General features: G+C 49.9%; 49 protein-coding genes and 2 pseudogenes (2 of these 51 cut by a window edge). 35 read left to right on the plus strand and 16 right to left on the minus strand.

The genetic code is table 11. The features are described from left to right. A protein-coding gene (gene dbpA / locus N7268_RS20990) for an ATP-dependent RNA helicase DbpA (protein WP_260864318.1) crosses the window boundary here: on the plus strand, positions 1-388 show its end. It extends 986 nt beyond the left edge of the window; 388 of the gene's 1,374 nt are visible here — the last part of the coding sequence; the start codon falls outside the window, past its left edge; its stop codon occupies positions 386-388. A gap of 40 nt (positions 389-428) precedes the next feature. Here the strand turns inward: dbpA and ttcA are convergent, their stop codons facing one another. From ttcA to nifJ, 7 genes and pseudogenes are all read right to left on the minus strand, one after another. Next, positions 429-1,364, minus strand: coding sequence for a tRNA 2-thiocytidine(32) synthetase TtcA (gene ttcA / locus N7268_RS20995; RefSeq protein ID WP_260864319.1), 936 nt, complete (start codon positions 1,362-1,364; stop codon positions 429-431). Between the two features lie 49 nt (positions 1,365-1,413). Then, positions 1,414-1,755: pseudogene (locus N7268_RS21000) on the minus strand (tyrosine-type recombinase/integrase); the annotation flags it as partial. A 363-nt stretch (positions 1,756-2,118) separates the two neighbouring features. Next, complete coding sequence (locus N7268_RS21005) at positions 2,119-2,598, minus strand: hypothetical protein (protein ID WP_260864320.1); 480 nt, start codon at positions 2,596-2,598, stop codon at positions 2,119-2,121. Between the two features lie 256 nt (positions 2,599-2,854). Next, positions 2,855-3,289: a universal stress protein UspF gene (gene uspF / locus N7268_RS21010; protein WP_003833207.1), complete on the minus strand. Its 435-nt coding sequence runs from the start codon at positions 3,287-3,289 to the stop codon at positions 2,855-2,857. An 81-nt stretch (positions 3,290-3,370) separates the two neighbouring features. Next, complete coding sequence (locus tag N7268_RS21015; RefSeq protein ID WP_260864321.1) at positions 3,371-3,583, minus strand: KTSC domain-containing protein; 213 nt, start codon at positions 3,581-3,583, stop codon at positions 3,371-3,373. Between the two features lie 144 nt (positions 3,584-3,727). Beyond that, positions 3,728-4,876, minus strand: coding sequence for a porin OmpC (ompC, locus tag N7268_RS21020; protein WP_260864322.1), 1,149 nt, complete (start codon positions 4,874-4,876; stop codon positions 3,728-3,730). Positions 4,877-5,240: 364 nt separating this feature from the next. Beyond that, positions 5,241-8,765: a pyruvate:ferredoxin (flavodoxin) oxidoreductase gene (gene nifJ / locus N7268_RS21025; RefSeq protein ID WP_260864323.1), complete on the minus strand. Its 3,525-nt coding sequence runs from the start codon at positions 8,763-8,765 to the stop codon at positions 5,241-5,243. 276 nt (positions 8,766-9,041) lie between these two features. Here nifJ and N7268_RS21030 point away from each other — a divergent pair, with 276 nt between their 5' ends. Further along, complete coding sequence (locus tag N7268_RS21030; protein WP_045442854.1) at positions 9,042-9,308, plus strand: DUF333 domain-containing protein; 267 nt, start codon at positions 9,042-9,044, stop codon at positions 9,306-9,308. Positions 9,309-9,321: 13 nt separating this feature from the next. On the opposite strand, the gene hslJ is transcribed toward N7268_RS21030, so the two are convergent. From hslJ to bla, 3 genes are all read right to left on the minus strand, one after another. Then, complete coding sequence (gene hslJ / locus N7268_RS21035; protein WP_260864324.1) at positions 9,322-9,741, minus strand: heat shock protein HslJ; 420 nt, start codon at positions 9,739-9,741, stop codon at positions 9,322-9,324. A gap of 111 nt (positions 9,742-9,852) precedes the next feature. Then, positions 9,853-10,842 (minus strand): 2-hydroxyacid dehydrogenase, encoded by a 990-nt coding sequence (locus tag N7268_RS21040; RefSeq protein ID WP_260864325.1) that lies wholly within the window; start codon positions 10,840-10,842, stop codon positions 9,853-9,855. 147 nt (positions 10,843-10,989) lie between these two features. Continuing rightward, positions 10,990-11,856, minus strand: a complete 867-nt coding sequence (gene bla / locus N7268_RS21045; protein WP_260864326.1) for a class A beta-lactamase — start codon at positions 11,854-11,856, stop codon at positions 10,990-10,992. Positions 11,857-12,115: 259 nt separating this feature from the next. Between bla and N7268_RS21050 the strand changes: the two genes are divergently transcribed. The 5 genes from N7268_RS21050 to N7268_RS21070 all read left to right on the plus strand — a co-directional run bounded on the left by N7268_RS21050 (position 12,116) and on the right by N7268_RS21070 (position 16,211). Further along, the gene (locus N7268_RS21050) at positions 12,116-12,376 is read left to right on the plus strand and encodes a hypothetical protein (RefSeq protein ID WP_260864327.1); all 261 of its coding nucleotides are present in this window, start codon (positions 12,116-12,118) and stop codon (positions 12,374-12,376) included. A gap of 353 nt (positions 12,377-12,729) precedes the next feature. Continuing rightward, entirely contained in the window at positions 12,730-15,369 is a 2,640-nt protein-coding gene (locus tag N7268_RS21055; RefSeq protein WP_260864328.1) for a YdbH family protein, read from the plus strand. Further along, on the plus strand, positions 15,366-15,557 hold the full coding sequence (locus N7268_RS21060; protein WP_198904113.1) for a YnbE family lipoprotein: 192 nt from the start codon (positions 15,366-15,368) through the stop codon (positions 15,555-15,557). The genes N7268_RS21055 and N7268_RS21060 overlap by 4 nt, the downstream gene beginning before the upstream one ends. A gap of 7 nt (positions 15,558-15,564) precedes the next feature. Next, on the plus strand, positions 15,565-15,888 hold the full coding sequence (locus N7268_RS21065; RefSeq protein ID WP_198904114.1) for a YdbL family protein: 324 nt from the start codon (positions 15,565-15,567) through the stop codon (positions 15,886-15,888). 143 nt (positions 15,889-16,031) lie between these two features. After that, positions 16,032-16,211, plus strand: coding sequence for a hypothetical protein (locus N7268_RS21070; RefSeq protein ID WP_260864329.1), 180 nt, complete (start codon positions 16,032-16,034; stop codon positions 16,209-16,211). A 45-nt stretch (positions 16,212-16,256) separates the two neighbouring features. On the opposite strand, the gene azoR is transcribed toward N7268_RS21070, so the two are convergent. After that, a complete protein-coding gene (gene azoR, locus N7268_RS21075) occupies positions 16,257-16,862 on the minus strand; it encodes an FMN-dependent NADH-azoreductase (protein WP_005126702.1) in 606 nt (201 codons plus the stop codon). A gap of 201 nt (positions 16,863-17,063) precedes the next feature. Between azoR and hrpA the strand changes: the two genes are divergently transcribed. The 3 genes from hrpA (at position 17,064) to aldA (ending at position 23,456) form a co-directional block, all read left to right on the plus strand. Further along, entirely contained in the window at positions 17,064-20,966 is a 3,903-nt protein-coding gene (hrpA, locus tag N7268_RS21080; protein WP_260864330.1) for an ATP-dependent RNA helicase HrpA, read from the plus strand. A gap of 58 nt (positions 20,967-21,024) precedes the next feature. Then, positions 21,025-21,816, plus strand: coding sequence for a YdcF family protein (locus N7268_RS21085; protein ID WP_260864331.1), 792 nt, complete (start codon positions 21,025-21,027; stop codon positions 21,814-21,816). A gap of 200 nt (positions 21,817-22,016) precedes the next feature. Next, positions 22,017-23,456, plus strand: coding sequence for an aldehyde dehydrogenase (gene aldA, locus N7268_RS21090; RefSeq protein ID WP_260864332.1), 1,440 nt, complete (start codon positions 22,017-22,019; stop codon positions 23,454-23,456). 46 nt (positions 23,457-23,502) lie between these two features. Here aldA and gap read toward each other — a convergent pair whose 3' ends face one another. Next, positions 23,503-24,504 (minus strand): type I glyceraldehyde-3-phosphate dehydrogenase, encoded by a 1,002-nt coding sequence (gap, locus tag N7268_RS21095; RefSeq protein ID WP_198904119.1) that lies wholly within the window; start codon positions 24,502-24,504, stop codon positions 23,503-23,505. 189 nt (positions 24,505-24,693) lie between these two features. Between gap and cybB the strand changes: the two genes are divergently transcribed. The 15 genes and pseudogenes from cybB to N7268_RS21170 all read left to right on the plus strand — a co-directional run bounded on the left by cybB (position 24,694) and on the right by N7268_RS21170 (position 44,117). Then, positions 24,694-25,224, plus strand: coding sequence for a cytochrome b561 (gene cybB / locus N7268_RS21100; protein WP_260864333.1), 531 nt, complete (start codon positions 24,694-24,696; stop codon positions 25,222-25,224). 132 nt (positions 25,225-25,356) lie between these two features. Beyond that, positions 25,357-25,710 (plus strand): transcriptional regulator, encoded by a 354-nt coding sequence (gene arsR / locus N7268_RS21105; protein WP_198904121.1) that lies wholly within the window; start codon positions 25,357-25,359, stop codon positions 25,708-25,710. Positions 25,711-25,757: 47 nt separating this feature from the next. Further along, on the plus strand, positions 25,758-26,120 hold the full coding sequence (gene arsD / locus N7268_RS21110; RefSeq protein WP_260864334.1) for an arsenite efflux transporter metallochaperone ArsD: 363 nt from the start codon (positions 25,758-25,760) through the stop codon (positions 26,118-26,120). Between the two features lie 17 nt (positions 26,121-26,137). Then, complete coding sequence (gene arsA / locus N7268_RS21115) at positions 26,138-27,889, plus strand: arsenical pump-driving ATPase (RefSeq protein ID WP_260864335.1); 1,752 nt, start codon at positions 26,138-26,140, stop codon at positions 27,887-27,889. A 46-nt stretch (positions 27,890-27,935) separates the two neighbouring features. Then, a complete protein-coding gene (locus N7268_RS21120; RefSeq protein WP_260864336.1) occupies positions 27,936-29,225 on the plus strand; it encodes an arsenic transporter in 1,290 nt (429 codons plus the stop codon). A gap of 12 nt (positions 29,226-29,237) precedes the next feature. Then, entirely contained in the window at positions 29,238-29,663 is a 426-nt protein-coding gene (gene arsC, locus N7268_RS21125; protein WP_198904125.1) for a glutaredoxin-dependent arsenate reductase, read from the plus strand. Between the two features lie 117 nt (positions 29,664-29,780). Beyond that, positions 29,781-29,972, plus strand: a pseudogene (locus N7268_RS21130) (IS1 family transposase); the annotation flags it as partial. A gap of 342 nt (positions 29,973-30,314) precedes the next feature. Next, a complete protein-coding gene (locus N7268_RS21135) occupies positions 30,315-31,226 on the plus strand; it encodes a hypothetical protein (RefSeq protein ID WP_260864337.1) in 912 nt (303 codons plus the stop codon). Beyond that, positions 31,223-31,882, plus strand: coding sequence for a hypothetical protein (locus N7268_RS21140; RefSeq protein WP_260864338.1), 660 nt, complete (start codon positions 31,223-31,225; stop codon positions 31,880-31,882). Before N7268_RS21135 ends, N7268_RS21140 begins: the two co-directional genes overlap by 4 nt. 226 nt (positions 31,883-32,108) lie before the next feature. Further along, positions 32,109-33,005 (plus strand): hypothetical protein, encoded by an 897-nt coding sequence (locus tag N7268_RS21145; RefSeq protein ID WP_260864339.1) that lies wholly within the window; start codon positions 32,109-32,111, stop codon positions 33,003-33,005. Between the two features lie 2 nt (positions 33,006-33,007). Beyond that, the gene (locus tag N7268_RS21150) at positions 33,008-33,691 is read left to right on the plus strand and encodes a hypothetical protein (protein WP_260864340.1); all 684 of its coding nucleotides are present in this window, start codon (positions 33,008-33,010) and stop codon (positions 33,689-33,691) included. A gap of 48 nt (positions 33,692-33,739) precedes the next feature. Further along, positions 33,740-40,591 (plus strand): calcium-binding protein, encoded by a 6,852-nt coding sequence (locus N7268_RS21155; RefSeq protein WP_260864341.1) that lies wholly within the window; start codon positions 33,740-33,742, stop codon positions 40,589-40,591. Between the two features lie 241 nt (positions 40,592-40,832). After that, on the plus strand, positions 40,833-41,108 hold the full coding sequence (locus N7268_RS21160) for a metal/formaldehyde-sensitive transcriptional repressor (protein WP_003833178.1): 276 nt from the start codon (positions 40,833-40,835) through the stop codon (positions 41,106-41,108). 32 nt (positions 41,109-41,140) lie between these two features. After that, positions 41,141-42,259 (plus strand): S-(hydroxymethyl)glutathione dehydrogenase/class III alcohol dehydrogenase, encoded by a 1,119-nt coding sequence (locus N7268_RS21165; RefSeq protein WP_260864342.1) that lies wholly within the window; start codon positions 41,141-41,143, stop codon positions 42,257-42,259. A 169-nt stretch (positions 42,260-42,428) separates the two neighbouring features. Beyond that, the gene (locus N7268_RS21170) at positions 42,429-44,117 is read left to right on the plus strand and encodes a methyl-accepting chemotaxis protein (RefSeq protein WP_260864343.1); all 1,689 of its coding nucleotides are present in this window, start codon (positions 42,429-42,431) and stop codon (positions 44,115-44,117) included. Positions 44,118-44,153: 36 nt separating this feature from the next. Here N7268_RS21170 and N7268_RS21175 read toward each other — a convergent pair whose 3' ends face one another. After that, positions 44,154-45,077, minus strand: a complete 924-nt coding sequence (locus N7268_RS21175) for a LysR substrate-binding domain-containing protein (protein ID WP_260864344.1) — start codon at positions 45,075-45,077, stop codon at positions 44,154-44,156. A 229-nt stretch (positions 45,078-45,306) separates the two neighbouring features. On the opposite strand from N7268_RS21175, the gene N7268_RS21180 reads away from it, so the two are divergent. The 5 genes from N7268_RS21180 to rimL all read left to right on the plus strand — a co-directional run bounded on the left by N7268_RS21180 (position 45,307) and on the right by rimL (position 50,639). After that, positions 45,307-46,209 (plus strand): manganese-dependent inorganic pyrophosphatase, encoded by a 903-nt coding sequence (locus N7268_RS21180; protein ID WP_260864345.1) that lies wholly within the window; start codon positions 45,307-45,309, stop codon positions 46,207-46,209. A gap of 122 nt (positions 46,210-46,331) precedes the next feature. Further along, positions 46,332-47,675 carry a VOC family protein gene (locus N7268_RS21185; protein ID WP_260864346.1) on the plus strand — a complete coding sequence of 448 codons (1,344 nt, stop codon included), beginning with the start codon at positions 46,332-46,334 and terminating at the stop codon, positions 47,673-47,675. 193 nt (positions 47,676-47,868) lie between these two features. After that, positions 47,869-49,524: a glucan biosynthesis protein D gene (locus tag N7268_RS21190; protein WP_260864347.1), complete on the plus strand. Its 1,656-nt coding sequence runs from the start codon at positions 47,869-47,871 to the stop codon at positions 49,522-49,524. A gap of 167 nt (positions 49,525-49,691) precedes the next feature. Beyond that, the gene (locus tag N7268_RS21195) at positions 49,692-49,916 is read left to right on the plus strand and encodes a YdcH family protein (RefSeq protein WP_003833168.1); all 225 of its coding nucleotides are present in this window, start codon (positions 49,692-49,694) and stop codon (positions 49,914-49,916) included. A gap of 177 nt (positions 49,917-50,093) precedes the next feature. Further along, entirely contained in the window at positions 50,094-50,639 is a 546-nt protein-coding gene (rimL, locus tag N7268_RS21200; protein ID WP_260864348.1) for a 50S ribosomal protein L7/L12-serine acetyltransferase, read from the plus strand. Here rimL and ydcK read toward each other — a convergent pair. After that, complete coding sequence (gene ydcK, locus N7268_RS21205; RefSeq protein ID WP_260864349.1) at positions 50,631-51,611, minus strand: YdcK family protein; 981 nt, start codon at positions 51,609-51,611, stop codon at positions 50,631-50,633. The two genes, rimL and ydcK, sit on opposite strands and share 9 nt — an antisense overlap. A 113-nt stretch (positions 51,612-51,724) precedes the next feature. Here ydcK and tehA point away from each other — a divergent pair, with 113 nt between their 5' ends. From tehA to N7268_RS21220, 3 genes are all read left to right on the plus strand, one after another. Continuing rightward, positions 51,725-52,729 carry a dicarboxylate transporter/tellurite-resistance protein TehA gene (tehA, locus tag N7268_RS21210; protein WP_260864350.1) on the plus strand — a complete coding sequence of 335 codons (1,005 nt, stop codon included), beginning with the start codon at positions 51,725-51,727 and terminating at the stop codon, positions 52,727-52,729. Next, positions 52,726-53,322 (plus strand): tellurite resistance methyltransferase TehB, encoded by a 597-nt coding sequence (tehB, locus tag N7268_RS21215; protein ID WP_260864351.1) that lies wholly within the window; start codon positions 52,726-52,728, stop codon positions 53,320-53,322. Before tehA ends, tehB begins: the two co-directional genes overlap by 4 nt. Before the next feature lie 155 nt (positions 53,323-53,477). Further along, positions 53,478-54,152, plus strand: coding sequence for a DUF3313 domain-containing protein (locus N7268_RS21220; RefSeq protein WP_260864352.1), 675 nt, complete (start codon positions 53,478-53,480; stop codon positions 54,150-54,152). Positions 54,153-54,192: 40 nt separating this feature from the next. Here N7268_RS21220 and N7268_RS21225 read toward each other — a convergent pair whose 3' ends face one another. Beyond that, a complete protein-coding gene (locus N7268_RS21225; RefSeq protein WP_260864353.1) occupies positions 54,193-55,101 on the minus strand; it encodes a DMT family transporter in 909 nt (302 codons plus the stop codon). Positions 55,102-55,287: 186 nt separating this feature from the next. On the opposite strand from N7268_RS21225, the gene N7268_RS21230 reads away from it, so the two are divergent. Beyond that, positions 55,288-56,157, plus strand: coding sequence for an AraC family transcriptional regulator (locus tag N7268_RS21230; protein ID WP_260864354.1), 870 nt, complete (start codon positions 55,288-55,290; stop codon positions 56,155-56,157). Here N7268_RS21230 and N7268_RS21235 read toward each other — a convergent pair. Further along, positions 56,140-57,306 carry a benzoate/H(+) symporter BenE family transporter gene (locus tag N7268_RS21235; RefSeq protein ID WP_260864355.1) on the minus strand — a complete coding sequence of 389 codons (1,167 nt, stop codon included), beginning with the start codon at positions 57,304-57,306 and terminating at the stop codon, positions 56,140-56,142. The two genes, N7268_RS21230 and N7268_RS21235, sit on opposite strands and share 18 nt — an antisense overlap. 106 nt (positions 57,307-57,412) lie before the next feature. Here N7268_RS21235 and N7268_RS21240 point away from each other — a divergent pair, with 106 nt between their 5' ends. Next, positions 57,413-57,671, plus strand: partial view of a helix-turn-helix domain-containing protein gene (locus tag N7268_RS21240; protein WP_260864356.1) — the beginning only. The gene runs 278 nt beyond the window's last position; the window shows 259 of its 537 coding nt (coding positions 1-259); it begins with the start codon at positions 57,413-57,415; its stop codon lies off the right edge, out of view.

The raw sequence follows: 57,671 nt of genomic DNA on the forward strand, positions 1-57,671 counted from the left end.
CGGACGTACGGCGCGTGCCGGTAACAGCGGGCTGGCTATCAGCTTCTGCGCCCCGGAAGAGGCGCAACGTGCTAATATTCTTTCTGAAATGTTGCAGCTGAAGCTGAACTGGCTGCCTGCGCCAGGCAACAGTGCAATCGTGCCGCTTGAGGCCGAGATGGCGACACTGTGCATTGATGGCGGCAAAAAAGCCAAAATGCGTCCAGGAGATGTTCTGGGGGCGTTAACCGGTGATATAGGTCTGGATGGGGCCGATATTGGCAAAATTGCCGTTCACCCGGCGCATGTCTATGTTGCTGTTCGCCAGTCTGTCGCGCACAAAGCGTGGAAGCAACTGCAAAACGGCAAGATTAAAGGCAAAACCTGCCGTGTTCGTTTGCTGAAATAAATATCTGACCGGAGTGCCCGATGGCACTCCGCTTATCCGGTTACTTCACTTCGACAACGTTCAGTCGCAACTCATCGAGTTGGTTTTCATCTTCTTCTGGCTGCCAGCCTGCGGGTTGCAGTGGGATCTCTTCACGATCAAACGCCAGGTCACCACCGTCCACGACTTCAGATCCGTGTTTAATGCCTTTAAAATCGAACAGATTAATATCGCTCAGATGCGAAGGTACAACGTTTTGCATCGCGCTGAACATGGTTTCGATGCGGCCAGGGTAGCGTTTGTCCCAGTCACGCAGCATGTCGGCGATCACCTGACGTTGCAGATTAGGCTGTGAGCCGCACAGGTTGCACGGAATAATCGGGAAACCTTTGGCTTCGGAGAAGCGCTCAATGTCCTTTTCACGGCAATAGGCCAGCGGACGAATCACGATGTGCTTACCATCGTCGCTCATCAGTTTCGGCGGCATGCCTTTCATTTTTCCGCCGTAGAACATATTTAAAAACAGCGTTTGCAGGATATCGTCACGATGATGACCCAGCGCAATCTTGGTTGCACCTAATTCCGTTGCTGTGCGGTACAGGATGCCACGGCGCAGACGGGAGCAGAGAGAGCAGGTGGTTTTTCCCTCCGGGATTTTATCTTTGACGATCCCGTAGGTGTTCTCTTCGACAATCTTATACTCAACGCCCTGCTGTTCGAGATACTCCGGCAGAATATGTTCCGGGAAGCCAGGTTGTTTCTGATCGAGGTTGACGGCGACCAGTGAAAAACTGATTGGCGCGCTTTGTTGCAAATTACGCAGAATCTCCAGCATGGTGTAACTGTCTTTCCCACCGGAAAGGCAGACCATAATGCGATCGCCATCTTCGATCATATTGAAGTCAGCAATCGCTTCGCCTACGTTACGACGCAGACGCTTTTGTAATTTGTTGAGATTGTATTGTTCTTTCTTTGTAACTTGTTGATTATCTTGCATTATTACCGTTCTCAAAAACCAAAAGGGGCATATAAGGGGCAAACATCCATCACAGGGCTAGTGTGTTATTCAACATTGCAACCTGATCGCCATTCATTTCTTCAATCCATGTACTGTAGACTTCGTACACCATTTGCGCGTTTTATGCCCATCTGATTAGCTATAAATGATGGGTTCGCTCCAGCCGATACAGCCAGCAGGCAAAAGTATGCCGCGTATGGTACGGATTACGGCGACGAATACCAGCAAGTTTTACAGCTGCATTCCATCTGGCACCAATGCTACTCATAGAGTAGTAAGATTTTTGCTCACCTTTTCGCATCCGTGGCATAAAAACAAAGTCCACGCATTGGTTTTCGGTCTTACCGTACTCTCGGTGGTGGAACACTATTTTCGTCTGGATACCAGGCGCAATAGCACCACCGCTCAACGTATTTGGGTGCGGCAGTCCGACAACCTTGCCGCTGTGGCCAGTTGGTTTGCTGGCGTATTGATTGGGAATCGTAGCGCTATTCAATGCATGCGCGACCACGCTACAGTTTCGACTCTGCATTTTGTTGATCCGCTTTATGTGCATGACACGCGTGTCGAGACAGCAAAATATCGCGCCAATCGATTCGAAATGACCGACGCGGAGTACGCAGAACTGCTTAATGCGCTGAAAGAATTTTGCGGCGCTGTGATTGTCTGCGGCTACAACTCTGACCTATACAACAGCGCATTGACCTGCGCTGTTTATGTAGAAATGGATGAGTTATATTTTTGCTTTGTTATCTAATAAAAATATTTGGGTACAGTAGTTTCCTGTTTGGGTATACATTTTTAATACTCCACCTTTGTTTTTAGACCAAAGAACGCCAGCGCTATCTGCGACGTATTTAAAATTATTATCTTGATTAAGAATTCCGGCGCAATTTCCCTCTTGTGTGATAATGGCTGTAGAGGAAGCATAGCAATAACCACCGCTTTGGGAGAAACGTACGGACTGAATCACTGTATCTCCGGTACTACCATAAGTCATATCAATATCAATATCGTCTTTTGATTTTTCAGGGAAGTATCGGATATTTACTCGCCTCTCTTTAGCGGAGTTGGCATTATCAAAAGTTGATTTAATTAATGTATTGCATTTAGTAAATCCAACATTGTTTGCCATTTTTACTGCATCTGCATCCACACCTGCATGGGTAGAGAAGGATGCCAGTAAAACTGATGAGATGATTAGCTTATTCAATTTTAAGTCCTTTTTTACAAATGTTCATAATCTTATCGGCAAGGAAAACATAAACTTAAGCAATAATTATGCACTATGGACTGACCCCGCCCCGGTAGACGATCCTGCCCAGTTGGACTGGCGCCGCTGAGGTGTCTGTTTAAACTGTGGTGATTCAGAACGGATAAGCGGGGAAAATGTCAGCACATTTAGGTCAGGAATTACGGGGTAAAAGAGGGGGAACAAAAAGCCCGCAACGAAGTACGGGCCAAACGGCTTAGCGGACCACTAAAACTGAACACTCCGCATGACGCACGACTGCGGCGGCGTTAGAACCCAGCAGATAAGTGGTGATATCGGGGCGATGTGAGGCAATGATGACCATATCCGCCGGTAATTTCTTGGCGATCTCCAGAATTTTATCTTTCGGTGCACCTTCTGCGACATGAACGTGCACTCTGTCCGTTGGGATATTGAACTTCTTGATAATCTCTTCCAGTTGAGATTTCGCTTCGGCTTTCAGATCATCCATGGCCGGTAGCTCTGCCGAGTAGGCCAATCCCAGTGAAGCGTAGTAGGGCAATGATGGGATAACGGTCAAAAAATGGACCTGTGCATCATCAATTTTTGCCTCTGCTTCAACATGGGCAATCACGCGTTGAGTTAATTCTGAGTCTGAAATATCGATGGGTACAAGAATCGTTCTGTTCATAAAACCTCCTGTTTAAGTATCCGCTTAAAGCTTACCGCGTAATGGCACTTTATGTACAATGACAGAAGTCACATTTTGGCATCACTTTATTTTGATTTCAGGGAATTTACCTTTTATTACCCCATCATAAAATCGGCCTTTCGAGACTACACCAAGAAAGTCACGGAAAATACGGGCAGGAACATGTCGATATTGCAGTGTACCTGTTTGGTGGAACTGAATTTCTAATGTACCGGAGGATTCGTCATAACCGACGGATGCAATACGGGATGATTTAACGGGGTGATGATTCATTGCAGTTATCCTCAACAACAGGTCTTAATGCACGATATCATCTATCAGAGGAGTGTTTTAAGGCAACAGATATAATGTTTTGATCTACATAAAACAGAATGACGCTGGAAGAGAATAGCCCGCTGTTTCCAGCGGGCTGACAGATTAGAACTGGTAAACCAGGCCTACTGCTACTACGTCATCAGTAGAGATGCCAGCATCTTTGTAGAAACTGTCATCTTCGTCCAGCAGGTTGATTTTGTAATCAACGTAGGTAGACATGTTTTTGTTGAAGTAGTAAGTCGCGCCGATATCAGCATATTTAACCAGATCTTTGTCCTGGCCAGCATTGCCGTTGTAAGTCAGATCCTTGCCTTTAGACATCAGGAAGGAAACCGCTGGGCGCAGACCGAAGTCGAACTGGTACTGTGCAGTGACTTCGAAGTTCTGAGTTTTATTCGCTACCCCACCTTGGTCAGTATTTTTCATTGAACCGTATGGAGTCATGTTACGGGTTTCAGAGTACATGGTGGCCAGATAGATGTTGTTCGCATCGTATTTCAGACCAGTAGTCCATGCGTCAGCTTTATCGCCGCCCGCAACGGTGTTGCCAGCAGTAGTCTGCTCGTTAGTACGGTCAGAAGTGGTGTAAGCCGCACCGAAGCTTACGCCCATACCCAGATCGTAGGTGGTAGAGATACCGAAGCCGTCGCCGTTCGAGTTCTGAACGTTACGGTCGCTGCCATTACCAGTGCCTTCCTGACCATATTCATCACTTGTCTGTTCGTTCGCGCCCTGGTACTGCAGCGCAAAGTTAAGACCATTGACCATACCGAAGAAGTCGGTATTACGGTAAGTCGCTACGCCGTTCGCACGACCGGTCATGAAGTTGTCAGCTTTGGTGTAAGAGTCGCCACCGAATTCTGGCAGCATATCGGTCCAGCCTTCAACGTCGTACAGTACGCCGTAGTTACGACCGTAATCGAATGAGCCGTAATCGCCGAATTTCAGACCTGCGAAGGCCAGACGAGTAAAGTTGTTGCTACGGTTGCCTTCGGTGGTGTTGGCATTAACCTGATATTCCCACTGACCGTAGCCGGTGAGCATATCGTTAATCTGAGTTTCGCCTTTAAAGCCGCCACGGACATAAGTCTGATCGCCATCATTGTTAGCGTCATCAGAGAAATAACGCAGGCCATCTACTTTACCGTAGAGATCTAATTTATTGCCGTCTTTATTATAAACTTCGGCAGCGTGAGTTGCGCCTGCAGCTAACAGGGCTGGGATTACAAGAGCCAATACTTTTCTGTTCATCGAAATAATCCTTTAGTTTTTTTATTTACCTGCAACCACCCGAGTAGGGAGTAAAAGCATGCTAAAGGAGAAGTTCCGTAAAGAGATAAATATGAATTGTTACGCCTTAAGTAAAACCTTAAGTAAATAATTCTACGGAAATGGTGATAATTATCGTGAATGTTTTGATTGGAAATATACAAAATAAAAATTATACAAGTCAATTGTCTTGCGATATTCTTCGCTCGTTATATGCCTTTATTGTCACGTTTTGTTTTTCGTTGGAGTATTAGTAGAAATATTGATTAGCCAGCGAATAAATTGACAAGCCCGAACAAGTGTTCGGGCTTTTTTTTGATTCCAGGTCAATACTCAAGCAGACGTATTAATCGGTACTGCTCTTTTCTGCTTTGCCCGCCAGTTGCGCCAGGAAGTCATAGCGTTTTTGCAAATCAGCCGTTGCGTCCTTCCAGAGTTGCTCAGCAACCTCAGGCTGCTGTGCATTCAGGCGGCGGAATCGCTGCTCATTAAGCAGTGTTTCAGCTAGCGCGTCTGACGGTGGACGCGAGTCCAGTGCCAGCGGTAATTTCCCTTCATCAGCACGACGCGGATCAAAGCGGTACAGCGGCCAGAACCCGGTTGCCGTGAGCTGGCGCATCTGATCGTGACTCAGCGCCAAATCGTAGCCATGCTCTTCACACGGACTGTAAGCGATAATCAGCGACGGTCCCGGATATGCTTCGGCTTCCTGAATCGCTTTAACGGTTTGATTCAACTGCGCACCGAGTGAGATCTGTGCGACGTAAACATGACCGTACATCATCATACTGACGCCAAGGTCTTTGCGTGCTTTGCGCTTACCGTGTTCGCCAAATTTGGTCACAGCGCCGAGCGGTGTGGCTTTTGACGCTTGTCCGCCTGTGTTGGAGTAACACTGGGTATCCAGCACTAAAATGTTGACGTTCTCGGTCAGGCTTAGCACGTGATCCAGACCGCCGAAGCCGATGTCGTAAGCCCAGCCGTCGCCACCGATTAGCCAGATGGATTTCTCAACCAGCGCGTCGGCATCGGTCAGTAGTTGCTGCGCGCCGTCTACACCTTTCAGATGCTGGCGTAATGCGTCAACTTGTTCACGGCGAAGCTCTGGCGTGGCTTCTGCATGCAGGGCATCGTAAAGCTCTGTTGGGAGTTTATCGGCAAACTGTTCCAGTAAACGCATGACGCGCACACGGTGTTGGTCCACGGTCAGGCGGAAGCCCAGACCAAACTCGGCGTTATCTTCAAACAACGAGTTTGCCCAGGCGGGCCCACGGCCATTTGCGTCGGTGGTATAAGGCGTTGAAGGCAGGTTACCGCCATAAATTGATGAACACCCGGTCGCGTTGGCGATCAACATGCGGTCACCGTACAACTGTGTAAGCAGTTTGATATACGGCGTTTCACCACAGCCGGAGCAGGCGCCGGAATATTCAAACAGCGGAGTGATCAGCTGAGATGTTCGAATATCAATGCGTTCCAGTTTACTGCGGTCGATCTCTGGCAGATTGAGGAAGAAGTCATAATTCACTTTTTCTTCTTCAACATGTTCAAGCCGGGACATCATATTGATGGCCTTGATCTCAGGATTCTGGCGATCTTTGGCCGGGCACACTTCAACACACAGATTACAGCCGGTGCAGTCCTCTGGTGCGACCTGCAATACATATTTCTGACCGCGCATATCGCGTGATTTCACATCCAGCGAATGCAGGCTGGCGGGCGCGTTTTCCATCGCTTCAGGTGGAACCACTTTGGCGCGGATTGCCGAGTGCGGGCAGGCGGCAACGCAGTGGTTACATTGAGTACAGAGTTCCTCTTTCCAGATAGGGATCTCTTCGGCGATATTGCGTTTTTCCCAACGCGTGGTGCCCATCGGCCAGGTACCGTCAGGCGGTAGCGCAGATACGGGCAGGGCGTCGCCAAGACCGGCAAGCATCGCTGCGGTAACGGTTTTAACGAAATCAGGCGCGGCGTCAGAAACAACCGGAGGTCGGTTGGCACTGTGTGGATCAACCGGTTGCAGCGCGACTGGAGCAACGGATTCACGCGCCAGCGCCAGCGCCTGCCAGTTTCGCTCAACCAGATCCTGACCTTTGCTGCTGTAGCTTTTCGCAATTGCCCCTTGCAGTTCCGCCAGGGCGCTATCACCGGGTAAAATGTTTGTCAGGTGGAAGAACGCCATTTGCATGACGGTGTTAATCCTCGCCGCCAGGCCGCATTCACGGGCAATTTTGGCCGCATTAATCACGTAGAAGCGCGCTTTCTTCTGGTTCAGTACCGCCTGAACTTCCTGCGGCAGACGCGCCCATACTTCATCAACGTTGTACGGGGTATTGAGCAGGAAAATACCGCCTGGTTTCAGGCGCTCCGCCATTTGGTACTTATCAATAAACTGTAACTGATGACAGCCGACAAAGTCCGCCTGCGAAACCAGATAAGCCGAGCGGATAGGCTGCTCGCTGACGCGCAAATGAGAAACGGTCAGGCCGCCTGCTTTTTTCGAGTCATAGACGAAATAACCCTGGGCATACCACGGCGTAGAGTTGCCAATAATCTTGATATTGTTTTTGGTCGCGGACACGCTGCCGTCACTGCCGAGCCCATAAAACAGCGCTTCGAGTTTAGCGGTGGCGGGCAGGGTGTTTTCTGGCAGGGGCAGCGACAGATTGGTCACATCATCATAGATACCGACCGTGAAGCGCGGTTTAGGTTTGGCACTGCTTAGCTCATTGAAGACCGCCATTACGCAGTCCGGGCCAAATTCTTTTGATGAGAGGCCATAACGGCCACCAATGACGCGCGGCAACGTTTCTCGCTCGCCACTGTTGAAGGCTTCCGCCAGGGCGGTCATCACGTCCAGGTACAGCGGTTCTGCCTGCGCGCCTGGCTCTTTGGTGCGATCCAGTACGGCGACAGTACGTGCGGTTTCTGGCAGTGTATGTAACAGATGTTTTGCAGAGAACGGGCGGAACAGGCGCACTTTCAGGACGCCGACTTTTTCGCCGCGTGCCAGCAACTCTTCCACGACTTCTTCACAGGTGCCAATTGCAGAACCCATCAAAATAATGACGCGTTCAGCCTGCGGATGGCCATAGTATTCAAACGGCTGATACTGACGACCTGTCGCGGTGGCGAAATCGTTCATCGCCTGTTCTACGTGATCGTAAACCGCGTTGTACCACGGGTTTGTTGCCTCACGTGACTGGAAGTAGGTGTCCGGGTTAGCAGATGTACCGCGAATCACCGGATGCTCTGGATTCAGCGCCCGGGCACGATGGGCATCGATCTCCGCCTGCGGCATCAGTCCGAGGATAGTGTCATCGGCCAGCGGCACGATTTTATTGATTTCATGCGAGGTGCGGAAACCATCAAAGAAATGAATAAAAGGAACGCGGCTTTTCAGGGTAGCGATTTGCGAAATCAGCGCAAAATCCTGCGCTTCCTGAACGCTGCTGGCGCACAGCATGGCGCAGCCCGTCTGACGAACGGCCATGACGTCGGAGTGATCGCCGAAGATCGACAATGCATGTGTGGCAATGGTTCGCGCCGCCACGTGCAGCACAAATGGCGTCAACTGACCAGCCAGTTTGTACAGCGTTGGGATCATCAGCAGCAAACCCTGTGATGACGTAAACGACGTTGAGAGCGCACCGGTCTGCAAGGCACCGTGGACGGTGGCTATTGCACCGCCTTCCGACTGCATCTCGACGACGCGAGGGGTATCCCCCCAGACGTTTTTAAGCCCGTTCCCGGCCCAGGCATCCGCCTGTTCAGCCATCGTTGAACTGGGCGTAATCGGGTAGATGGCGATAACCTCGCTGGTACGAAAGGCGACCGAAGCAACCGCACCATTACCGTCAATTGTAATCATACTGACACCCTTACATTGCGCAAAAAGAGGGACCCACGAAATAAAAGCGAATCCAGTAGTTATCCTTTCATTTTAGCAAAAGCCCTGTGGGCACATTTTCGCTTTTGTGTCCCTGGAATACGAAGAATGGAGGGTTCGATCAAAGGAGCAGTCAAAAAAATTGCCAGAAAATGTAAACGGGACGCATAAATGTGTATTTTGCCTCTCGACGCCCGTATTTTCGCTGCCTATTATTTATGGCTGTGTCGTTTGGATTCATCGTCAGAGGGGAGTGAGATGCGCGCAGCGTTTTGGGTAGGGTGTGCCGCGTTATTATTGTCGGCTTGCAGCAGTGAACCGGTACAGCAAGCAACGGCCGCACACGTTGCACCGGGCATGAGAGCAGCAATGTCCAGTTCTGGAGAAGCGAATTGCGCCATGATTGGTGGTTCGCTTTCTGTTGCCCGTCAACTGGATGGATCAGCCATCGGGATGTGTGCATTACCCAACGGCAAACGCTGTAGTGAGCAGTCGCTTGCCGCCGGTAGTTGTGGAAACTATTAAGCCTCCACGTCGCTTACATTAAATCCGAAAGCTTATACGTCAGCGTCTGTTCTGCGGTGGCCAGCGTTAACTGATTAGCCGTCAGATCAACCTGTGCGCCTTGCTTAAACATCTCGCTGACAATGCCATCGAGCGCATTAAGCTGTGGATCGCTGCACATCATGCGGGTCATCGCCAGGTCTTTCACCTTCAATTCACCGTCAGACAGTTTGCCCTGGCCCGTGAAGCGATTGCACATATTTCCCGACACCGTCATGTTTTCGCCAAAACTCAATTCGGGTTGGTTTTTGGCGACGGTGACCGGTTTACCGTTCACGCTCTCCAGAACGAAACGGTGATGCTGTAACTGTTCGCGATTGACGGATACTTTTCCATTGCTCACACAGCCAGCCATAAGCATGCTGAGCGCCATCAGCGTGACAATTTTCTTCATTGAATTTCTCTACGTTCGTGACGGGATATAATCAATATATTAATGATATCGACGGATTTATCATCAGGGGTTATCTGAAAATGCTCCCCTGACAGCAGGGGAGCAGCGTGATTAGAAGAGGGCGTTAGGACAGGTTTCACCTTTGTCGAGTTGAGCCAGGTTCTGCAGCGTTGTTTCAGAAATACTGGTCAACGCTTCGGCTGTCAGAAACGCCTGATGTCCGGTGAACAGCACGTTATGGCAGGCTGACAGGCGACGGAACACATCATCCTGAATCACATCATTCGATTTGTCTTCAAAGAATAAGTCGCGTTCATTTTCATACACGTCCATACCCAGCGAACCAATCTTCTGGTTTTTCAGCGCATCAATAGCGGCCTGAGAGTCAATCAACGCGCCACGGCTGGTGTTAATGATCATCACGCCGCTTTTCATTTGCTCGAACGCTTCGTGGTTGAGCAAATGGTAATTTTCCGGGGTTAACGGACAGTGCAGAGAGATGACATCGGACTCTGCAAACAGCGTTTTGAGGTCGACATATTCAACGCCCAACTCCAGTGCTGCGGCGCTCGGATAGGGATCAAACGCCAGCAGTCGCATGCCGAAGCCTTTCAGAATACGCAGTGCGGCAATGCCAATTTTTCCGGTACCGATGACGCCCGCTGTTTTGCCATACATCGTGAAACCGGTCAGGCCTTCAAGAGAAAAGTTGGCGTCACGGGTACGCTGATATGCGCGATGAATACGGCGGTTCAGCGTCATCATCATACCGATCGCGTGTTCAGCTACCGCTTCGGGTGAATAGGCCGGAACACGGACAACCTGCAGACCCAGCTCTTTTGCTGCGTCCAGATCGACGTTATTAAAGCCCGCGCAGCGCAGAGCGATGTATTTCACGCCATGGCGTTTCAGCTCTTCCAGCACCGGGCGGCTACCGTCGTCATTGACGAAGATACACACGGCTTCGCAGCCATGAGCGGTTTTTGCCGTTTTCTCGGTGAGCAGAAAGTCAAAAAATTCAAGTTCAAAACCAAAAGCCTCGTTAACCTGCTGCAGGTACTTCTTGTCGTACTGCTTTGTACTATAGATGGCGAGTTTCATAAGACTTTCTCCAGTGATTCTGACATCACACTATTCAATTCAAATTATTCTACAAAATATAAAAAATGATTGATAGTCATAGGCGTAATGAATAATCCATAAGCATGTCTTCTTAGTGTGGGCAGGTTAGCCAATTTCAACAACTGGCTATTTTTTAGCGTCCCAGTGTTGAATGAGCGAAGCGCCAATTTCGGCGATTTGCTTATTTCGTTCATCCATCGTTGCCGTGCTTTCTGTTAAGTAAATAACCACGATGCGGGACGGTTTACCGTCAGGCCCGAGTGCCGCGACAATGCCGCGAGAACCCCGTTCTCCCGCACCCGTTTTATCGGCGATAAACCAGCCATGTGGAAGCACCGAGCGTAACAGGGGGCCTGCGACTTTATCTTCCACCATCCAGTGGATTAATTGCTGTTGTGAGGCAGCAGTGAGAATCTTGCCGGTAAGCAGTTGACGCAATGTTTTCGCCATACGTTCAGGGCTGGTGGTATCGCGTTCATCACCGGGGCGGGCTTCATTTAACTCAGGTTCATTGCGGTCGAGCCGGGTCATTGAGTCGCCCGTTTTACGCAGAAATGACGTTAACGCCTGGGGGCCGCCAATCGAGGAAAGCAGCAGATTAGCCGCTGTGTTATCGCTCATGGTGATGGTGGCATTGCACAACTCAGCGACAGTCATGCCGTCCGCAAGATGTTGTTCTGTGACCGGCGAGTACTCGACGAGGTCACGTTTCGTGTACCGAATGCGGCGGTCAAGTTGCTCTTGCCCGGTATCAACACGTGATAACACCGCACTACAGAGCAGAACCTTAAAGGTACTCATCATGGGAAAATGTTCATGAGGACGATAGCTTTCCAGAATCTGGCCACTGGCAAGATCCAGTTCAGCATAACCCATACGTGCATTAAGCTGCTTTTCAGCGTCTTTTACTTTTTCCAGGGTTGCCGGATGGGCAAACGCGGGCAGGCAGAATGTCGCGAGTAGGGGGATTAGGGACAGGCGAAGATGGGACATCTTACTCTTTCTTCCTTGGGGTTATTGCATACGTCATAAAAGCATACAGAAAAGTAATGTGTTATTAACCTGATTTTCGGCTTTCCATTAAAACCAGGAGATAGGTGACGTCTGAACGAAATTTCTTCCTCTCTTATTGCGACGGATCGACGCGGGTGGGTGAAATATATTCAGGATCGATATTTTATAGCTGTGCAATATTTGGTTGTTTGATAAAATTGCATCTTTAATGAAAGTTTAATTTTCCAGGTAGTTGTAAATGAAAATAGGGGTTTTAATAGCAGTTATCATTCTGTCTGGGTGTGCTGAAAATTTACCTGTACAATCCAGCGTCACGCCGTTTACGCCGCATGTCTCACGTTCAAATGCAGAAATCATTGCACGATATAAAGAGGCTCGGGAATCGGGTTTCTCTCATGGTTCAGCGTATCAATATGCAAGGGGCGATAGAACATACACGACCGATCAGTTAGACGTGATCGGCCTGAATGAAATGCTCAATGAACCGCAATTAGTTTGAACATAAAAGAATAAAAAAGTTAATGATGCTGGCGTCGCTCCTTTCTGATGAGCGCACAGCAGGGTGGCAATCATCCTGCTCCACTCCCTGATGCTTCACCTTCCCGACAGCACGTGTCATGGCGTGCTGTTAACCTCATCCATGCAGTGTGGTTAATTCTGCGTCGTTATTGCCCTTCATAATCCATCGCTATCTTATTGATCAATCGGTAGCTTTCTGAATAATCCTCATTCTATTAATACTACATATATTTCGGGAGCATCTATTCTTAAGGTGGGCATATTTAGCTAAACATGCCACAATACAGGCCTTAACCGGCTTAAATTTTTGCTAAATCAGGATATTAACTGCCCATGAAGGGTAAATATAAAGCCGTTCTGGCACTTCTCTTATTATTGATCCTCGTGCCGCTGACGTTGTTGATGACGCTGGGGCTGTGGGTTCCTACGCTGGCGGGTATTTGGTTACCGGTCGGTACGCGCATCGCGTTGGATGAGAGTCCCCGGCTTACCCGTCACGGGTTACATATTCCCCAGCTCCGTTATCTGGTTGATGATTGCCCATTGGCGCGCGTTACGCAGGCAGATCTGTCACACCCCAGCCGCTGGTTGCTCAATGTTGGCACACTTGAACTGGATTCCACCTGCCTGGCGAAACTGCCGCAGACGCAACCGTCGCCTGCCGCACCGAAAACGCTGGCAGAGTGGCAATCCATGTTGCCCAATACCTGGATTAACATCGATAAACTCGTTCTTACTCCCTGGCAGGAGTGGCAGGGAAAACTCTCTCTGTCGTTGACCCCCGCTATCCAACAGCTGCGTTACCAGGGCGATAAGGTTAAATTCCAGGGCCGTTTGCATGGGCAAAATCTGACGGTAAGCGAGCTGGACGTTGCCGCGTTTGACGATCAGCCACCGGTAAAACTGGTCGGTGAATTTACCATGCCGCTGGTTCCCGATGGGTTGCCGGTGAGCGGGCATGCGGTCGCGAGCCTGAGTCTGCCCCAGGAGCCCTCACTGGTGGATGCAGAGCTGGAGTGGCAAGAAAACCGCGGGCAATTGATCGTCATGGCGCGGGATAACGCGGATCCGCTGCTCGATCTGCCATGGGAAATCACGCGAAAACAGCTGACGATCAGCGACGGCCGCTGGAACTGGCCTTATCAGGGATTCCCATTAAGCGGTCGTTTGGGCGTGAAAGTTGAAGACTGGCAAAACGGTCTGGAAAACGCGGTGGTGAGTGGGCGTCTGAATATTCTGACGCAAGGTGATGCCGGTAAAGGTAACGCGGTTCTGACGATAGGTCCGGGCAAACTTGCCATGGATAACAGCGAAATGCCGTTACAGTTAACCGGCGAAGCCAAGCAGGGTGATCTGATTTTTTATGCGGTGTTACCTGCCCGGTTGACTGGAAGTCTGAACGATCCTCAATTGTCTTTCGAACCCGGCGCGCTGCTGCGCTCGCGTGGGCGGGTGATTAACTCGCTGGATATTGACGAAATTCGCTGGCCGTTGGCGGGGGTAAAGGTGACTCAACGTGGCGTAGATGGTCGGTTACAGGCCATTTTGCGCGCGCATGAAAACAAGATGGGTGACTTTGAACTGCATCTTGATGGTCTGGCCAATGACTTTCTTCCTGACGCCGGTCGCTGGCGTTGGCGTTACTGGGGAGAAGGCAGCTTTACGCCGATGAACGCCCGTTGGGATGTGGCGGGTAAGGGCGAGTGGCACGACAACACCCTCAAACTTTTTGACCTTTCTACCGGATTCGATCAGCTTCAGTACGGCACCATGAAAGTGGAAACCCCGCGTCTGGTGATGGATGAACCGATTGTCTGGGTCAGAGATGCTAAGGCACCAACGTTTAGCGGTGCGCTGTCGCTGGATGCCGGAAATACACTCTTTACCGGTGGTAGCGTCTTACCGCCTTCAACCCTGAAATTCAGTGTTGACGGGAGTGACCCGACGCTATTCCAGTTTAAGGGACAGCTTCACGCGGGCGCAATTGGCCCCGTACAGTTGAACGGGCGTTGGGACGGCATCCGCCTGCGTGGACAAGCCTGGTGGCCAAAACAATCGCTCACGGTTTTCCAGCCGCTGGTGCCACCAGACTGGAAAATGAACCTGCGAGAAGGTGAACTGTATGCGCAGGTCGCGTTCTCCGCGGCGCCAGAACAGGGTTTTGAGGCGGGTGGTCACGGCGTGTTGAAAGGCGGGAGCGCCTGGATGCCGGACAACCAAATCAATGGTGTCGATTTCGTCCTGCCGTTTCGCTTTAGTGAAGGGGCATGGCAGCTGGGCACGCGCGGGCCAATCTCACTGCGTATTGCGGAAGTGGTCAATCAGGTGACAGCGAAAAATATCACCGCCGACCTGCAGGGCGGGTATCCCTGGAGCGAAGATAATCCACTCCTGTTAAGTGATGTCAGCGCCGAGTTGTTGGGGGGGAAAGTCGTCATGCAACAGCTGCGCATGCCGCAACACGATCCGGCTTTAGTTCGGGTGCAGAACATCTCCTCCAGTGAACTGATCAGCGCGGTTAATCCCAAACAGTTTGCTATGTCGGGCCCGGTCAGCGGTGCGCTGCCGTTATGGCTGAACAATGAAAAATGGATCATCAAAGATGGCTGGTTGACGAATCCAGGTCCCATGACGCTGCGTATCGATAAAGACACGGCCGATGCAGTTGTTAAAGATAATATGGCCGCCAGTGCAGCTATAAACTGGTTACGCTATATGGAAATCAGCCATTCATGGACAAAAATAAATCTGGATAATTTAGGCGTTTTAACGATGCAGGCCACGGTCACAGGAAATAGTCGGGTAGATGGCAAAGTCGGGACGGTGAACCTGAATTACACCCATGAAGAAAATGTATTTACGTTATGGCGTAGTTTACGTTTTGGCGACAATTTACAGGCATGGCTTGAACAAAATGCAGCGCTGCCAGAAACCCATTGCCCGGAAGGCAAGGAATGTGAGGAACAACAATGAAAATGATAACTGCCATGCCTGGACTACTGGCATCATTTCTGCTGGTGGGATGCACGCCGCGTATAGAAGTGGCTGCGCCAAAAGAACCCATCACGATCAATATGAACGTCAAAATCGAACATGAGATCCATATCAAAGTCGATAAAGACGTCGAGAGCCTGTTGAAATCGCGCAGTGATTTGTTCTGAGGTAACGATGAAAAAACAGCTTAAAGTGTCCATCCTGATCCTGAGTTTACTGAGTGCCAACGCGTTTGCGTTGACCCTGAACGAAGCCAGAACGCAGGGGCGGGTGGGGGAAACGCTCAACGGCTACCTTGTCGCGTTAAAAACGGATGCGCAGACCCTGGCGTTGGTGAGTGATATCAATAAAGCGCGCAGTGCCAGTTATCAGCAACTGGCGGAAAGTAACAATATTCCGGTTGATGATGTCGCGAAAATGGCAGGACAGAAACTGGTGGAGCGTGCGAAACCGGGAGAATATGTACAGGGCATTAATGGCAAGTGGTTGAAAAAATAGCCGTTTGATTTTTTAACATCCAACGTTGATTAACGACTCTGCGAATGTGCGGGCAGGCATGTCATCCACAGCGCAATAGTTGCCACATGGAATCATACTAATACTGATATATTTCATGACCGGTTGCGTCCTGGAGTGAAATCATGTGGCTTTTCAAGTGGTATGTCTGGAATCGTTGGGTATTCAAGCTGTTAAGCCGGGATGTCGCAGAGCCGGAACAATTTTTGCGTCATTGTTGGGAAGAGAATCTGGCGAAGTGCAGAGAGTATTCGCCAATCTGGCGTGATATTAACCGTATTCACGGGAAACAGGCAAAGAAGTAAGAACAGGAAAGAATCCCTCCCACCGGGCGGTGAGAGGGAGAATGATCAGGCGGCAACCACGCTATCAATTGCGGCTTTCGCGTCAGACTGCGCTTTAGACGCCACTTCCGGACCGTAAGCAATACCTTCAGCAAACACGACGTTCACGTCAGTGATGCCGATAAAGCCCAGGAAAACATTCAGGTACGGGGTGATCAGGTCGGTCGGGGTATCTTTATGGATACCACCACGGCTGGTCAGTACGATAGCGCGTTTGCCGGTCACCAGACCTTCTGGTCCTTTCTCGGTATAACGGAAGGTTACGCCAGCACGAGCAATCAGGTCGAAATAGTTTTTCAGCTGCGTCGGGATATTGAAGTTATACATCGGTGCGGCGATCACAATCACGTCATGGGCTTTCAGCTCAGCAATCAGCTCATCAGACAGTGCCAGCGCTTCCTGTTGACGCGGCGTCAGCGGGGTATCGCTTGGGCGCATTGCACCCACCAGTTCGCCATCCAGTACCGGAACAGGATTTGCAGCCAGATCACGGACGGTGATTTCGTCAGCAGAGTGCTTTTCACGCCACTGTTCAACAAAATAATCAGACAACTGACCAGACTGAGAGTACCCTGCCAGAATACTGGATTTAAGAACTAATACCTTGCTCATGGGTGTTTCCTTTTATGTGTTTGAAGGGGATGTGCCCCGTTGCTTGTTGACACTTTATTCACAATCCTGCCGCAGTGATAGCGCAATATATCGAAGCCTATGTTCGAAATTATTGAACAACACATGCGAAGCGCCAATGTGGTACTCTATATCTATCATCTAAAAGAGATTTAACCCGGCAGAGCACTGCCCTCTAATGCTATGACAGAACAACAAAAATTAACCTTCACCATGTTGCAGCACCAGCTGGATTCACTGATGCTGCGTGACAGACTGCGTTTTTCCCGCCGTCTGCAGGGCGTGAAGAAGGTTAAAAATCCTGATGCACAACAGGCCATTTACCAGGAGATGGCAAAAGAGATTGAACTGGCAGCAGGTAAGGTTGTGCTGCGTGAAGCCGCGCGACCGGAAATAACCTACCCGGAAAATCTGCCTGTCAGCCAGAAAAAACAGGACATCCTGGAAGCCATTCGCGATCATCAGGTGGTGATTGTTGCCGGGGAAACCGGTTCCGGTAAAACCACTCAGCTGCCGAAAATCTGTATGGAGCTGGGGCGCGGAATTAAAGGGCTGATCGGCCACACGCAGCCGCGCCGTCTGGCTGCACGCACGGTTGCCAATCGTATTGCTGAAGAGCTGCAAACGGAGCCGGGCGGTTGCATCGGTTACAAAGTGCGCTTTAGCGACCATGTCAGTGATAACACCATGGTCAAGCTGATGACGGACGGTATTTTGCTGGCAGAAATCCAGCAGGACCGCCTGTTGATGCAGTACGACACCATCATCATTGATGAAGCGCATGAACGTAGCCTGAACATCGACTTTCTGCTGGGTTACCTGAAAGAGTTGCTGCCGCGACGCCCGGATTTGAAGATTATCATCACGTCGGCGACCATCGATCCTGAACGCTTCTCGCGCCACTTTAACAATGCGCCGATCATTGAAGTCTCTGGCCGGACGTATCCGGTGGAAGTGCGCTACCGTCCGATTGTTGAAGAGGCGGATGACACCGAGCGCGATCAACTGCAGGCCATTTTCGATGCGGTGGATGAACTGGGACGTGAAAGCCCTGGCGATATCTTGATCTTCATGAGCGGTGAGCGAGAAATTCGCGACACCGCGGATGCACTGAATAAACTGGATTTACGCCATACGGAAGTGCTGCCGCTGTATGCGCGCCTCTCCAATAGTGAGCAAAACCGAGTCTTCCAGTCCCACAGCGGGCGTCGAATCGTACTGGCAACCAACGTGGCGGAAACCTCGCTGACTGTCCCTGGGATCAAGTATGTGATTGACCCGGGTACCGCGCGTATCAGCCGCTACAGCTACCGAACGAAAGTCCAGCGTTTGCCGATTGAGCCGGTGTCGCAGGCCTCGGCTAACCAGCGTAAAGGTCGCTGTGGTCGTGTATCGGAAGGGATCTGCATTCGTCTCTATTCCGAAGATGATTTCCTGTCGCGCCCGGAATTTACCGACCCGGAAATCCTGCGAACCAACCTGGCGTCCGTTATTCTGCAAATGACCGCGCTGGGTCTGGGCGATATCGCGGCGTTTCCGTTTGTTGAAGCGCCGGATAAACGCAATATTCAGGATGGTGTGCGCCTGCTGGAAGAGTTGGGCGCGATTACGACTGATGAACAGCAAACGGCCTACAAACTTACCCCGTTAGGGCGTCAGTTGTCGCAGTTGCCGGTTGACCCGCGTCTGGCACGTATGGTGCTGGAAGCGCAGAAACATGGCTGTGTGCGTGAAGCGATGATCATTACCTCGGCGCTGTCGATTCAGGACCCGCGTGAACGTCCAATGGATAAACAGCAGGCGTCTGATGAGAAACATCGTCGCTTCCACGACAAAGAGTCCGACTTCCTTGCTTTTGTGAACCTCTGGAACTATCTCGGTGAGCAGCAAAAAGCGTTGTCGTCTAATCAGTTCCGCCGCCAGTGTAAGGTGGATTTTCTTAACTATTTGCGCGTACGTGAATGGCAGGATATCTACACGCAACTGCGTCAGGTGGTAAAAGAGCTGGGCATTCCGGTCAACAGCGAGCCTGCTGAATATCGTGAAATTCACGTGGCGCTACTGACCGGTCTTTTGTCACATATCGGGATGAAGGACGCGGATAAACAAGAGTTTACTGGTGCGCGTAACGCCCGTTTCTCTATATTCCCCGGCTCCGGTTTATTTAAAAAGCCACCGAAGTGGACGATGGTTGCTGAACTGGTGGAAACCAGCCGTCTGTGGGGACGTATTGCTGCACGTATCGATCCTGAGTGGGTCGAACCGGTCGCCCAGCACCTGATTAAACGTTCGTACAGTGAACCGCACTGGGAACGTGCGCAGGGCGCGGTTATGGCAACCGAAAAAGTGACCGTCTACGGCTTGCCGATTGTTGCCGCCCGTAAAGTGAATTACAGCCAGATCGACCCGGCGCTTTCGAGAGAGTTGTTTATCCGCTATGCGTTAGTCGAAGGGGACTGGCAGACACGCCATGCCTTTTTCCGTGACAACCTGAAGCTGCGTGCGGAAGTTGAAGAGTTAGAACATAAATCACGCCGCCGCGACATTCTGGTTGATGATGAAACGTTGTTTGAATTTTACGACCAGCGTATCAGCCATGATGTGGTCTCTGCGCGTCATTTCGATAGCTGGTGGAAAAAGGTCAGTCGGGAAACGCCGGATCTGCTCAACTTTGAAAAGAGCATGCTCATCAAAGAAGGCGCGGAGAAAATCAGCAAGCTGGATTACCCGAACTTCTGGCATCAGGGCAATCTCAAACTGCGATTAAGTTATCAGTTCGAACCCGGGGCTGACGCCGACGGCGTGACCGTACATATTCCACTGCCATTATTAAACCAGGTGGAAGAGAGCGGTTTCGAATGGCAAATACCGGGGTTACGACGTGAACTGGTGATCGCCCTGATAAAATCCCTGCCAAAACCGGTACGCCGTAATTTTGTGCCAGCCCCGAACTACGCGGAAGCGTTCTTAGGTCGCGTCACGCCGCTGGAACTGCCGCTGCTGGATTCGCTGGAGCGGGAGTTGCGTCGTATGACGGGTGTCACCGTTGACCGTGAAGACTGGCACTGGGATCAGGTTCCCGATCATCTGAAAATCACCTTCCGCGTGGTGGATGACAAAAACAAGAAGCTGCAAGAAGGACGTTCGCTGCAGGAGTTGAAAGAGGCGCTGAAGGGCAAAGTTCAGGAAACGCTCTCTTCAGTGGCCGATGACGGTATCGAACAAAGCGGGCTGCACATCTGGAGTTTCGGCCAGCTGCCTGAAAGCTACGAGCAAAAACGCGGCAATTACAAAGTGAAAGCGTGGCCAGCGCTGGTGGACGAACGGGACAGTGTGTCGATCAAGCTGTTTGATAATCCGCTGGAACAGCAACAGGCGATGTGGTGCGGTTTACGCCGTTTGCTGTTGTTAAATATTCCTTCGCCCATCAAGTATCTGCATGAAAAATTGCCGAACAAAGCCAAGCTGGGGCTGTATTTTAACCCGTACGGCAAAGTCCTGGATTTGATCGACGACTGCATCTCCTGTGGGGTGGATCAACTGATTGATGCCAACGGCGGGCCGGTGTGGACAGAAGAGGGCTTTGCAGCGTTACACGAAAAAGTGCGCGCCGAACTGAACGATACTGTTGTTGAGATTGCGAAGCAGGTCGAGAGGATCCTGACCGCCGTATTTAATATCAATAAACGTCTGAAAGGACGCGTTGATATGACGATGGCGCTGGGGCTTTCGGATATCAAAGCGCAGATGAGCCGGCTGGTATATCGCGGATTTGTCACCGGCAACGGCTTCAAACGTCTTGGCGATACGCTGCGTTATTTACAGGCAATTGAAAAACGTCTGGAAAAACTGGCTATCGATCCTCATCGCGATCGCGCGCAGATGCTGAAAGTGGATAGCGTGCAGCAAGCCTGGCAACAGTGGTTCAACAAACTCCCGCCGGCACGTCGTGAAGATAACGACGTGAAGGAGATTCGCTGGATGATTGAAGAACTGCGCGTCAGCTACTTTGCTCAGCAACTGGGAACGCCGTATCCGATTTCAGATAAGCGTATTCTGCAGGCGATGGATCAAATAACGAGTTAACACCGTACCGGGCGGCAGTGTCGCCCGGCATGGAGAATAAAGAGCAGGAGTCAAGAATATGAGACCGTTTCCGTCGCTTTCCGTTACTACTCTTGAGGCGATAAACACTGTGGGGCGATGGCTGGCCCAGAATGATATCGGTGAAGAGATTGCCGTTCCGTCGGATTGTGTGATTCTGGCGGGAAACGCGGTGATCCCGACAATCGACGCGGCGTGTCGGCTGGCGAAAGAACAGCAGGTTCCATTGCTGATCAGCGGTGGTATCGGCCATTCCACGACATTCTTGTATGCTGCTATAGCTCAGCATCCACGTTACAACACGATCCGCACCACCGGACGCGCGGAAGCCGCGATTCTTGCTGATATCGCTCACCAGTTCTGGCAAATTCCGGGTGAAAAAATTTGGGTGGAAGATCAATCAACAAACTGCGGGGAGAACGCCAGGTTTAGCTGTGCGTTACTGCGTCAGGCGACTGAAACCATACGCACCGCTATTGTGGTGCAGGATCCCACTATGCAGCGGCGTACGATGGTGACCTTTCACAGGGTCACACGCGATGATCCGCATGCTCCGACCTGGATAAGCTTCCCCGGTTTTACCCCGGAACTGGCTCTGTCAGACGACGGCGTGGATTTTGTGCCAACGACAGAGGGATTGTGGTCGGTTGATCGTTATCTTTCCCTGATTACCGGTGAGCTTCCGCGTCTGCGCGATGATGAAACAGGCTATGGCCCTCGTGGTCGTGATTTTATCGTGCATGTCGACATCCCGCAGAATGTGCAGGATGCCTGGCAGCATCTGCAAGGCGACACCGCGTTGATGGATTTAATGCAGAGCCGTTCCCTGTAATCACCGATGCCCGTTTGCCGCGCTTTTTGTGCAAACGGGCATGATTCCCGCCGATTAATTTCCCTTCGTTGCGACTTTGCCAGACGCTTTTATGAAGCGGCTCACAGAACCACGTTTACAGTGGTCATGCGCCAGGCATGATTGATATTAATTAACAATAGTTTTACTTGTTAAAAACAAATCAATCACAGGAGAAGCGCATGTCAGTACCCGTACAACATCCTATGTATATCGATGGGCAGTTTGTGACCTGGCACGACGATGCCTGGATTGATGTGATCAACCCGGCGACGGAAGAGGTGATTTCCCGCATTCCCGATGGACGAGCTGACGATGCGCGTAAAGCCATCGATGCGGCGCAGCGTGCCCAACCTGAATGGGAAGCGCTGCCAGCCATTGAGCGTGCGAACTGGTTACGCAAAATTTCTGCGGGCATTCGTGAACGCGCCAGCGAGATCAGCGCGCTGATTGTGGCTGAAGGTGGAAAAATCCAGCAACTGGCAGAGGTTGAGGTCGCGTTTACCGCTGATTATATCGATTATATGGCGGAGTGGGCGCGTCGTTACGAGGGCGAAATCCTGCAAAGCGATCGTCCTGGTGAGAATATCCTGCTGTTTAAGCGCGCACTGGGCGTTACGACAGGCATTCTACCGTGGAACTTTCCGTTTTTCCTCATCGCCCGCAAGCTGGCGCCCGCCTTGTTGACGGGCAATACCATTGTGATTAAGCCGAGTGAATTTACGCCGAATAACGCCATCGCCTTCGCCAAAATTGTTGATGATATCGGCCTGCCGCGCGGCGTATTTAACCTGGTACTGGGCCGAGGAGAAACGGTCGGTCAGGAGCTGGCCGGAAACCCGAAGGTGGCGATGGTCAGTATGACCGGGAGTGTGGCTGCGGGTGAAAAAATCATGACGGCAGCAGCAAAAAATATCACCAGGGTATGTCTGGAATTAGGGGGGAAAGCCCCGGCAATCGTCATGGATGATGCGGATCTCGAGCTGGCGGTCAAAGCGATTGTTGATTCGCGGGTCATTAATACCGGGCAGGTGTGTAACTGCGCTGAGCGCGTTTACGTTCAAAAAGGGATCTATGATTCGTTCGTCAATCGCCTGGGCGAGGCGATGAAAGCCGTTCAGTTTGGTAATCCGGCTGAACGTAATGATATCGCGATGGGACCGTTGATTAACGCGGCAGCGCTGGCGCGCGTCGAGGAGAAAGTTGCCCGCGCCGTGCAGCAAGGGGCTCGTATAGCGCTTGGCGGTAAAGCGGCAGAAGGTAAAGGCTATTATTATCCGCCAACCTTACTGCTGGATGTTCGCCAGGACATGGCGATTATGCACGAAGAGACATTTGGTCCGGTACTGCCCGTGGTGGCGTTCGAAACCCTCGATGAAGCGCTGGCGATGGCCAATGACAGTGACTACGGGCTGACCTCATCGATTTACACGCAAAACCTGAACATGGCAATGAAAGCGATTAAAGGGCTGAAGTTTGGCGAAACGTATATTAATCGTGAAAACTTCGAGGCGATGCAGGGCTTTCATGCCGGCTGGCGTAAATCCGGGATTGGCGGCGCAGACGGTAAACACGGTTTGAATGAGTACCTGCAAACGCAGGTGGTTTATCTGCAATCCTGATTGTTATGCCGGGTAGCGTTGTCGTTACCCGGCATCTTTCAACGCATTAAAGTTTGATAAATTTTTCCAGTGTCCGAATCAGTTGGGTCACAAAACCGTATTCGTTATCGTACCAGGCGACAGTTTTCACCAGTTGCAGATCGCCCACCTCGGTAATTTCCGTTTGGGTTGCATCAAATACCGACCCGAAATGGGAGCCAATAATATCTGAAGAGACAATTTCCTCATCGGTATAACCAAATGACGCATTATTCAGCGTTGCCTGTTTCAGGGCATTGTTGACCTCTTCGGCAGTGACTTTTTTGCCTAAAATAGACACCAGTTCAGTAACCGAGCCGGTTTTTACCGGCACACGCTGGGCATGACCTTTTAATTTCCCGCTCAATGCCGGGATGACCAGGCCAATCGCTTTTGCCGCGCCGGTGGTATGGGGAATGATGTTTTCCGCTGCTGCCCGCGATGCCCGTAGATCTTTCCCGCGCGGGCCATCCACCAGTGACTGTGTACCTGTGTAAGCATGAATGGTGGTCATAGTACCAAGCTGAATACCAAAGCTGTCGTGCAGCGCTTTCGCCATGGGGGCCAGGCAGTTAGTGGTGCACGATGCGACTGAGACAATCTGGTCACTGGCATCCAGCGTGTCATCATTCACGTTAAAAACAATTGTTTTCATGTCCCCGGCAGGGGCGGAGATCAAGACTTTTTTGGCTCCCGCATCCAGGTGCGCGCTGGCTTTTTCGCTCGACGTATAAAAGCCGGTGCATTCGATAATAATGTCCGCACCTGACGTTTTCCACGGGATATTTTTTGCCTCTTTCTCCGCGTAAACAGCAATCTTTTTGCCATCAACTATCAGCGCATCTTCGGTAAAGTCGATGCTCCAGGGGAATGGCCCGTAGTTTGAATCGTGTTTTAACAGATAGGCGAGGATCTTCGGGGAGGTGAGATCGTTGATGGCGACGACGTCCACGTTGCTTTTTACTTCCAGTAGTCGACGCAATACCAGACGACCGATACGACCAAAACCGTTAATGCCAATTTTACTCATGGTTTTCTCCTGTCAGGATGAGGCGGTACGACATATTTTCCCTACCAGGCATAGTCCAGTCAGGCATCAGGGGCAATACCTGTTTATGCGGTTAAGCGTAACTGACTGAAAATGAGCGAACAAAAATTAATGAATTTTTAACAAAAGCCCGTTATGTTGACGCATTATTGTTTTTATTCAGGAAGTGTTATGGGGAAGAAGTATTCTGGCCTGCAAATCGGGATTCACTGGCTGGTCTTTTTGTTGGTCATCGTGGCCTACTGTGCGATGGAGTTCCGGGGTTTTGCGCCGCGAAGTTACCGTCCGTGGTTCAACATGGTTCATGTCTCCTGCGGCATAACGATTTTGACGTTGATGGTGGTGCGTCTGTTGCTCAGACTTAAATACCCGACACCGCCTATTGTGCCGAAACCCAAGCCGATGATGACCGGAATGGCGCATCTTGGGCATTTGGTTATCTATCTGCTGTTTATTGCGCTGCCTGTTATTGGCCTGGTGATGATGTACAATCGGGGCAATCCGTGGATAGCCTTTGGGCTCGTGATGCCCCATGCGGCAGAAGCCAACTTTGAACTGGTTGATATGCTAAAGTCCTGGCACGTGACGCTGGCTAACCTGGGGTATGTTGTGATTGGCCTGCATGCGGCCGCAGCCCTGGCGCATCACTATTTCTGGAAGGACAATACGCTACTGCGCATGATGCCGCGTAAGCGTTCATAACATTGCTTTCCAGTGCCCCACATCATGTGGGGCGTTTTCCGCACTTCAGTACTAACACATATGAAATATCATATTTGTTTTTGACATCTGTCTCTCACAGAGAGACACTGTTTCCCGGAACAGGAGGATAGAATGTCACCAATGTCATCCCTGCAGCTTTTCAAAAACCTCTCAGATGAAACCCGCCTGGCAATTGTCTTGCTGCTTCGGGAAATGGGGGAGTTGTGCGTGTGCGATCTTTGCACGGCGCTGGAACAGTCGCAGCCCAAAATCTCCCGTCACCTGGCAATGTTACGTGAAAGTGGATTATTGCTGGATCGCAAGCAGGGGAAGTGGGTGCATTACCGCTTGTCTCCACATATTCCTTCATGGGCAGCTCAGGTGATTGAGCAAGCCTGGTTAAGCCAACAGGACGACGTACAGGCCATCGCCCGTAAGCTGGCATCTGCAAACTGCTCTGGTAGCGGCAAGGCTGTTTGTCTCTAAAAAATTTGCCTGAACATATATGATTTTTCGAATGTGAGGTATTGAAGATGAAAACGTTAACGGTGTTTGATCCTGCGATGTGCTGCAGTACCGGCGTCTGTGGTTCTGATGTCGATCAGGTACTGGTAGATTTTTCAGCTGATGTGCAATGGCTGAAAGGGCGTGGTGTTCAGATCGAACGCTACAATCTGGCGCAGCAACCGATGAGTTTCGTTCAGAACGAGAAAGTGAAAGCATTCCTTGAGGCTTCAGGAGCGGAAGGACTTCCGCTGTTATTGCTGGACGGTGAAACGGTAATGGCAGGGCGTTACCCAAAACGTGCTGAACTGGCGCGTTGGTTTGGTATACCGCTGGAAAAAGTCGGCGTCGCCCCGAAAAGCTGCTGCGGTGGCAATACATCCTGTTGTTGAGTATGTCAGGAGGACAGATGAAATTCTTACAAAACCTCCCGCCTTATCTGTTTTTTACCGGTAAGGGCGGTGTGGGTAAAACGTCAATTTCCTGCGCGACGGCGATTCGTCTGGTGGAGCAGGGGAAACGGGTTCTGCTGGTTAGCACCGATCCCGCCTCCAACGTCGGTCAGGTATTTGACCAGACTATCGGTAACACGATCCTTCCTGTGGCTGCCGTACCCGGCCTTTCAGCGCTGGAGATCGATCCGCAAGCTGCCGCCCAGCAATACCGCGCCAGAATTGTTGACCCGATCAAAGGACTCTTGCCTGCGGATGTCGTTAACAGTATCAGCGAGCAGCTTTCTGGCGCATGTACGACGGAAATCGCTGCGTTTGATGAGTTTACCGGCCTACTGACAGACAACGCTCTGCTGACCCGTTTTGACCACATCATTTTTGATACGGCTCCGACAGGCCACACGATCCGTCTCCTCCAGCTTCCGGGTGCCTGGAGCAGTTTCATTGAAAGTCATCCAGATGGCGCGTCGTGTCTCGGACCGATGGCAGGGCTGGAAAAGCAGCGCGAGCAATATGCTCATGCGGTTGAGGCATTATCTGATCCCGAACGTACGCGGCTGGTGCTGGTTGCGCGACTGCAAAAATCAACACTGCAGGAAGTCGCCAGAACGCATGAGGAACTGGCCACGATTGGTCTCAAAAATCAGTATCTGGTTATTAATGGTGTTCTGCCGAAAACCGAAACAGAAAACGACATCTTAGCTGCGGCAATTTGGCAGCGCGAGCAGGAGGCACTGGCACATCTGCCGGTAGGTTTGGCTGGGCTGCCGACAGACACGTTATTCCTTCAGCCAGTAAATATGGTTGGCGTACCCGCATTAAGAGCACTGCTTAATGCGCAACCTGCGACCACTCCGCTTGCTGAAACGGCCATTCCAAACAAACCAGAGCATCTGTCGCTTTCTGGCCTGGTCGAGGATATCGCTCGCAGTGAACACGGCCTGATTATGTTGATGGGGAAAGGTGGCGTCGGTAAAACCACCATGGCTGCCGCTATCGCCATCAGGCTGGCGGATTTGGGGTTTGATGTGCATCTCACGACCTCTGATCCCGCCGCGCACCTGAACACCACGCTTAATGGCAGCCTTAATCATCTGCAGGTGAGCAGGATCAACCCGTACGAGGAAACCGAACGCTATCGCCAGCATGTGCTTGAGACGAAGGGCAGAGATCTGGACGAAGCCGGCAAGCGACTGCTGGAAGAGGATTTACGTTCGCCGTGCACTGAAGAGATTGCCGTATTCCAGGCGTTCTCACGCGTGATTCGTGAAGCCGGTAAGCGGTTTGTGGTGATGGATACGGCGCCGACAGGGCATACGTTGTTATTGCTGGATGCAACCGGGGCTTACCATCGTGAGATCGCCCGGAAAATGGGGGATAAAGGTCATTTTACTACGCCGATGATGCAGCTTCAGGATCCTGAACGCACCAAAGTCTTACTGGTCACGTTACCGGAAACCACCCCTGTGCTGGAGGCGGCAAATCTGCAGGCTGATCTGCAACGTGCGGGGATTCATCCCTGGGGCTGGATTATCAATAACACGCTTTCCATTGCGGATACCCATTCGCCGCTGCTTTGTCAGCGTGCTCAGCATGAGTTGGCCCAGATTGACGCCGTTAAGCATCAACATGCTAATCGCATGGCGTTAGTTCCGTTACTGGCTTCAGAACCCACAGGCATCGAAAAACTCAGAACGCTGGTAGGGTGATTTTTGGTTTATACAGGGCGGTGGAGCCGTCCTGTCAGGAGGGTTTATGTTACTGGCAGGCGCAATTTTTGTCCTGACCATCATTTTGGTTATCTGGCAGCCGAAGGGATTAGGGATCGGTTGGAGCGCCACGTTCGGGGCGATACTGGCTCTGATTTCTGGCGTTGTGCATATCGCTGATATCCCCGTGGTATGGAATATCGTCTGGAATGCGACAGCCACCTTTATCGCCGTCATTATTATCAGTCTGCTTCTGGATGAATCTGGCTTTTTCGAATGGGCGGCGCTGCATGTTTCCCGCTGGGGCAAGGGTCGCGGCCGTATGCTGTTTACGTATATCGTTTTGCTCGGTGCAGCGGTGGCGGCGCTGTTCGCCAACGATGGCGCGGCACTTATTCTGACCCCGATTGTTATCGCCATGCTGCTGGCGCTGGGTTTCAGCAAGAGCACTACGTTAGCCTTCGTGATGGCCGCCGGGTTTATTGCGGATACGGCCAGTTTGCCGCTGATTGTCTCGAATCTGGTGAACATCGTTTCGGCCGATTTCTTCCGTCTGGGATTCACGGAATATGCGTCGGTAATGGTGCCGGTGGATATCGCCGCTATTGTCGCCACGCTGGTGATGTTGCATTTATTCTTCCGTAAAGACATTCCGCCGACCTATGACCTGGAACGTCTTAAGGAGCCGGTAAAAGCCATCAAGGATCCGGCAACGTTCAGAACCGGCTGGATCGTGTTGATTCTTCTGCTGGTTGGTTTTTTTGTTCTTGAGCCGCTTGGTATTCCGGTCAGCGCCATTGCGGCGGTTGGCGCAGCCATCCTGTTTGCAGTGGCGAAACGGGGTCATGCCATTAATACCGGTAAAGTCCTGCGTGGTGCGCCCTGGCAGATCGTTATCTTTTCGCTGGGCATGTACCTGGTGGTCTATGGACTGCGTAATGCCGGGTTAACAGAATACCTCTCTGGTGTGTTGAATCTGCTGGCCGATAAAGGCCTCTGGGCTGCGACATTTGGCACCGGATTCCTGACTGCATTCTTGTCTTCCATCATGAACAACATGCCTACCGTATTGGTGGGTGCGCTGTCGATCGATGGCAGTACGGCATCTGGCGTGATCAAAGAGGCGATGATTTATGCCAACGTCATTGGCTGCGATCTGGGCCCCAAAATTACGCCTATTGGCAGCCTGGCAACGCTGCTCTGGCTGCATGTCCTTTCACAGAAGAATATGACGATCACCTGGGGATATTATTTCCGTACCGGGATTATCATGACTCTGCCTGTGCTGTTTGTAACGCTGGCCGCGCTGGCGCTACGCCTCTCAATCACTTTGTAATGAGATACTGATATGAGCAACATTACGATTTATCACAACCCGGCCTGCGGCACGTCGCGTAATACGCTGGAGATGATCCGCAACAGCGGAGTCGAACCCACCGTGATTCATTATCTTGAGAACCCACCTTCACGCGACGAACTGGTCAAACTCATTGCGCAAATGGGGATCACCGTGCGGGCGCTGCTGCGTAAAAATGTTGATCCTTATGAGGAACTGAGCCTTGCAGACGATAAATATACGGACGATCAGCTCATCGACTTTATGTTGCAACATCCCATTTTGATTAACCGTCCGATTGTCGTGACGCCGTTAGGCACCAAACTGTGCCGTCCTTCAGAAGTTGTCCTGGAAATCCTGCCGGATGCACAGAAGGGGGCTTTCACCAAGGAAGACGGTGAGAAGGTGGTTGACGATGCAGGTAAACGACTGAAATAAAGATAAAGGGGCTGCGGCCCCTTTATCTTTATGCCCCATATATGCTGAGGAGATAAAGTTTCCGCTAGCGATATCCTCTCCAACTGACATATCCCCAACGCGTTTATTATTGTACTGGCCTATGCCAGAGAAGTGCCGAAGGAGAAGCACCTGACAGGTAAAATCTTTACACAGCGCATTGAACGTAACAATCTGACGCTTCGTACCCGCATCAAGCGGCTGGCTCGCAAAACGATTTGCATCGCACGCTCCATCGAGGTCCACGAAAAATTCATCGGTTCCTTCATCGAAAAATACATGTTCTACTGATTGGAGGCATTACCAAAAATCGTATAACCGGACTTCCCGGTTTCTGACAGAACTTTCATTGCTCCGCAACTCGCCAACCCTTCTTATTCTGTAACCTGACAATAATACATATTCATTTATTTTATAATTCTATATAACTCACTCGAATTTAAAATACATACCCAGTGAATATCACTTTATTTCTGCAAATAATTAAACTTTTTGATTTATTGTGCATCATACAAAATAACCTCATAACACATGTTGTTACATGGTTTATTGGTTTCCAATATTTATTTAAGTTATTTATTTTCTGGGTGAATTAATAACGCTTTTCATTTTTTCGGGAAGGGAGGCATTTTTATGAATAAAAAAGGGGCAATACTGGCTGCATGGCTGATGTTTCCGGTATCCGGCAACCTGGTCGCTGCTGAAACTCAGGTTGTCGTGTCAGAACAGAACGGGACATCGCCACCGATCATAAGCTGGAGCGAACTTGAAAAACGCCGCCCACCGGACAGTTTTCATATGGTTTATGCGGAAGATAAACCTGTATGCAAAACCATCCTGGATGCGCTTAATGAGGAGGGCTATGACCGGCATTACTTTAATTCATCTCCGGAGATTTACCATCCGTTACCTGAACTTCTGTTGCAAACACGTCTGAATATGCCACGCAGGTTGTTGGGAACGCATCTTTTTCGTACCGAGGAGTATGAAATTCCATGGGTGGATGAGAAAGGGAGACCGCAGAAGGATTACTGGTATCGATTTATTGGGCAGGGCTATGATACTTTGGCACTCGCCACTGATATCAATGAAAGTTACTATGCAAATCATACGGAACCCTATACGGATTTTATCGATTTCAGACGTACCTTTTTTTCAACAGACAGATTAGTCTGGTCTAAAAGAAAACTGGCATGGATACCAGAATTCGATTTTTTTGCTGAATATTACGTAAATTACAAAAAATGGAATGGAAGTTTTAAGGCCTGGGAAATTTATGGAGGAACAGAGGAGGGTAAATATTCAGATGGATACTGGTATCCTATTAAAGCTGGCGATGATATATTTGATGAGATCATAAAAATTAATAGTGATTATTATCTATTATCAACACCAGCCTATCCATTGCAAAATGAGGCTATAGGTATTGTGGTTTCTGCTTTCAATTATATGCATAGCTTTCAGACCTGGGCTTATGGGAAAAATGAGGCTCGTGCTATTTGTTTAATTGAATCAAACTTTCTTTTGCAAGGTGTGAAATTATGATTTTCATAAAATATATATGTCGGCATAAAGTAAAATCTGTAATTTTTTTGTTGTTATTGTATGTTATTGCACAAGTATCAATGAGAATAATAAACGAGAGAATAAGTAACAATGTCTTGTTTAAGAAAGCTTGTGATAATGTTATTGATAAGTTTGTTTCTGATAATACGCGGCAAATTGAAATGATGTCCAGGAAAATGAATATTGGAGTTCCTGGTGCGTTTTATATTAAGACTGTAGATTATTACAATAGAGGGTTGAGGGAAAAATATACAAATAATAATTATCTCACTCTATTGACTTATTCTTCTGTAGATGAATTCAATAAGTTCAACCCTGATAGTTGTTTTGCGGAAAAAACTGATAATATCGCCAGGTGTTATAATGAAATGGACCCACCTTTTGATGAGGGACAATATATCTGCGTTTATTTTAATTATAAAATTAGATATAAGGATGAAAAAGGAAAAATAAAAATTCTTGATGAATATGCTGACGGGGATACGAACAAGAAGAACGTTCAAAACCTTATCTCATATGCAAAGGATTCTGCGGCAGTATTGAAATTGGAACGAGATTATGTGCAAGGAAAAAAAGTAAGTGAATGGAAAATAATTGAGTGGATTGATAGATCTATGTACAACGATAGAGACTGAAAGATTGATTAATACAATAAATTAATAATTAATGGAATACATCATGACAGATGCCAAGAATATTTTAAATAACTTATCACCAACCTTTACTGATCTCATTAATCTTTATCTATGAGGAACAATGTGTTGTTACATGATTTATTGATTTCCAATATTCATTAAAGTTATTTATTTCCAGGGTTAATTAATAACGCTTTTCAGATTATCGGGAAGGGAGGCATTTATTATGAATAAAAAAGGGGTAATACTGGCGGCATGGCTGATGTTTCCGGTATCCGGCAACCTGGTCGCTGCTGAAACTCAGGTTGCCGTGTCAGAGGAGAACAGGACATCGCCACCGACCATAAGCTGGAGCGAGCTTGAAAAGCGCCGCCCGCCGGACAGTTTTCATATGGTTTATGCGGAAGATAAACCTGTATGCAAAATCATCCTGGATGCGCTTAATGAGGAGGGCTATGACCGGCGTTACTTTAATTCATCTCCGGAGATTTACCATCCGTTACCTGAACTTCTGTTGCAAACTCGTCTGAATATGCCACGCAGGTTGTTGGGAACGCATCTTTTTCGTACCGAGGAGTATGAAATTCCATGGGTGGATGAGAAAGGGAAACCGCAGAAGGATTACTGGTATCGATTTATTGGGCAAGGCTATGATACTTTGATACTTGCTACTGATATCGAAGATGGTTATTTTACAAAGTACACAGAATCCTATACGGATTTTATCCAGTTCAGGCGCTCTTTCTTTTCTGAAAATTTGAAGGTCTGGTCTAAACGAAAATCAGCCTGGATTTATGAATTTGAAAGTTTTCAGGATAAAACTAAGTGGTATGAGATATTTAAATTTTTGAATTTTCAGGCTGAAAATGGAGATGAGCAAAAATATTCTCAACAATACTGGAGTGACATTAGTGAAAATGAATCTGTTTTTGAAGAATTAGTTAATCTGGATAACCAATATTATCTATTGATGACGCGTTCTTATCCGGAGCAAGGAAGTAGACTGGCTATTGTTGCTTATGTATTTAATCATATGCATACATATATGACATGGGCTTATGGGAATAATGAAGCTCGTGCTATCTGTCTCATTGAATCCAGATTTGTTTTACAGGGAGAGTAATCTTGCATTATTTTAACCACATTTTGAGAAATAAAGTTAAATCTTTTATTTTAATATTTTTTATATGTGTATTATGTTATGTTTTATATTTAAAAACGCTTGACAATATAGAAAGTAATCGCTTATTTAAAGGTGTTTGTGATAATGTCGTGACTGAATTTGTTTCTAATAATAAACTGCAAAATCAAATATCCTATTCTAAATTAGCAATTAGTTTTCCTGGCAGTTTTTATATAAAATCTAATGAATATCAAGGTGATAATGCTAAGTTAAGGGAGAGATATATATCTGGGAGTTATCTTGCAATTCTTCCTTATTCGTCGGTTGATGAGTTTAACGCTGTCAATCCGAATAGTTGCTCAGCAATTAAGGCGACTAATGTGAATGAATGCTATCAATTTGGTGAAACATATTCACCTTATGACGATTATATCTGTGCGTACCTTAAATTTAAAATAAGGTATTTCGACCAAAATGGGAACGTTAAGATTCTTGACGAGTATGCTTCAGATAACTCCTGGAAGAAAAAAATAAAAGGCGATAATGATAAATTAATTGCGTTTCCTAAAGATACCGTTGCTATATTGAAGTTGAATAATAAACGACATTATACAAAAAAAGGTGAAGCAAAAGACTGGCGAATAGATGAGTGGCAAAGTAGAGTTAACCGCGTTGACGGTGATTAAAATACAATATGATAGTTATTATATCAATCTATAAGGAATAGTTTAATAATGCCAAGTTCTGATGATTTTAATAATATGCCAAATACCGAGCTTAACACTTCCCATAGTTTTACGGAGTTAATTAATCTTTATCTATGGGGGAAAGCAGAAGGTATGCCTGATAAACTCAATGAATCAATTCCTCATTTACGTAAGCGTGATGAATTGACAATTGATGTAGATATTAATCTATTTATGGAAGAATGTAGCCCTTTTATTAGCGTATACAATTTTCTATGGCTGGACCTTTTCTTCAAAGATAAAACAGCGAGTGATTACACACTAGATGAAGCAGCAAGGGGTGAGGAGGTTGAAAACTTGGTGGATATCCATTCTTTATCTGCTGAGTTGCACCGTCTCAATCCTAATGTAAAACCTGAGGATGGTTATACTAAAGCAGAAATCATTAATGCTATGAATTACATGTCAATTAGCAAAAAACTTTCCGATACAGTTTATCAATTTTTTTCTCATGGAGAGGGTGAATCGAAAGAAGATTATCAAAATAGAAGCTTTATTTGGGCATCAACTATGTTTATGATTCCAGGTTTCTATCTTGAACCGGACCCAAAAGATGTAAACATGGATTACGGAGATTTTAATAAAAAATACAATATTGACAGAATAAGAATAAACTCTGCTTTAGAAAAAGGAAATATGGATCTAGTCAGTGATATCCCTAGGTTTTGTATTTATCCTGATGGTTCCCGAGAAGTGAAGAATTTCTCTATAATTCCGAAAATTAATAAGGATGGGGCAGATGAAGATTTTGATTTTAAAGGCGGTGCTATTTCTGACTATACAAATTTTGCAACTGAAAAGGTCATTGATCCTAATGGAATTGGTAAGAAATTAAATTTTAACTTCATTGGCGTATACCCTACTACTACTCTGACTTATGATGCCTATAACAATGCCAAAGTTATCTCTCCATCATATGTTAGTTCATCATTTAAAGGCCCATTTACTTTACAAAGTATGGTTGACAGACTTTGGGAGTCCGGCGTTATTAAATTTCTTGATGAGTTTGGTCGACCTATAATTTATGGAAGTGATGCTGGTGATGATATCTCTGAGACCACCACCATTACTGGTGTTGATATTTCCAAGGGCAAATTTAAATTCCATATAGAAGGCCCTTGGTATGATTTTGCTATGAATTTCGCATCTGAATTTCCTTGGGTAGATATTAATAACCACCTTTCCAAACATGTCAGCAACGGAATTTATTACATTGCCGGTGATGGTGACGACAAAGTAACAGCAACAAAATACAATGATTATCTGAGTGGTGGAAATGGGGACGATCTACTTAATGGCGTTGGCGGCACCGATACTATAATTGGTGGCCTGGGTAACGATACCATATATGGTGGCCTTGACGATGATGCTCTCTATGGTGGTGATGGTGCAGATATTCTTAACGGCGGCAAGGGAAGCGACATAATCTCTGGTGGTGCCGGAAATGATACGCTGTATGGTGGAGATCTGCTTGAAAAATACGATGGTGCGGCTGACACGCTATATGGTGGCATAGGGTTTAATAACTTTTTCGTGGATCCGCATGACACCATTGTGCTCAGTTCGGGGATGGATATCTTCGGAAGTGTGTATCTGACGGATAGCAATGGAAATGAGACTCTCCTTAACGAGGCATATGCTGAAAAGACGTCGGAAAGTGATAACGGTAAGACAGTTTATCGAAGCTCCGGTGGCGATGAATATATTTTCGAGGGGAATAATCTGATTATCAATGGTGGCCTTAAAATCGTCGATTTTAAAACATGGGCTGAAACGACCGTCGATTCTGACGGAAACGTGACTTACAGTGCATTAGGGATTTTACTTAAAGAAATTAATAAAAAAGAACCGGAAAAGGACAACGGCAATTCCGGTAATTCCGGTCGTATTCATCTTCCGGATTTCATCCCTCCTCTGATCCCCAAAGCAGACCCCGTTATTATCGATCTGAACGGTAACGGTATCGAAACGCTCGCCGGGAAAGGCGTATTTTTTGACCACGGTGGTGACGGCGGCCGGGAACGCAGCGGCTGGGTGGCGGCAACGGACGGTTTACTGGTAAGGGATCTGGATGGTGATGGCCGGATCACCAGCGGTCAGGAACTGTTTGGTAACAGTACGGGACTTAAAGACGGCAGCATCGCAAGCAATGGCTTCCAGGCGCTTAACGATCTGGACAATAACCTGGATGGGCTCCTGGACAATAATGACAGTGCCTGGTCATCGCTGCAGATATGGCAGGATCTTAACAGCAATGGTGTGACGGACGCCGGTGAACTCCACAGCCTGGCGCAGGCGGGTATTACGGCAATCGATATCCGCTATGCCACGTCGTCCTGGACTGACAGTAACGGTCAGGAGCACCGGCAGAACGCAGAAGTGCAGTGGAGTGATGGCCATAAGACGATCAGCACCGACGTCTGGTTTGACGTGGATCTTGATGAAAGGGATCAGGGGTATGACACTTCCATCACGGAGGAGGTGCTGAGATTGCCGGAGGCGCGGGGTTTTGGCAACCTGCCGGATCTGCGTCAGGCGATGCTGCGCGATACGGAACTGCAGGCGCTGGTGAACCGTTATCTGGCGGAGGCCGATGCCGGTAAAAAGGCAGCCCTGCTGGATCAGGTTATCTATCAGTGGGCCGGTGCCGGGGATATCCCGGCAACGGTGGATTTTACCGTCTCCCGGCAACAGGTCGCGGTTCTGGAGAAGCTCACAGCGCAGAGTATTACGGGCCTGGTACGGCGGGATTCAGGTCCGGTACTGCTGGCGGAATATGAAAAATTTAAGTCCTTTACCGGAGCACAGCTGCTGGCGCAGACGACATTTTATGAAGAAATGAAAAATGTGGTTCTGTCTGGTTACAGTTCCGGCCCGAAAGATTTAACCCTCAGCTACCGGAATACCACGGAGCTCTATTCCCGTCTCTACCAGAGCGGGGATTATGCGCATTTACAGGAAGTCAGCCAGCTGTTAATTAACCTGTGTGTTTATTCGGATACAAACCGGCAACGACTGGCTGAATTACATTATTATGCCAGTCTGCGTTATCCCGGCATGGCGGAATATCTGTCTCATGATCCCGAATTCAGCGTTACGGCGGAGACGATCAGAAAAAAACAAAATAATTTTTTCTGGGGCGGCGAGGGTAACCAGACAATAGAGGCAACTACCGGAAATAATATTATTTATGGCGGTAAGGGTAATGACGCTCTGTGGGGGGGAAAGGGAGATGACACCTATATTTTTAATGTCGGTGACGGGCGCGATACTATTTATGATTCCGGTGGGAATATGGGTTATGTGTATCATCCCAGAGGTGCATCAGAGGAACAACTTCTTGAATGGGCTGTCCAGTCAGGAAAAGACCAGATTGTATTTGGTGAGGGTATTACTCCCGATCAATTAACGCTGACCCGCATTGATAATCATCTGACTATTAATTTTAAAAACAGCAATGACGGGATTTTTATCTGGTACTATTTTACACGCAGTGAGTATCATGTTGAAAATTTTATATTTTCTGACGGAACCGTATGGGATCTCGCGGATATCATGGCGCGGACAGTGGGTTCTGATGCCGGAAGCATGATGGATGCGGATGTTGCCGGTGATGAGATCCACGCAGGCGGCGGGGATGACACGCTCAACGGTAATATTGGCAATGATATGCTGTACGGTGATGAAGGTGATGACGAACTGTATGGTGATGAAGGGGATGATATTCTCTCCGGCGGAAAAGGTGAAGACTGGCTGAACGGCGGGGCAGGTAATAATACCTATTTGTTTAATATCGGTGACGGTCAGGATTATATTTACGCGGAATCGTATGATGAGCCTGGTCATGACACGCTGCGTTTCGGTGCTGATATTACTGCGGAGGCGGTGCATCTCACCAGACATAATAAAAATTTGGTGATTGCGGTTGGCGATGGTACCGACAACATTACCATCAGAGATTATTTTTCTGAGACAGCGCCTTTTTTGCAGCAGATTATTTTTGCCGATGGCACGGTCTGGGATACCGCAGCCATTATCGACCACATTCCCGTAGACAAAGAGCTGGAACTGACTGCCAGCGAAGAGGGTGGCGGGCTTGAGGGCGGGAACAGTAACGACACCCTGACGGGGCTTTCCGGTGACGACGACCTCTACGGGAATGACGGCGATGATACGCTGACCGGTGGTGCAGGTCAGGACGACCTGAACGGGGGCGATGGCAGCGATACCTATATTTTTAACGCCGGGGATGGTCAGGACAGTATCTTCGATTTCACTGGTTCAGACAGTCCGGCGCATAATATTGTGCTGATGGGTGAAGGGCTGTGGGCGGAGGATGCGCTGGTCGGGCGTGAGGGTAACCATCTGATTATTCAGTTTCGCGGCAGTGAAGACAGCCTGAAAATTTATAACTTCTTCGCCAGCAACAATCGCCCCGTGGATCAGATACGCTTTGCTGATGGAACTTGCTGGGACATTGCAACAGTGCATGAACTGGCCCTGATTGGTAGAGATGATGCGCAGCAAATGTTTGCGGAAGAAGGCGGCAGTGAAATCCATGCTGGCGGCGGCAACGATACGCTGGAAGGTGGCTCAGGTAATGACAGTCTGTACGGTGATGATGGCGATGATGCTCTGGATGGTAGCTACGGCGATGACATTCTGTCAGGCGGTTCCGGCAATGACAAACTAGATGGAAGCTCAGGAAACGATACCTATCTGTTCAACGCCGGAGACGGTCAGGATGTCATTAGTGAGTATGGCTACAGTGACGAACTAAATACACTGCGCTTCGGCGAAGGATTGTTGGCAGAAAACGCCCTGTTGAAACTTAATGGTAAGGATTTGGTGATCCTCTTTAAGGGCAGTGGCGACAGTGTGACGATCAAAGACAACTTCTCTTCCTACGAGATGAAAGTGAAAGAGATCATTTTTGCCGATGGTACTGTCTTGGATGCGGAGGCAGTAGGTAAGCTGCTATTTGCCAATGCCGGTAGCGACGAGGCGCAGACCATAGAAGCCGTTTCCACGGGGAGTGAAATCCACGCCGCCGGCGGTGATGACACGCTGAAAGGTAATTTGGGAAATGACATTCTGTATGGCGATGATGGTAATGACACGCTGATCGGCGGGCTTGGCAACGATGTTCTTTCTGGTGGTACAGGTAATGACAAACTGGAAGGGGAAAGTGGCAGCGATACCTATCTGTTTAACGCTGGTGATGGTCAGGATGAGATAGACAATCTGGGTTATAACGTTTATGACGCCGATACGCTGCGTTTTGGTGAAGGCTTACAGGCTGCAAATGCCATTGTCCAGCGCAGCGGCAATAATCTGCTCATTCGTTTTGAGGGAGGTACAGACACCGTAACGATAAAAAATTACTTCTATTCGCAGTCATATCAAATAGACGAAATTATTTTTTTCGATGGCACTCGCTGGGATAATACCGAAATGGAAACGCGTTTACTTGCCAACCAGGTCACCGAGAACGGGGAAACTATTCAGGCATTTGCCAGCGGGAGTGAAATTCATGCCGCGGGAGGAAACGATACTCTTCTGGGTAATTCGGGAAGCGATCGCCTCTACGGTGATGATGGCAACGACACCTTGATGGGTAATAAAGGTAATGACACTCTGGCAGGCGGCACCGGTAATGACAGACTGGACGGTGGCGGCGGCAGCGATATTTACCTGTTTAATGCGGGTGATGGTCAGGATGTCATTCTCGAAGATCGCTACGATACCGCATCAGATATTTTGCGTTTTGGTGAAGGGTTGCTGGCTGAAAATGCCATTATTGAGCCAGTGGGAAATAATCTGGTTATTCGTTTTAAAGGTAGTGATGACAGCGTAACAATTAATAATTATTTCTCCAGTGAAATTTACAAAATTGAAGAGATAATTTTTGCTGATGGTACATGCTGGAATATTGCAGAAATAGAAAAACGATTATTTCTTAATATCGGTACTGACGATGCACAGAAAATACAGGCGCGCGAGACGGGCAGTGAAATTCACGCTGCTGGTGGCGATGACAGGCTCAATGGTGCAGCGGGTAGCGATGCATTATACGGCGATGAGGGAAATGATTCCCTTAATGGTGCAGGCGGTGACGATACGCTGTATGGCGGTAACGGTGCCGATGTCTTGTCGGGTTCGACAGGAGACGATCTGCTGGCTGGCGAAGAGGGCAACGATAAACTGAATGGCGATGATGGGCGCGATACGTTGTATGGCGACGCGGGTGATGATGTGCTTTCTGGCGGCGCAGGGAATGACTGGCTGAGCGGTGCCGCCGGTAACGACAGCCTGGACGGTGGGAATGATAACGATCAGTTGGCAGGCGGCGCGGGCAATGACACCCTGAAAGGCTATACCGGTAGCGACACATACATGTTCAATGCCGGAGATGGTCAGGACATCATTACCGAAGGTTACAGCGACAAGGGGGATGTCGATACGCTGCGGTTTGGTGAGGGGGTGCTGGCAACTGACGTGGTAATGCAGCGTAGCGGAAACGATCTGCTGATCAATTTCACAGGCAATACCGACAGAGTGACGGTGGCCGATTACTTCAGCGCCGCAAAATATCAGGTTGAGCATATCGCCTTTGCCGACGGCACCGACTGGCTGGTGGCTGATGTCCTGAACCATATTGAAGATGGTATCCCGCTGCCGGTTGCAGCTCTGGCTGATGCTCCCGTTTCTCTGCAACGGGTACGGGAACAAATGGTAGCCTTTATGGCGTGCGATGCGGGCGAAGAAGACAGTAGCATGGCAATGATGCCGACGCTCAGTTCATCGAAAACGACGGTTAATTCAGTGGTTAACTTCTAAAATAAACGCTCCCGCCCGGCGTGGGTGGGAGAGTTTTAGCAATTCCGGGTGGAGATTTTGGGGGCAAATTTGGGGGCAAAAAAAAGAAAAAGGGGCAAAAAAGGGGCATTAAAAAGGCCTTTTATGTCCGATAGTGGCTTTTGCTAGAACCCTCTAAGTAATTGAAAACCACAAAAAACATAATGTTTACAAGAATGTATTAAAAAAGTTACCATACCCCCCTATAGTATCTGGAGGGCGTATGCCGCATTCACCTGAAGACAAAAAACGCATTCTGACTCGTGTTCGCCGTATTCGCGGTCAGGTAGATGCGCTAGAGCGCGCGCTGGAGTCTGGGGAACCTTGTCTGGCGATCCTGCAACAAATTGCCGCTGTTCGCGGTGCATCCAATGGCCTGATGGGCGAAATGGTTGAAATCCACCTGAAAGATGAACTGGTCAGTGGGGAGACAACGCCTGATCAGCGTGCCGTGCGTATGGCGGAAATCGGCCATCTTCTTCGTGCTTATCTAAAATAACACCATCACCTCGCAATAATGGGAAGAGACATATGAAATCACGTGCAGCAGTTGCATTCGGCCCCGGCCAACCGTTAAAAATCGTTGAAATCGACGTCGCACCGCCAAAAAAGGGGGAAGTACTGGTAAAAATCACCCATACCGGTGTGTGCCATACTGACGCATTTACGCTCTCTGGCGACGATCCAGAAGGTGTATTTCCGGCAGTGCTGGGTCATGAAGGCGGCGGCATCGTGGTGGAAGTGGGAGAAGGCGTCACCAGCCTGAAACCCGGCGATCATGTGATCCCGCTGTACACCGCAGAATGTGGCGAGTGTAAGTTCTGTAAGTCCGGTAAAACCAATCTGTGTCAGGCGGTACGTGCCACTCAGGGTAAGGGGCTGATGCCGGATGGTACGACGCGTTTCTCTTATAACGGCGAACCCATTTATCACTATATGGGGACCAGCACCTTCAGTGAATATACCGTTTGCGCGGAGATCTCGCTGGCGAAGGTAAACCCGCAGGCCCCGCTGGACAAAGTGTGCCTGCTGGGTTGTGGCGTCACGACCGGGATCGGCGCGGTACACAACACCGCGAAGGTAAAAGAAGGTGACACCGTGGCCGTGTTTGGTCTGGGCGGGATTGGCCTGGCGGTGATTCAGGGTGCGGTACAGGCGAAAGCCGGTCGCATTTTAGCGGTCGATACGAACCCGGAGAAATTCAAGCTGGCGGGAGAAATGGGGGCGACCGATTTCATCAACCCTAATGATTACGATAAACCCGTTCAGGATGTGATTGTCGAGCTCACCGACGGTGGCGTGGACTTTAGCTTTGAATGTATCGGTAATGTGAATGTGATGCGTGCCGCGCTGGAATGCTGTCATAAAGGCTGGGGTGAAAGCATCATTATTGGGGTTGCGGGTGCCGGACAAGAGATCAAAACACGTCCGTTCCAGTTGGTTACCGGCCGCGTCTGGCGTGGCTCTGCGTTTGGTGGCGTCAAAGGGCGCACACAGCTTCCGGGAATGGTAGAAGAAGCGATGAGCGGGAAAATTCAGCTGGATCCGTTTATCACGCATCGTTTACCGCTGGAGCAGATTAACGAGGCATTTGATTTAATGCATGAAGGGAAATCTATCCGTACCGTTATCCACTTTGGGGATAACTGATTCATCCGCCAGCGGAATTCTCCGCTGGCACTTGCCTGAATTTTTTAGAATTATGTTGTGAAAGTGTGACGAATGCTGCGCTTTTCGCGGTAAGCAAACGACACCGATTGCCGATGACTATCTAACGGGCGTGTTTTCACGCATAACCCCTACAAGAGAGTCGACGGTCATGGACAACACAACATCGATGCAAACCCGGCGTTCGCTGGGTTTTCTGCATCAAATCCGACTGGTTCCGCTGTTTTCCTCCATTCTCGGTGGCATCCTTTTGCTGTTTGCCTTAAGTTCAGGGCTGGCGAGTTATTTTCTCATGCAGGCCGATCGCGATCTGCGCGATGTGACTGATGAGATTCAGGTCAGAATGGGGTTATCCAACAGCTCCAACCACTTACGTACTGCGCGTATTAATATGATCCATGCAGGTGCGGCGAGCCGTATTGCTGAAATGGACGATATGAAGCTCAATATCGCTGAGGCGGAAAAACGTATCGGGCAATCGCAGGAGGGTTTCAACGCGTATATGTCACGATCGGTAAAAACGCCTGCTGATGAAGCGTTAGACGCTGAACTCAATAGCAGCTTTAAGGCCTATATCGACGGTTTGCAGCCCATGCTGAAGTACGCCAAAAACGGGATGTTTGAGGCGATTATCAACCATGAAAATGAACAGGCGAGACCGCTCGATACCGCATATAACAAGGTTCTGCTGAAAGCGATAGAGATTCGTACACAAAGGGCTAACCAGCTAAGTGAGCAGGCACATTATCGTACCCAGCTCGGTATGGCCTTTATGCTGGGGGCATTCATCCTCGCTCTGGTGCTGACGCTGATGACATTTATGGTTCTGCGACGCACCGTGATCCGTCCTCTGTTACGTGCGGCTCAACGCATTGAACAAATCTCAGCGGGTGATTTGACCATGGAGAATGAACCTACCGGACGTAGCGAGATTGGCCGTCTGAGTCGCCATCTCCAGACGATGCAGCATTCACTGGGGCAAACGGTAGGAACCGTACGGCAGGGAGCGGAAGAGATTTATCGTGGTACCAGCGAAATCTCCGCGGGTAATGCCGATCTGTCGTCGCGCACTGAAGAGCAGGCTGCCGCGATTGAACAGACGGCGGCCAGCATGGAAGAGCTGACGGCAACCGTCAAACAGAACGCCGATAACGCGCATCACGCAAGCAAGCTGGCGGAGGATGCCTCCGGGAAAGCCAGCCGTGGCGGGCAGATGGTGTCCGGGGTTGTGAAAACGATGGGCAATATCTCGACAAGTTCGCAGAAGATTTCGGAAATTACCGCCGTCATTAACAGCATTGCCTTCCAGACCAACATTCTGGCACTGAATGCGGCAGTCGAAGCCGCGCGGGCGGGAGAACAGGGCCGCGGATTCGCTGTTGTCGCCAGTGAAGTGCGTACACTGGCAAGTCGCAGCGCCCAGGCAGCTAAAGAGATTGAAGGATTGATCAGCGAATCCGTGCGATTGATTGAACAGGGCTCTGGCGAGGTTGTCGCGGCGGGAAACACCATGACGGATATTGTCGATGCGGTTAAACGCGTGACGGACATTATGCTGGAGATCGCAGCGGCCTCGGATGAACAGAGCCGTGGCATTGTCCAGGTGAGTCAGGCGATTTCAGAGATGGATAAAGTCACACAGCAAAACGCCTCGCTGGTGGAAGAAGCGTCTGCCGCAGCGACATCTCTGGAAGAACAAGCTGCGCGATTAACGGAAGCGGTAGGCACGTTCCGTTTACAGGGAGGCAGTGTGATTAAACGTGTGCCGAATGCCACCAACACTGACTGGTCAGCGCCGAAAGCCGCGACCACCAGCGGCGATAACTGGGAAACGTTTTAACGATAAAAGGGGCCTGATGGCCCCTTTACGCGTTGATTAGTAAGGTACTGTTTTGCGAATCGCCGCGATGAGTACCTGAGCCGCCGTGGGGAGCTGGACATCCACGCGGGTCAGAATGCCGATGGGTTCGCCCGAGCCCTGGGTAGGTACTGGCAGTGATACCAGTGTCGCCTGGCGTAAATCTTCCCGTACCGCGCCTGAAGGCACAAACCAGACATAGTCATAATCAACCGTCAATTGACGAGACAGTGACGCTGACAGCGTTTCGATACAGCCAGACGGTAGTTTGCAGCCCTGGCTTTGTAGCAACGCTTCTGCATGCTGGCGTGGGGCTGTCCCTTTCGGGGATACCACAACCGGCCATTCCATCACGCGGCTCAATGTAATGGTTTCCTGCAATAGCGGATGGTTAGGACGCACCACCAGTTTCAGTGATTCCAGAAATAATAGTTCGTAATTCAGACCGCTCATTAATTCAGGGTCAGCCATGCGGCCAATGCCGAGGTCGATTTCGCCTGATTTTAAGCCTGCCAGTATCATGGGGTTACTCATCGTAGCCACTTGCAGCGTGGTCTCCATTTGCTGCTTATGGAACTGGCCGATAACGGAAGGAAGAATACCGAGCGCCGCCGTCGGCAACGCGCCAATACGAACAACATCGTTTTGTGATTCTTCTTTGTGATTTAATGCCTGGCCGGCGGTGTTGAGCGCATCAAGCACCCTTACCGCATGGGTAAGAAACTTTTCGCCGGGCAGTGTCAGCTGTGCGCCAAGACGACCGCGCTCAAAAAGCCGGGCACCCGTCAGTTGCTCCAGTTCATTGAGCGTTTTTGAGAGGGCCGGCTGGCTCAGATTAAGGGTTTCAGCCGCGCGCCCCAAAGTCCCCTGTTGTGCAACGGCTACAAAAGTATGAAGGTGGCGCAAGCGAATGCGCTGATTGAACAGACCATTTTTTTCCATAAGCGATGTTAAAAACAGAGCAGTACCGGTGACAAGTGAAGTTGTTTGTTTTTGATAACCTGATAGCAAAATATTATTAACATTTATCATGTTTTACTTACAACTAATTTATTTTGCTTATGTTTTGTACAGTCAGGGGCGTGTCGGGATCATGGCAGGGCGTATAACCTGTGGTTATACTCAAAGAATTGTTCACTTCTGCATTTTTCCCATCACAAGGCACTGATTAATGATACATGTCATAGGACACCTTAACCCCGATAGCGACGCAATTTGCACGGCGGCAATGACCGCGCGCTGGCTAAATTTACGGGGCCTCGACGCGACGGCGTGGCGTGCGGGGGAACCTAACCGGGAAACACAATTTATTTTTGAGCAGGCAGGGTTGGCCATGCCGGAACGGCTGACGTTTCCGTTGACTGACCAGGATGTCTGGCTGGTCGATTTCACGGAACCGGCTCAGGGGCCTGATTCTCTGACTGAGAGTAACGTCGTCGGCATTATCGACCATCACCGCCTCGGTGGATTAGTCACGCGACTGCCACCGGAAGTCTGGGTCAAGCCTGTCGGCAGTAGTGCGACCCTGTTGTGGCAATTGATGTCAGAGGATGTACGCAGTCAACTCTCTCCCGCTGAGACCGTACTGCTACTAGGTGCTGCGTTAAGTGACACTGTCACGCTTCGTTCGCCCACCACCACGCCAGACGATCGCAAGGCGGTGGAAGAGCTAACGCAGTTCGCCGGTGTGAATCTGGACGATTTTAGCCGTGACCTGCTGTCCGCCAAAACCAGTGTTGAGGGCATGAGTGCGCGGGAACTTCTCAATAAAGATATTAAAACGTTTACGATTCACGGGCATCAGGTCTGCGTCGCGCAGCTCGAGCTGTATTCACTGAACCAGGTTGAGGCCGTGTTGGACGATCTCCGTCAGGAAATGACGCGCTATGCGCAAGAAAGCCAGGCCGCGTTGGTGGTACTGATGTTGACCGATATAAACCTCGGCGATACCAGCTTGTGGTTTGCCGGCTCTGAACTTTCAGACATACCGCAGCCTTGCAAGGTGGAAGGGATGTTAAGCCGTAAAAAGCAGATGCTCCCCTGGCTGGAAAGCAAACTAAAACCGCGTCAGTAGGTTTGGTGAGTAGCCATAGTGCATGGGGGGAATTTATGCCGGATCACACTTTGTAAATTCTTCCCACCGGACTGAGTAGCGTTTTCTACACTCCAGGTAATATTCACTGGAGGCATGACATTATGGCGAACACCATCACGGCAGATGAGATTCGGGAACAATTTTCGCAGGCAATGTCAGCAATGTACCAGCAGGAAGTCCCGCAGTACGGCACGTTGCTGGAACTTGTCGCTGATGTGAATCTGGCGGTACTGGAGAATAATCCGACGCTCCATGAAAAACTGGCGAATGCGGATGAGCTTGCGCGCCTGAATGTTGAGCGCCACGGCGCCATTCGGGTCGGTACCGCAGAGGAATTGTCCACCCTGAGGCGAATGTTCGCCATTATGGGCATGTATCCCGTCAGCTATTACGATCTCTCCCAGGCCGGCGTCCCCGTCCATTCCACTGCGTTTCGTCCCATCGACGATGCGTCGCTTTCGCGTAACCCGTTTCGGGTGTTTACTTCGCTGCTACGCCTTGAATTAATCGACAATGTAGAGTTGCGTCAACGGGCTGCAGAGATCCTCGCAAAGCGCGACATCTTCACTCGCCGCTGTCATGAATTGCTGGATACATTTGATGCGCAAGGGGCTTTTACGCCCGCGCAAGCGCAGGAGTTTGTGCGCGAGGCGCTGGAAACCTTCCGCTGGCATCAGCATGCGACGGTGGATGAAGAGACCTATCACGCACTGCATAATGAGCACCGCTTGATTGCTGATGTGGTGTGTTTCCCCGGGTGTCATATCAACCACCTGACACCGCGTACGTTGGATATCGATCGGGTACAGTCGATGATGCCAGAGTGCGGAATTGAGCCCAAAATACTGATTGAAGGTCCTCCGCGTCGTGAAGTACCCATTCTGCTGCGCCAGACCAGCTTTAAAGCGCTGGAGGAGGCGGTGTTGTTTGCCGGTGAAATGCGCGGAACCCATACCGCCCGTTTTGGCGAGATCGAACAGCGCGGCGTGGCGTTAACGCCCAAAGGCAGAGCACTGTACGACGAATTACTGCAAAACGCGGGGACCGGTAAGGATAACCTGACGCACCAGTTGCACCTTCAGGCAGTGTTTAAATCCTTCCCGGACAGTGAATTTTTACTGCGTCAACAGGGCTTAGCCTGGTTCCGTTATCGTTTAACGCCATCAGGTGAGGCGCACCGACACGCTATTCGACCGGGGGATGATCCGCAGCCATTGATTGAACGGGGCTGGTTGGTTGCTCAACCCATCACTTACGAAGACTTTTTACCGGTAAGTGCAGCCGGGATCTTCCAGTCCAATCTGGGTAATGAAACGCAGGCGCGTACGCATGGTAATGCCAGTCGGGATGCGTTTGAACAGGCGCTGGGTTGCGCCGTCTATGATGAGTTTGTGCTGTATCAGGAGGCGGAAGAGCGAAGCAAACGGCGTTGCGGTTTGCTGTAACGGGATTTACACCGGATTCGGTCTGTTCTCATCGACATAAAATATTTTCGATTTTGTACAGATTATCGACGACCAACAATTGGATTATTAATGAATTTTGTCTAGAGTGAGCGGTCAGAAATGTGCACTCTCTTGCCGCAGATTTTGACCGGCGCGGGACCATTCACACGACCAGAAGGACTCACTTTCAGGCATGAATCGCAGACGATTTATTAAAGGTTCAATGGCAATGGCCGCCGTGTGCGGAACCAGTGGTATTGCATCACTCTTCTCCCGTGCCGCCTATGCGGCGGAGTCTGACATTGCAGACGGAAAAACCGTACGTTTTGATTTTTCCGTTCTGCAGTCGATGGCTCATGATTTAGCACAAAAACCGTGGGGCGGCGCGCCGCGCGCATTGCCTGATACGCTGGCGACACTGACGCCACAGGCTTACAACAGCATTCAGTATGACGCCGAGCAATCCCTGTGGAACAACGTGGAAAACCGTCAGCTCGATGCGCAATTCTTCCATGTAGGAATGGGTTTTCGTCGCCGTGTTCGCATGTTTTCGGTCGATGACAGCACGCATATGGCGCGCGAAATCCACTTCCGTCCTGAGTTGTTCAAATATAACGATGCGGGCGTCGATACTAAACAACTGGAAGGGCAAAGCGATCTCGGATTCGCCGGTTTCCGCGTGTTTAAAGCGCCAGAACTGGCCCGCCGTGATGTGGTTTCCTTCCTGGGCGCCAGCTACTTCCGCGCCGTCGACGACACCTATCAGTACGGCTTATCCGCGCGTGGTCTGGCGGTCGATACTTATACCGACACAAAAGAAGAGTTCCCTGACTTTACCGCTTTCTGGTTTGAAACGGTTAAACCGGGCGCGACGTCCTTCACAGTCTATGCGTTGCTCGATAGCCCAAGCGTTACCGGTGCGTTTAAGTTTTTGATCCACTGTGAGAAAACGCAGGTGATCATGGATGTGCAGAACCACATCTATGCGCACAAAGATATCAAGCAGCTCGGTATTGCGCCGATGACCAGCATGTTTAGCTGTGGCAACAATGAACGTCGGATGTGCGATACCATTCACCCGCAAATCCATGACTCCGATCGTCTGGCGATGTGGCGGGGCAATGGCGAGTGGATCTGCCGTCCGCTGAATAACCCGCAAAAACTGCAGTTTAATGCTTACACCGACAACAACCCGAGAGGGTTCGGCCTGCTGCAACTTGACCGTGATTTCTCCCACTATCAGGACATTATGGGTTGGTACAATAAACGCCCAAGCCTGTGGGTGGAGCCGCGTAACCAGTGGGGCAAAGGGACGATTGGCTTGATGGAGATCCCGACCACCGGCGAAACGCTGGATAACGTTGTCTGCTTCTGGCAACCGGAGAAGTCGATCAAGGCCGGTGACGAGCTGGAATTTAAATATCGTCTTTACTGGAGCGCTCAGCCGCCGGTGCGTTCACCGTTGGCGCGTGTGCTGGCGACCCGTACTGGCATGGGCGGATTCCCGGAAGGATGGGCGCCTGGCGAACATTACCCGGAAAAATGGGCTCGCCGTTTTGCCGTGGATTTCGTCGGTGGCGATCTAAAAGCCGCTGCGCCGAAGGGGATTGAGCCCGTTATCACGCTCTCCAGCGGTGAGGCTAAGCAGATTGAGATCCTCTACATTGAGCCAATTGATGGTTACCGTATCCAGTTTGACTGGTACCCAACCTCTGACTCAACTGACCCGGTAGACATGCGTATGTTCCTGCGTTGTCAGGGGGATGCCATCAGCGAGACATGGTTATATCAGTATTTCCCGCCTGCTGCCGACAAACGTCAGTACGTTGACGATCGCGAAATGCGTTAATGTGTTATGCCTTTGGCTCTCCGCATGGGGAGCCACATCTCCAGTCTCTCCTGAACGTTTCTGTTCACTATTAACTCGATCCTGTTCGCATTTTTCCTTAAGCCAAACCGGTAAGCTGAGACTGTGTATTTGTTGTACACATTCTTGCTCACTAACAGGGAGAAAGTATGTTTCCAGAATACAGAGACCTTATTTCCCGACTGAAATCCGAGAATCCTCGCTTTCTGTCTTTATTCGAAAAACACAACAGCCTCGATCATGAGATCTCCAGACTGGAAGGTTCGGATGGTCGGGGATACAGTTTGGATATTGTTCGCCTGAAGAAACAGAAACTCCACCTGAAGGAAGACCTGCTCAAAATTCTGCAAAAAGAGAGTGTCAGTGAGAGCTAATTAAACGGCTTTCATGTCTAAAAGGGCTTTCCGCGAAGAGGGAAAGCCCTTCCTGCTGAAGACGTTTTCGATTTATATCCCCCGTCTGTACGTCCTGACCAAATCCGATATTGTTGTTAACATATTGCTTCTGCATAATAAAAATTCACCATTCGAAGACCGTTACAGGATATCAGTATGACCGAAATGATCACCGTGAGCGCCACGCTGTCGCTACGTGCGGTTGCGGAACAACACGTCACGGCATTGCATCAGTTGGTGCTCAAAAATAAGTCATGGCTCCAGCAATCGCTGAACTGGCCGCAGTTTGTGGTCTCCGAAGAGGACACCCGCAAGAATGTGCAGGGGAATGTGCTATTGCATGAGCGCGGCTACGCCAAAATGTTTCTCATTTTTGAGGGTGAGAGTATGGTGGGGGTTATCTCGTTTAATCAGATAGAACCGCTAAACAAAGCGGCCTACATCGGTTACTGGCTGGATGAAGACCATCAGGGACAAGGCATTATGTCCCGCGCGTTACAGGCATTGATTCATCATTATGTTCAGCGCGGCGAGATCCGTCGGTTTATCATCAAATGTCGGGTCGATAATCACGAAAGTAACCAGGTCGCGCAGCGCAATGGCTTCCTGCTGGAAGGCTGTCTGAAGCAGGCGGAGTTTCTCAACGGCCAGTACCATGATGTTAATCTCTATGCCCGTATCATTGATAACCCTTCAGAGTAAGCCTGCCAGCGGTGTACGCGTAATGCGCTGTTCGCCGTTGATCACTTTTGGCCCGCGCAGGTGAATAGCATCGCCATCAAATGCTTCAACGCGGGCCTGACCGTTAATTTCGATATGGTGTTCAATCAAGACTTCGCCATGGATACAGGCCTGGCCTTCAATAAGAATGTGCCCATCCAGCAGGATCGGGCCACCGCGCAGCACGGCATGACCGCCGACCAGCACGTGGTGTTTCAGGACGCAATTACCTTCGACCAGCGCATGCTCTGCGACCTGTGAACTGTAGCGCAGGGTAGGAATGGCATCTTCATCGGTGCCCGCTATGACGCGGGCATGTCCGTACACTTTTGCGCAATCGCAGATCCAGACGTTGTTTTCCTCATTGCCTTCAATCCGGGCAAAGTCAAAGACTTCGGCGCGATGTTCAATAAAGGCATAGCTGACGCTCGCATCACCATAGATCTGTGCCTGATGCACAATGCGCGAGTTGCTGATGGTGGCGCGATCGTAAATTTGCAGCATCTGGTCGCTTTCGCGGGTTAATCCTTTGGCGGCGATAATTTCAGAATGGCACAGAATGCGGGCATCACCCGACAGCTGACATTCTCCCCGAATAATGGAATGACTGACGGTGACGTTGTCACGTATTTGTGCGCCGTGACTGATTTCAGCCTGATCAATCCAGACCGAACCGCTCATTTGTACGCCATCTCGTATCACACAGGCCTGTGTGATACGGACATCCCCTGAAATCACCGCACCTGAGAACACCAGCGCATTTTCATCATAAATCCAGCAATCCCCGTGCTGTGACAACACACTTTCATCGTCAACCCAGCCACCGGGCGTTCCGGCTTTCACATCATTGAAGTCAATAAGTGCAATAATCTGGCGTAGCGATACGCTTTTTTTGTTGCCATTATCCTGATAACTAAAGGAGCGAGGCTCATCGCTGAGACGGTATTTGGTCATAGCTCATTTCCATGTTGCGCACCTTAGTTAAACGTAGCAAAGTTTTCCGTACTGGCTAAACCGCCAGAAATTCCATAAAATGCATTTCAAATATACTTTAAAAAATAAACAAAATGAGTAATGAGAATCAGCGCGACCGGGTGCTTAATCTTCCGGCCGGTTATTTTGGGATGGTACTGGGCACCATCGGGATGGGATTTGCCTGGCGATACGCCAGTCAGGTGTGGCCAGTGAGCCACCGGATTGGCGACGGTTTAGTGATCCTTGCCATGATCATCTGGGGTCTGCTGACGCTGGCTTTTCTGACCCGACTGGTGCGCTTCCCGCACAGCGTCCTGGCGGAAATTCGTCATCCGGTAATGAGTAGTTTTGTCAGTCTTTTCCCGGCAACAACCATGCTGGTCGCGATCGGCTTTGTCCCCTGGTATCGTCCGTTAGCGGTGGGATTATTCAGCATTGGCGTGGTGATCCAGTTGACTTACGCCGCCTGGCAAACGGCAGGGCTGTGGCGGGGGTCGCATCCAGAGGAAGCGACGACGCCGGGGTTATATCTGCCGACCGTTGCCAATAACTTTATCAGCGCGATGGCCTGCGGCGCACTCGGCTTTAACGATGCCGGGCTGGTGTTTTTGGGCGCGGGCGTTTTCTCCTGGTTAAGCCTGGAGCCTGTGATTTTGCAGCGTTTACGCAGTTCCGGCGAGTTGCCAGCGGTTTTGCGCACGTCTCTGGGCATTCAACTGGCACCTGCGCTGGTCGCCTGTAGCGCCTGGTTGAGCGTAAATGGCGGTGAGGGCGACACGCTGGCTAAAATGTTGTTCGGCTATGGCCTGCTGCAGCTTCTTTTCATGCTCCGTCTGATGCCATGGTATTTGTCTCAGCCGTTTAATGCCTCTTTCTGGAGCTTCTCGTTCGGTGTGTCGGCGCTGGCAACGACAGGGCTGCATTTAGGACACAGCAGCACGTCAGGCTTTTTTCATACGCTGGCGATCCCACTGTTTATTTTTACCAATTTTATCATTGCATTGTTACTGGTACGTACGTTTGCATTGCTGATGCAGGGTAAACTGCTCATTCGCACGGAGCGTGCTGCACTACTGAAATCTGAGGATAAAAAATGACTTTTTGCGACGAAAACTACTTTACTGAAAAATACGATTTAACCCGCACGCATTCCGATGTTGTCGAGGCAGCAAAAATTGTCGCGCCCGGCAAAACGTTAGATCTGGGCTGCGGTAATGGTCGTAACAGCCTCTACCTGGCCGCAAATGGATACGACGTGACCGCATGGGATAAAAATCCGATGAGTATTGCGAATCTGGAGCGTATTAAAGCGGCTGAAGGGCTGAACAATCTGCAGGCGAGCGTCGCGGATCTCAATACATTGAATTTTGATGGTGAATACGATTTTATCCTTTCTACCGTTGTAATGATGTTTCTGGAAGCGAAAACGATCCCGGGACTGATTGAAAATATGCAACGCTGCACGAAACCCGGCGGATATAACCTGATTGTTGCGGCAATGGATACTGATGATTTCCCTTGCACCGTGGGTTTCCCGTTTGCGTTTAAAGAAGGTGAATTACGCCGCTATTACAGCGGGTGGGATTTGCTGAAATACAATGAAGACGTGGGTGAACTTCACCGCACAGACGAAAATGGCAATCGTATTAAACTGCGTTTTGCGACAATGCTGGCGCGTAAACCCGCGTGATACCTATGTTGCGTTAAGTCTCTCTGTGCTCGACGTTTTTGCCCGACGAGCGCAGAGATAAAATTGTGCGGTCCTTACCATTTTTAGTACATCTAAAATGATTCTGGTTTGCTATCCTTTTTAAGCATCATTGCGAAAACTAAAGGGATCGTTTCATGCGTACTCAAACTTTATTTAAAGTTGCAGTGCTTACTGGCTTGTTGGCGTTATCGGGTTGTGCGTCTAAAGTGACTCAGCCTGATAAATACTCTGGGTTTTTAAAAGATTATTCTGGTCTGAAGGAAACAAAATCAGCTACCGGACAACCGGTACTTCGTTGGATTGATCCTGCCTATAATGAATCTAAATATGACAATATCGTGTATAACCCGATAACATATTACCCGGTTCCTAAACCCACCACGCAGGTTGGTCAGCAGGTTCTTGATAAGCTGTTGAGCTATACCAATACTCAAATGAAAACCGCTATTGGAAAACGTAAGCCTCTGGTTACGACACCTGGCCCACGTAGTCTGATCTTCCGTGGCGCGATTACCGGTGTGGATACCAGTAAAGAAGGGCTGCAATTCTATGAAGTGGTTCCCGTTGCACTGGTTGTTGCCGGTACGCAAATGGTCACCGGTCACCGTACGATGGACACGCACCTCTATTTCGAGGGTGAGTTGATCGATGCGGCAACCAATAAACCGGTCATTAAAGTTGTGCGTCAGGGCGAAGGTAAAGACCTGAACAACGAAAGCACGCCGATGGCGTTCGAAACGTTGAAAAAAGTTGTTGATGACATGGCGACAGACGCCTCAATGTTTGACGTTAACAGCAACAAGAAATAATGAGGACGCACCATCCGCGACAAGCAGATGGTGCGTTTTTTTATGCGGTACGGCGACGATATAAAAGTTTACCCACCAGCGCCTCCGGGCGTGCAAACATCACCAGATTTCCCAGCAAAATCAGCACTAAACCCGTAACCGCGTTGATCTGCCAAATATACCCTTCATATAACGTAGACAGCGTCAGCGCCACCAGCGGGAAAAGCAACGTACTGTAAGCGGCCTTGCTGGGACCAATACGGCCGACCAGTGTGAAGTAGGCGCCAAACGCAATCACCGACCCAAAAATCGCCAGATATAACAGCGCGCTGAGATAGCTGAAGGTCCACTCTGGCGTGAAGTTATCACCACGCATAAACGCTATCGCGGCAATCAGTATTGTGCCGTATAACATTGCCCAACTATTGGTCGTCAGCACCTCGAGACCTTTTTTCTGGTGGCGAAGGCTAATCATGTTGCCCAGCGAGAAACCAAAGGTTCCCAGCGCGCTTAAGCCGATGCCCAACAAAAGTGAGTGATTCAACCCGCTACTGACCAAATCCTGCCAGAACAGAGTAACGATACCGGTCAATCCCAGACCCGCGGCTAAATAGAAGCGTAACGGTGGTTTTTGGCCAAAGAAGACGAAGCTGTTGACCGCATTGAACAGCACGGCCATCGAGAAAATAACGGATTCCAGCCCCGTATTGATCCAGGCGGCAGCGGAATAAAAACACCAGAAATTGAAGCAGAAAACGCATCCTCCCTGGAGCAGGCAAAAGAGATGATCACGACCTGACAGCCTACGTAACTTACCGCTAATCAGCAGGACAACGATCATCACGGCGCTGGCGACGGCAAAGCGCCAGAAGATGGAAACTGGCGCCGAAACCGGACCTTGTTGCAGGTAAATTGCAATCCATGTCGTTCCCCATATCACTACAACCAGGCAGTACAACAATGCGTTCATACATGACTCTCATTTTTGGTATTCATCGCCAGACTGTGCCATGCAAAAGGTCAGGGCGCTTTCATCTGCTTGCGGGCGACTTGCAAAATCTTGCGCTTTTTTTCGTGTCGGCGTGAAAAGGGTGCTGTTAACAAAATGTGGCTGATATAGACTGAAAGTCTGCAAACTTATTTTGAATGTGATGGTATGTCTCAGCCCTACGGTGCCTTTGAAAATTTACGCAAACACAATGCCGTGTTGCATGAGTCGGTTGCGTTGCATTCGGGGATCCAACTGGCGGCCTGGTCGAACAAGCGCGATACCATCACACAATATTGCGACCACCACACACTCAGTTTATATGTCGCGGATGGCTACGAGAGCTATCACAAGACGGCTGGAGGCTGGAAGAACGGCGGTGGTCCCGATCGTTTCTGTCTGATGCCGAAAGAGAGTGAATCTACCTGGGATATTCGGGATGACCTCTCTTTTGTTCATCTCTACTGTACGGACGCGCATCTGCGGGAAGTGGGAGAGAAAGTCTGGGACAAAAGCCCCTATAGCTTCACGCTGGATGAGCACACGTTTGGCAGTGACCCGGGGATCACGGCGGTCTACCGCCAGTTTTTGCTCGGCAATGACTGGCGACAACCCGCTAATCATCTGACGCTCAGTGCCGCGTCGTCACTCTTATTAACACATCTGATCCAGCACTATAGTAACGTACAATGGCGCCCGCCGGTGATCACGGGAGGGCTTGCGCCTGCGACATTACGCAACGTGTTGGCCTATATTGACGCGCATTTGGCATCGCCCATCACACTCAGCGATCTGGCGGGGGAAGCCGCATTGAGTGATTTTCACTTTGCCAGAATGTTTCGTCAGTCGATGAACATGGCGCCACATCAGTATGTGATGCAACGGCGTATGGCGCTGGCGCAGCAACTGGTCTGTTATTCTTCACGCAGCTTGTCGGATATCGCGATGGCCTGCGGATTCAGCTCGGCAAGCCATTTCAGTAACCGGTTTAAACAGGTGACCGGTAAAACGCCCTCGCAGTTACGTGCGGCGCGCTAATCGCAGTACCGTGTAGCACACCCCTCCGGCAATTAACCCCCAAAACGCAGACCCAATTCCCACTAGCGTCAAGCCACTGGCCGTCACCAGAAAGGTGATGATGGCGGCATCTCGCTCGGTTTCATTATGCAGTGCCTGATACAAACTGCCGCTAATGGTACCCAGCAGCGCAAGGCCGGCCAGCATCTGGATCCAGCTTACTGGCAGGGCAGCCATCAATCCGGTCACTGAGCCTCCGAATAGACCGGCCAACAGATAGAATACCCCTGCGGCTGCCGCAGCTAACCAGCGCCGTTGGGCGTCAGGATGCGCTTCCGGGCTTTGGCAAATGGCGGCGGTGATGGCGGCAATGCAGATGGAATAGACGCCAAATGGCGAAAACAGCAGCGCCAGCAGGCCAGTGAAGACAATCAAGGGGGAAACGGGTAATGCGTAGCCTGATGCTTTCATGGTGGCAATGCCTGGCGCATTCTGTGAAGCCATCGTCACCAGAAACAACGGTAGTGCAATGCTGATGCTGTGGGCAATGGAGAATTGGGGCAGGATAAATTCAGGCATAACCGGCGATAAATCAACGCTGTTTGTGACAACGTCACATTTAATTAAGGCGATAGCAATGCCAACCAGCATCGCACTGATAACCGCATAGCGTGGGGTCAGGACTTTGAATATCAGCCACGCCAGTAACATGCTGCCGCACAGAATCAGTTCACTGTTAAGACTATTGAACGCCTGCAGGCCGAAACGTAGCAGTATGCCGGCCAGCATCGCCGATGCCAGCGAGTGTGGGATAATCTGCATCAGACGCGCAAAAAGCCCGGTGACGCCACACAGGACAATGAGTGCGTTGGCAACAATAAATACGCCAATTGCTTCCTGAATGGTTAAGCCTTGCAGACCGGTGACCAGCAACGCCGCGCCGGGTGTTGACCAGGCGGTCAATATCGGCGCGCGATACCACAATGTCAGCGCCAGGGTGCTCACTCCCATGGCAATGCCCAGCGCGGTCATCCAGCCGGCGATTTGCCCGGTCGTTGCGCCTGCAGCGAGTGCTGCTTGCCAGATAATTGCCGCTGAGCTGGCATAACCCACCAGAACGGCGACGAAACCGGATAATACGGTGGGAAGAGGGATTGAAAGCGCGCGCATAGTGACTCCGTGTGCGTTATAACGGTCGATTTACTGTAGCACTGTGCGTTATAGCGTACAAGTGATAAGCTATTGTTTTAATAATGGAGATTGAGGGAGGCGACAAATGGACAATTTAACCCACTATCTGGCGACGACACTCAGGACATTACGTCATCAACGAGAATGGAGCCTTTCCCGGCTGGCGGAAGAGACGGGCGTATCAAAGGCGATGCTTGGACAAATTGAACGTAATGAATCCAGCCCAACGGTGGCGACATTATGGAAGATCGCGACCGGGCTGAACGTTCCATTTTCGACCTTTATTTCACCGCCAGAGTCAGAGCACGCCCCCGCGTTTGATCCCGAGCAGCAGGCCATGGTGG

The organism is Citrobacter sp. Marseille-Q6884 (genome assembly GCF_945906775.1).
GTDB lineage: Bacteria > Pseudomonadota > Gammaproteobacteria > Enterobacterales > Enterobacteriaceae > Citrobacter.

Bases quoted from the DNA above. Each gene is read 5' to 3' on its own strand.
- ttcA (WP_260864319.1), bottom strand. From the start codon at position 1,364: ATGCAAGATAATCAACAAGTTACAAAGAAAGAACAATACAATCTCAAC.
- uspF (WP_003833207.1), bottom strand. From the start codon at position 3,289: ATGAACAGAACGATTCTTGTACCCATCGATATTTCAGACTCAGAATTA.
- N7268_RS21015 (WP_260864321.1), bottom strand. From the start codon at position 3,583: ATGAATCATCACCCCGTTAAATCATCCCGTATTGCATCCGTCGGTTAT.
- ompC (WP_260864322.1), bottom strand. From the start codon at position 4,876: ATGAACAGAAAAGTATTGGCTCTTGTAATCCCAGCCCTGTTAGCTGCA.
- nifJ (WP_260864323.1), bottom strand. From the start codon at position 8,765: ATGATTACAATTGACGGTAATGGTGCGGTTGCTTCGGTCGCCTTTCGT.
- N7268_RS21030 (WP_045442854.1), top strand. From the start codon at position 9,042: ATGCGCGCAGCGTTTTGGGTAGGGTGTGCCGCGTTATTATTGTCGGCT.
- hslJ (WP_260864324.1), bottom strand. From the start codon at position 9,741: ATGAAGAAAATTGTCACGCTGATGGCGCTCAGCATGCTTATGGCTGGC.
- N7268_RS21040 (WP_260864325.1), bottom strand. From the start codon at position 10,842: ATGAAACTCGCCATCTATAGTACAAAGCAGTACGACAAGAAGTACCTG.
- bla (WP_260864326.1), bottom strand. From the start codon at position 11,856: ATGTCCCATCTTCGCCTGTCCCTAATCCCCCTACTCGCGACATTCTGC.
- N7268_RS21050 (WP_260864327.1), top strand. From the start codon at position 12,116: ATGAAAATAGGGGTTTTAATAGCAGTTATCATTCTGTCTGGGTGTGCT.
- N7268_RS21055 (WP_260864328.1), top strand. From the start codon at position 12,730: ATGAAGGGTAAATATAAAGCCGTTCTGGCACTTCTCTTATTATTGATC.
- N7268_RS21060 (WP_198904113.1), top strand. From the start codon at position 15,366: ATGAAAATGATAACTGCCATGCCTGGACTACTGGCATCATTTCTGCTG.
- N7268_RS21065 (WP_198904114.1), top strand. From the start codon at position 15,565: ATGAAAAAACAGCTTAAAGTGTCCATCCTGATCCTGAGTTTACTGAGT.
- N7268_RS21070 (WP_260864329.1), top strand. From the start codon at position 16,032: ATGTGGCTTTTCAAGTGGTATGTCTGGAATCGTTGGGTATTCAAGCTG.
- azoR (WP_005126702.1), bottom strand. From the start codon at position 16,862: ATGAGCAAGGTATTAGTTCTTAAATCCAGTATTCTGGCAGGGTACTCT.
- hrpA (WP_260864330.1), top strand. From the start codon at position 17,064: ATGACAGAACAACAAAAATTAACCTTCACCATGTTGCAGCACCAGCTG.
- N7268_RS21085 (WP_260864331.1), top strand. From the start codon at position 21,025: ATGAGACCGTTTCCGTCGCTTTCCGTTACTACTCTTGAGGCGATAAAC.
- aldA (WP_260864332.1), top strand. From the start codon at position 22,017: ATGTCAGTACCCGTACAACATCCTATGTATATCGATGGGCAGTTTGTG.
- gap (WP_198904119.1), bottom strand. From the start codon at position 24,504: ATGAGTAAAATTGGCATTAACGGTTTTGGTCGTATCGGTCGTCTGGTA.
- cybB (WP_260864333.1), top strand. From the start codon at position 24,694: ATGGGGAAGAAGTATTCTGGCCTGCAAATCGGGATTCACTGGCTGGTC.
- arsR (WP_198904121.1), top strand. From the start codon at position 25,357: ATGTCACCAATGTCATCCCTGCAGCTTTTCAAAAACCTCTCAGATGAA.
- arsD (WP_260864334.1), top strand. From the start codon at position 25,758: ATGAAAACGTTAACGGTGTTTGATCCTGCGATGTGCTGCAGTACCGGC.
- arsA (WP_260864335.1), top strand. From the start codon at position 26,138: ATGAAATTCTTACAAAACCTCCCGCCTTATCTGTTTTTTACCGGTAAG.
- N7268_RS21120 (WP_260864336.1), top strand. From the start codon at position 27,936: ATGTTACTGGCAGGCGCAATTTTTGTCCTGACCATCATTTTGGTTATC.
- arsC (WP_198904125.1), top strand. From the start codon at position 29,238: ATGAGCAACATTACGATTTATCACAACCCGGCCTGCGGCACGTCGCGT.
- N7268_RS21135 (WP_260864337.1), top strand. From the start codon at position 30,315: ATGAATAAAAAAGGGGCAATACTGGCTGCATGGCTGATGTTTCCGGTA.
- N7268_RS21140 (WP_260864338.1), top strand. From the start codon at position 31,223: ATGATTTTCATAAAATATATATGTCGGCATAAAGTAAAATCTGTAATT.
- N7268_RS21145 (WP_260864339.1), top strand. From the start codon at position 32,109: ATGAATAAAAAAGGGGTAATACTGGCGGCATGGCTGATGTTTCCGGTA.
- N7268_RS21155 (WP_260864341.1), top strand. From the start codon at position 33,740: ATGCCAAGTTCTGATGATTTTAATAATATGCCAAATACCGAGCTTAAC.
- N7268_RS21160 (WP_003833178.1), top strand. From the start codon at position 40,833: ATGCCGCATTCACCTGAAGACAAAAAACGCATTCTGACTCGTGTTCGC.
- N7268_RS21165 (WP_260864342.1), top strand. From the start codon at position 41,141: ATGAAATCACGTGCAGCAGTTGCATTCGGCCCCGGCCAACCGTTAAAA.
- N7268_RS21170 (WP_260864343.1), top strand. From the start codon at position 42,429: ATGGACAACACAACATCGATGCAAACCCGGCGTTCGCTGGGTTTTCTG.
- N7268_RS21175 (WP_260864344.1), bottom strand. From the start codon at position 45,077: ATGGAAAAAAATGGTCTGTTCAATCAGCGCATTCGCTTGCGCCACCTT.
- N7268_RS21180 (WP_260864345.1), top strand. From the start codon at position 45,307: ATGATACATGTCATAGGACACCTTAACCCCGATAGCGACGCAATTTGC.
- N7268_RS21185 (WP_260864346.1), top strand. From the start codon at position 46,332: ATGGCGAACACCATCACGGCAGATGAGATTCGGGAACAATTTTCGCAG.
- N7268_RS21190 (WP_260864347.1), top strand. From the start codon at position 47,869: ATGAATCGCAGACGATTTATTAAAGGTTCAATGGCAATGGCCGCCGTG.
- N7268_RS21195 (WP_003833168.1), top strand. From the start codon at position 49,692: ATGTTTCCAGAATACAGAGACCTTATTTCCCGACTGAAATCCGAGAAT.
- rimL (WP_260864348.1), top strand. From the start codon at position 50,094: ATGACCGAAATGATCACCGTGAGCGCCACGCTGTCGCTACGTGCGGTT.
- ydcK (WP_260864349.1), bottom strand. From the start codon at position 51,611: ATGACCAAATACCGTCTCAGCGATGAGCCTCGCTCCTTTAGTTATCAG.
- tehA (WP_260864350.1), top strand. From the start codon at position 51,725: ATGAGTAATGAGAATCAGCGCGACCGGGTGCTTAATCTTCCGGCCGGT.
- tehB (WP_260864351.1), top strand. From the start codon at position 52,726: ATGACTTTTTGCGACGAAAACTACTTTACTGAAAAATACGATTTAACC.
- N7268_RS21220 (WP_260864352.1), top strand. From the start codon at position 53,478: ATGCGTACTCAAACTTTATTTAAAGTTGCAGTGCTTACTGGCTTGTTG.
- N7268_RS21225 (WP_260864353.1), bottom strand. From the start codon at position 55,101: ATGAACGCATTGTTGTACTGCCTGGTTGTAGTGATATGGGGAACGACA.
- N7268_RS21230 (WP_260864354.1), top strand. From the start codon at position 55,288: ATGTCTCAGCCCTACGGTGCCTTTGAAAATTTACGCAAACACAATGCC.
- N7268_RS21235 (WP_260864355.1), bottom strand. From the start codon at position 57,306: ATGCGCGCGCTTTCAATCCCTCTTCCCACCGTATTATCCGGTTTCGTC.